Here is a 57,671-nt window from a genome sequence, read left to right as displayed (position 1 = left end):
ACACGTTGTTCGAACTTTCTAAGAATGACTAATAATGAATGGCTTTGGTTGGAAAAGACCCAACAAGGTGAGCACAGCGGTCAAATTGTGCAGCAGCAGATTCTCTTAAATCGATAGTAATAAAAATGCCGATCAATTGACCGGCATTTTTATAAGCATAAACAAATTAGCCTGCAATCACACCGCCATCTTTACGGGTAATCACAACAGTTGCTGAACGTGGACGTGCAGTTTTATTGCTTGGATCTTTTTGAGTTGCAGGCCAGTTACTGTCTGGTGTCGCATAACTCTTAGAATCTTCACCAGGATGTTGAACATTAATAAAGATTGCTTTGTGGTCAGGTGTCATGGCGATACCTGTAATTTCACACTGCTTCGGTCCAACCAAGAAACGGCGTAATGTTGAGTCTGTAACTTTAGCGCCGACTAGTGTTTGTTGGCCATTTGAAGTGGTTGCAGTAGCGCCATCACCAATCTGGCCAGGTAGTGCAGCAAGCATCATACAGTTGGTGACATCGGTATAGGCACCATCGTCTGTTTGAATCCAAAGCACACCACGTGGGTCAAACCACATACCATCTGGTGAAGACAAATCGTTATTGTCAGTTAAACCAGATAGGTTGATGTTTGATGCCATAGATGCTTCTGCGCCGAACAGATAGATATCCCATTTGAAGGTTTCAGCAGTGGTTTTGTCATCGGTTTCTTTAAAACGGATAATATGACCGTTCACATTACCTTTTTGCTCTTTGGTGCCGTTATATAAATCTGTGTAGTTACGTGGGTTGGCTGCGTCTGTTGGGTAGTCTTTACCACGATTTGAGTTGTTGGTAAGAGTTACATAGATTTCGCCATTCACTGGGTTAACAGTACACCATTCTGGGCGGTCCATTTTTGTAGCACCGACAGCGTCGCCAGCTAAACGCGCAAATGTAACAACGTCCGCTTGAGATTTGAATGGGTAAGTGGTGTTGCTTTCATTTAAGCCGTTTTTGCCATAGGCAAGTTCAATCCATTGACCTGACCCATCGTTATTAAATTTGGCAACATACAATTTACCCGCGTTCATATATTTGTCACCGACCGTATAGCCGCCGTTTACATCTTTGGCATCCCATACAGCGGTAGAGACAAATTTATAGATGTATTCTCCGCGAGAGTCATCACCCATATAAAATGCTAATGGTTGACCTACAACGGCACGGCAAGCACTATCTTCATGTGCAAAGCGACCTAATGAGGTACGTTTAACAGGATTTTGGCGAACATCAAACGGATCAATCTCGACCATCCAGCCGAATGTATTAGGTCCATTGCGGTAGTCTTGTGTCGGCTGTGCAGCTTTTACATCAGCATTCCAACGGTCATATAAGTCTTGTGATTCAACTTGACCAATTGCCGTTTCCCAGCCATAACGCGAACTTGTGCCTAAATAAATTTGTCGCCCTTGTTCATCAACGTTAGGGATTAACTCACCATTTTTATCTTTTAAATAAATAACCTTGCCATCTTTATCTTTTTTAGGCGCACCTTTTTCATCTTTCTCGTAAAGATATGGTTCATCTTTTTTAACGCCTAAACCGTAACGTTTTAATGCAATTTTTTCTGCATCTGTACGTGCATATTCATCGCTACCTGAACGTTGGAAATAACCAATAAAGTTTTCTTCGGTAGTTAAATATGTGCCCCAAGGGGTATAACCATTACCGCAGTTATTATGTGTGCCTCGAGTTTGACGGCCAGCAGGCGAGAAACGAGTTGCAAGTAGGCTAGAACCAGCAGCAGCACCTGCAAACTCCATTACAGTAGACGCTGTAATACGACGGTTAAAAATAGATTTTTTATCAATTACTACTTTTTGAGTTGCTGCATCTTTTTTGATATGAACGACAGATACGCCGTGTGCATTGGTTTCACGAATCACTTCATCTTCAGGGCGACGTCCATCAACTTTTGTTGGACCTTTGGGATGAAGGAAGGTCTGATTAATATATTCGTGATTCATCACTAACAAACCTTCAGCTGAAACACTTTCATCAAAGCGGCTTGTCGATGTATTTAAACCAAAGAAATGCATGCCGTCATGACAGTCACCAGAACGGAACTGGAAGCTTGGACCAGATGGGATATTATTGTCGTCCCAGTCACCAAACGCAGGGTTGATTGAATCACCTAAAGCGTAAATGACATTGGCTTCATAACCTTCAGGTACAGTCACAATATCGTTGTGGTTTTTTGCGACTGCCGTAAAGGTTAATTTTTCTGGTCTTTTATTTGGGTCTACAGGTGGGGTTCCACCGTTGTTCGAACCAGAGTCATCATCACTATCATTACAGCCAGTTAATGTAGAAGCTAAAGTTAATGCTACAGCGCCACTTGCTGCTTTGGTGATTAAACTACGACGGCTTACATGTTGTTCTAAAATGTCACGGAAGTGGATGTTGTCTGAAGTATTGTTATCCAGTTCTTGGTCTTCATGATATGGCGTCAGCTCTGTCATGGGAAATTCCTAAGTAAGTAAGTAAATAAAGAGATTGTTCTAAAAGTCTTCATGAGCTTAGGTTGTGAATGTGACGTGGCGTTGACGTTTTGATGATAAGTTAGTTAAAACTTCAGTGATTTTTCATTTTTATAAAAACTGCGAGCTTATCTAAAAAACATTAAAGCTGACCTTAGCCAGCTATAATGTTTGGAGCATATTAAAAATTATTTGGTTATGACTGATGGTGCAATTGGGTCTGCTGTAATATAGCCCACGTTAGCGCTATAACCATTGTTATAATTTTGGTTAATTAATGCCTTAACATCCTCAGGTACACTGCTGCTATCGCCTGGGTGCTGGAAGTTACTCATGATATAAGTCCAACCATTGATTGAATCTACCGCATGCAAGCCAGTCGATTCTGCACCTGCTGGTGTAGAAAGTAGTCGGATTAACTCTTTGGTATCTACATTGTATGCCCATAAGAAGTTATTAACATGATTACCTGAATCTTCACCAATGAATAATGTACGTAAAGTTTCAGAGAACTTCAGATTGTCTGGGCTGGCAATTTTGTCTGGATGAGCTGTATTACCTAAACTATCTTTCGCAGCAAGATCTTCACCCATTAATAACATATATGAGTAAAGAGGGACCCATTCACTATTAATTGAGCTGCCTTCATTGTCTGTAAAGCTATTACCCAACTTGTGTGCAAGAACCCCACCAGCAGTAATTTTTTTAGAGAACCCTACATTATGTTCTGCAAGATAACCCTTACCGCCAACAACCATTGAATCTTGAATATTAGCTAAAGCAGAGTAGGCCACTTTATCTTTAATATTCACGTTTGTTCCTTCCATCTTGGTGAACGCCATACTTGCACCTTTTAGTGCTGCATAACGATGTGTTTCCAAGAAGGCTGCTGCTTTTTCCATACCTGGTTTAAGTTTGACCCAAAGCGTTTTCTTTGCCAAAGTAATTTCAGTATAGCTGGCATCATTTGGGTTCGTTGTTAAACTTTCCATAATGTCAGTTGACTTAATCCCACCTGCAACTAAATCTTCAATTTCTTTACTTGTCGCATGACCAAGTTTGATCCATTGAATACTCGCAGTTGAAGTTTCAGTTAAAGTATTGATGTATTTAGCGACATACAGCGTACCTGCAGATAAGTCTTTTTCTTTGTCAGCAACGAACATGAAGAAACCACCATTTGTGTAGTCATCTCCCATAAGTGCTGTGCGATTGTCTGGCATCACATGAATAAGTTCATGAGAAATACGGCCTAAGCAGTAATGCTTTTTAATGCTACCAGTACCATCAAGGTTAACTGTTACTTCTGGCAAATGACCGTAGTTATATGGGTTTGCTTTAGTTTCATCACCAAAGAAGTATTTACCAAGATATTTTGGATCTGTACCACCAATGCCTTGATTGAATGCATCAGGTTCATACTCTTCACTTGATAAGTGAGTATTCCAAGGCGATAGGCTAGCACCGCAAGTGATCCATAAACCGTGTACTGGTGCAGTATCAACGTTGAAGTATTTTTTAAGTTCTAGATGACCAGTTTTTTGGTCTTGATCTAAAGTCAAAATTGCAATTGGCGATGGTAGTTGGCCATAAGTATCTCCACCTGCTTGGTCCTTTGAGTTGTACTCAAATTGAACAACATGGAATACAGGATTTGCTACACCATCAACTTTCGCACCTTCTAACTGAATTAATGATGAACCATCTGGACAGTCTGAAAAGAACTGACGCTCTTTACCCGCAACAGACTTATCCATAATTGGATTGCCGTTAACATCAAAATAACCACCAGCGATAATTGTTCCACCACCATGCTTTGGTACGCTATCACCAGTTTTAAAGAACGGTTTATAAGCAAGTTGGTACTCAGTACTGGTTGAGTTTTCCCAATCAATTTTTAATTTAGAATTTACTAAAGTTGTTGCACGGTCTGCTGCTGCTGTTGGAGCTGACATTGCCGTAAATTTTGCATTTTTTAATTTGCTTGGTTGCGGTGTTGGAGTGACTACAGAACTGTCATCACTATCATTACAACCTGCTAACGTTACTGCCGTAGCCATCGCCCCTAATGGTAGAAAAGGAATCCCCGAGAACCATTTTAAAATTTCGCGACGCGTTGGTTGAGTAGAAGCAGTTGTCATAAGAAATCCGTAAATTTTGTGGGTATATTTGTTGAGTTGATTCTATGGCCTGAAAATGACAATTTTCTTACATTTTTAAGTCACTTTGAAGACAGTTTATGGCTTTGTAGATTGAAAAGTACTCCAAAAGAAAAAAGCCTGAACTTCGATCTTCAGGCTTTTTTTATATTCATTTTATTCAGCAGAATGAGTTTTTCTTTTCTCAAGAATTTTACCAAAGAGCAATCCGAGCTCAAAAAGCAACCACATTGGAATGGCCAACATCACCATAGAAATTGCATCTGGCGGGGTAATGAACATGGCTACAAAAAAGCATCCCACAATAATAAAACGTCTTTTTTCAGCAAGACTTTTTGTGTCTACTACGCCTATTAAAATGAGTAGTAGGGTTGCAATTGGAATTTCAAAAGTGAGACCAAAAACTAAAAATAGCTTTAAGCAAAAGCTTAAATAGCTATTAATATCTGTCATAGGTGCGACGGTTTCAGGCGATACGCTAATAAAGAAATGTAAAATTGCAGGAAGGGTAATGTAATATGCGAAAGCAACTCCGGCATAGAACAAAACAATACTGCCAATGAGTAACGGAATCGCTAAATGTCGTTCTTTTTGATACAACGCAGGGCGAACAAAAGACCATATCTCATAAAGAATAAATGGCATAGCTAACACGAGCGCGACAAATAAATTTAATTTAAATGGAGCCATAAAGGTTGCAGTCACATCTGTAGCGATCATTGAAGATGATGCCGGAAGTTGCAGCCTTAAAGGTTCAGATAATAGTTGGTATGTATTATTTCGAAAGGGTAATAAACAAAAGAATAAAAATAATGTTACCCCAACAATTCTAAATAAATGACGTCTTAAAATAACCAAATGGCTCATGATAGGCATTTGGTCTAGATTTTCCTGAGAATTTACAGTCGTTGAAGGCAGTTGGTTCATACGGCAATCTTCAATTTAACGGGGGGTGTTTCTAAAGTGTCGCTTTGAGATGCCAAAGGTGTAAATTTGGCAAGAAAGGGCACTTCATAATGGCCCGACACAGGGGAGTACATTATAGATTGAGATATAGTTTCAGCTACCTCAGCTTTTTCTGAGTTGTCTGAAGTAGTCTGTTTTTGTATTTCTTCAAGTTGTTGCTGTACTTTACGTTCAAGTGCTTCAATGCGGTTGAGCTCTTCTTGCATTTCTTTTCGAAATTCAGAAAGACGCAACTCTTGATCAATCTCATTTTGCAAATTGGTAATATAACGTTTTAGACGGACATACCAACGACCAGCAAAGCGTGCAGCTTCTGGAAGTTTATCCGGACCTAAAACTAAAATTGCAATAATTGCAAAACAGAGTAGCTCTGTCATTCCTACATCAAGCATGGTGGAAAACCTTTAGCTTTTCACTGATGTGCTGTCAGGGGTTTTGACTTGGGCATCAATTGTACGTGGAGTATTAAGAGCAGCAGCTTCGTCTTCTTCACGAACTGATTTTTTAAAGTCTTTTACTGCACCGCCTACGTCTTTACCGATATTTTTTAATTTAGATGTACCGAATAATAAAATAACGACAATTGCAAAAATAACGACGTGCCAAATAGATAAACCGGCCATGATCTTATACCTCTTTTCAGTTCGCTTTATATCAACAGGTTGCCATGACAGGAATGTGACATTTATATGTCATTTTTAAGACAATGGCCGTCAGTCAAAATCTAAAAAGATGGGTTCTAGAAAGGATGTGTTTGGTTTTTTTAATTTAGAAAGAGTTAAAAAAGAGAAGCTTAAATTACTTGAAAAGGAGAGTACATTTCACTTTGAAAAGGTGTAGCATAACAAACTGATTTTGAGAGGTGAGAGGAGCAAACGTGGCGTTATTACTGCCAATATTGGCGTTTATCACTGGACTTTTACTTGCCCAGACTTCTCTTTCAGAAACGATAAAACCTATCCTTTCAGCTTGGCTCGCACGCTTACTTATTCCCGTTGTTATTATTTACAACATGGTATTTTATCAACCGGGTAGTTTAAGTTTAATGCTGTTTAGCTTTGGTTCAGCATTTCTTATTTTCTTTGCTTATTTAGCTTTATTTAAAGACAGATTATTAGCACTTTGTGCAAGTTATACCAACATGGGGTGGCTCGGTTTTCCTTTTGCCATGGCTTTATTTGGTCCCCAAGCCACGGCGCCTATTGTGGCGTTATATATTGGTATGTCGCTGTTCGGAAATGCATGGGCAGTTACAGCAGTAACGACTGCACCGCAAAGTAAGCTCAATATATTAAAAAAAGTTTTGTCTTCTCCACCATGTATTTCAATATTCGTTGCGCTTCTACTTAGACTTCTTGGTGCTCAACATATTGAACATCCTGCTATACACTGGGTTTATGAAGTTGCCAAGTTCGCAATGACTTTTGCTGGGATGTGTGTATTGGGAATGTGGCTGCGCCGTACACGAGTGCATTTAAAAGACTTAATCTACAGTACAAAAGCACAAGCTTTTAAGGTGGTGTGTGGTTTTATTCTTTGTGGATTAACGTATAGATTTTTACCGATTCCCAATATGAGCCAGCACATTGGTGTGATGTTTTTAATGTTCTGTCTACCACCAGCGGCCAATATTGTAGCGCTAGAAACACATTATCAAGGAACAGGAAGATCTGCGGCTTATATTGCTTCTGGGACGATTGTGAGTTGTGTGTGTATTGCGATTTATGCGGTGTTTTTACACTTGTTCGTCTAATCTTTATTTAATTCTAAGTTTCCTAAACTTGCTTGTGCGAAGGCGGCATGGATGCCGCCATGTCACTGCCTTGCGCTGATTTCCAAAGCAGTGCTTTGGAAATCGCTCAGGATGTGCCATCAGTCTAACAAAAGATTTTTGCTTACTTTTCATCTTTGAAAAGTAAGGTTTGCCTATACAAAGTTTAATATGTTTTAACGCTGCATATTGTGGCTATATGAACAACTTACTTCTGCAAACTCTCTCTAAATAACTGCATCGCGTGTCCACGATGACTAATCTTATTTTTGTCTTCTTTAGACAGCTCAGCACTAGAAACTTGCAATTCAGGCAACCAGAACAGTGGGTCATAACCAAAGCCATTTTCACCACGAGCAGCTTCTAAAATTTCGCCGTGCCAAATGCCTTGGAAAATTTGTGGCAAAGGATCTTCTGCATGAGTTACTAAAGCAAGTACACATACGAACATGCCTTCAATCACTTCACCATTTTTACGAAATGGTAAAAGGTCATTTAATAATTTTGCATTGTTGGCAGCATCGTCTCCATGTTCTCCAGCATAGCGTGCTGAGTAAATACCGGGTGCGCCACCTAAGACAGGAACGCAAATACCAGAGTCATCAGCCATAGCAGGTTTGCCTGAAATTTGAGAGGCATGGCGAGCTTTAATAATGGCATTTTCAATAAAGCTTAAACCATCTTCAATTGCATCAGGAATATTAAGGCGACCTTGAGGAATAATTTCTACAGGTAATTTAAGCTGTTCAAAAAGTTTTTCAAACTCTGCGACTTTACCTTTGTTATTGCTGGCAAGAACTAAACTGCCCTGATCAAACCAATGTGGGGTAGACATAATAAAACCAAACTTTATAGCTAATATCGAACGTGAGTTATGTTACGTGTTTTTTAAGAGGGGATATAGAGGGAAATAAATAGAATATAAAATGGCATGATCTAAACTAAAACCACCTTGTAGAGCATACAAGGTGGTTTTAGTCGAGTAAGGTTTTTTACGGATGAACCGTTATTATTGTGCTTGAATCCATTTGTCTGCACGGTCACGTGCTGTACGGATTTGTTCTTGAGTTAAGTTCGCCGCTAGAGCAGTTTTCTTACCTTCAGATAAGCTAATCACTTTATTATCGAGCATGCCATCACGAGTTGAAAGCTCATACCACTGGTAAGCACCTACGTAGTTTTTCTTTTGCTCTTCCATCATCGCGAGGTTGTAGCTTGCACGGTTATCACCATTGCTTGCTGCTTTTTCAAAGTATTTACGAGCCATAGACTCATCTTTTCTAACACCAATGCCGTCGGCGTACATACGACCCACGTTCAGTTGTGCTGGTGATAAACCTTGATCAGCTGCTGCTTTAAACCATGCGAAAGCTTGTTTTTCGTCTTTTTCTACATCTTTACCATATTGGTAGTGTGTACCAAGGTAAAATTGCGCGCCTGCTTGACCAGCTTTTGCAGCTTTCTGAAGGTCATTAACCCCCATTGTTGAAAAGCGTGCAGCCTGACTCGCAACCGATTGTGGCTGGGCGATATAATCTGCATGAGCCTGCATACTTAGCAGTCCTGCAAATAGTGTGCTAAATAATGTCTTTTTCATAGTGCACTCACTCGATAAATAGCGACTTCACCAAACAAATTAGGAACATGTTTGCTTAACAGGCTTCCCTGCTGATTTCCATTGACGGCGAGTCGATTAATAATTTGTATCTGATTTTCCGCACAAAGTGCTTCGAAATCTTTAAATGTACATAAATGAATATTGGGGGTGTTATACCACATATATGGTAGAGCATCCGATACAGGCATCATACCTTTTAATGCAAGAAAAGAACGAGTCTTCCAATGCGCAAAGTTTGGAAAAGTAATAATTGCCTGTTTACCCACACGCACCATGTCTCTTAATAAAACATCTGGTGCATCTACAGCTTGCAAAGCCTGTGCCATAACCACATAGTCAAAAGACTGGTCTGCAAAACGGCTCAAACCGAGATTCAAATCTTGTTGAATAATATTTAACCCGCGACTGACGGCAATTGCAATCTTTTCTTGATCAATTTCTAAGCCATAAGCACGAATTTGATGCTTTTGGCTCATATGAGCGAGTAATTCACCATCACCACACCCCAAATCGAGTACGCTTGAGCCTGGTTTAATCCACTTTTCTGCCAGTTGTTGATCAATACGCATTAGCTTGCCTCCAGTGACGTCGATTTTAAGAGTTCTTCACCGCCTAAGAAAGCGCGCATTGTTTTTACATACAATGGAATCGGGAATAAGAACGAGTCATGTCCTTGTTCCGCATCAATATCGAGGTAACTTACTGGCTTATGATTGGTAATGAGTGCATCAACAATCTCTTGAGAGCGACTTGGTGTAAAACGCCAATCTGTTGTAAAAGAAACAATCAGGAACTGACATTTTGTTTTACCCATCGCGTCTGTTAACGAGTGGTTGTATTCACGTGATGGATCAAAATAATCCAATGCTTTGGTCATGATGAGATAAGTATTGGCATCAAAGTTACGGCTAAATTGCTCGCCTTGGTAACGAAGATAGCTTTCAACCTGAAACTCGACATCAAAACCGTACATAAATTTGCCAGATTTTAAATCACGGCCAAATTTTTGTTTCATGGCTTCTTCAGAGAGATAGGTGATATGACCTACCATTCGGGCCAAAATCAGGCCGCGTTTCGGGTAGCTATCATTTTCCAAATAACGACCATGATGGAAGTCTGGATCAGACAAGATAGACTGGCGTGCAACCTCATTAAAGGCAATATTTTGTGCTGAAAGCTTTGGCGCACTGGCAATGATGACACATTTTTGTAAGCGGTCAGGATAGTCAACCGACCATTGTAGTGCCTGCATGCCCCCTAAAGAGCCACCAATAACGGCATACCAAATATTTACACCCAACCGGTCAGAAAGCATGGCTTGAGTTTTCACCCAGTCACGTACCGTTACTAATGGGAAATCTGGTCCATAAGGGCGATTATCATTTTCAGGATTTGGGGAAGTTGGGCCAGTTGAGCCATTACACCCACCAATATTATTTAGCGAAACTACAAAAAACTTATTTGTGTCGATTGCTTTACCCGGGCCAATACAACTATCCCACCAGCCAGCTTTTTTATCATCTTCGTGGTGATAGCCCGCTGCATGATGATGTCCAGATAAGGCATGACAGATTAAAATGGCATTTGATTTATCTGCATTTAAAGTGCCGTAAGTTTCGACCATTAATTCAAAACGTGGCAAAACACGGTCACATTCAAGATGTAATGGTTCTTCAAATTGGAACTTTTGCGGAGTGACTAACCCCACTGAATCAGCTGGAAAAGACACGGGAACATTTCGCCTTTTAAATCTTTCAGGAATAAAAAGAAAGGATACCAAGCTAGGTATCCTTTCCAAAGTCTTTTTTTTAATTAAACAGCAGCAGCAACAACCTGATCTGTACTTAAAACGCCTTGATCAATCAATCGGTTAGTACATGCAATAATTGCTTCAATTGATGAGGTGACTGTATTGTCATGAACACCTGCACCAAATGAACCTCTGCCTGTACCTTTGACTTGAAGTTCAATTAAGGTTAACGCTTTCGCATTTGCACCTGAGCTAATACTGCGTTCTTCATAGTTCAATACGTCAATTGGTAACTGAAGCGCATTTAAGAATGCAGAAATCGGTCCGTTACCTTCACCACGAAGTTGTTGTGTTTCACCTTCGACATCAACATCAAGTTCGATGATTTGAGTACCATTAATGTCAGATAATCTGTAGTTTTTGACTGTGTAATGATGGTTTTTCACATCAACATACGTGTCTTTAAATAAGGTCCAGATTTCTTTTGCATTAATTTCTGTACCATTATCATCAGCATATTGTTGAACAACCTGACTGAACTCGATTTGTAAACGACGAGGTAACACAACGTTGTAGTTCGCTTCTAATAAGTAAGCGATACCGCCTTTACCAGACTGGCTGTTTACACGAATAACTGCATCGTAGTCGCGGCCCAAATCTTTCGGATCGATTGGCAAGTAAGGCATATCCCAGATTTCTTCGTTTTTCTGGTACTCGAAGCCTTTTTTGATTGCATCCTGATGTGAACCAGAGAATGCAGTAAATACCAAGTCGCCTGCATATGGGTGACGAGGGTGTACCGGTAAGCCAGTACATTCTTCAACCGTTGCAATTACTTCATTAATGTTAGAGAAATCTAACTCTGGCGCTACACCTTGGGTATACATGTTCAATGCAATCGCTGCAACGTCAACGTTACCTGTACGTTCGCCATTACCAAACACACAACCTTCAACACGGTCAGCACCTGCCATAATTGCAAGTTCTGATGCAGCAATACCACAGCCGCGGTCATTGTGGCAGTGAACAGAAATAATTACACCATCACGACGTGCCAAATTACGATGCATCCATTCAATTTGGTCTGCATAAACATTTGGCGTAGAAACCTCTACAGTGGCTGGTAAGTTTAAAATAACTTTATGGTCAGGACGTGCATCCCAAATTTCTGTGACGGCATCACAGACATCTTTAGCGACTTCTAATTCTGTTGCAGAGAAACACTCTGGGCTGTACTGAAAAATCCAGTCAGTTTGAGGATATTGCGCAGCATACTCTTTAACTTTTTGAGCCGCATTAATTGCTAACTGTTTTGCGCCATTAACATCTACATTCAACACCTTTTGACGGAAGGTTGGAGAATTAGAGTTATAAATATGCACAATCGCACGTTTAGCACCTGCTAAAGATTCAAAAGTACGTTCAATTAAATGATCACGTGCCTGAACTAAAACTTCAATGTATACGTCATCCGGAATATGATTTTCTTCAATCAACATACGGGTAAAATCGAAGTCGATTTGAGATGCAGAAGGGAAGCCGATTTCAATATGTTTGAAACCGATTTTTACAAGCATTTTGAACATTTTGAATTTTTGTTCCATATCCATTGGTTCAAAAATTGCTTGGTTACCGTCACGTAAATCGGTGCTCATCCAGATTGGCGCTTTTGTAATTTCGTTATTTGGCCATTGGCGATCTGGTAAATCCACTCGTTGGTACATACGGCGGTATTTTTTGCTTGGGTCAGCCAACATCATGAGAAAACTCCTTGTCTCGTAGCGCGGTTGCTCTGGATATATTTAAAAGGCAACGTCTCTACGGTTATATATGGTATCTAATTGAGAAAAATTAAAGGTAATTTCGAAGTGCTGCTTTAAAAAAGCAGACAAAATATTTATACGCGCGCGTGGCGCAGCATCAGGAGTTGCAGATGATGTCTTGCTTGAGTAGGCTGGGCAAACAAGTAATTCGTTTTCATCTCTAGACCGTGAAATAATAAGTTTGGTGGTTTGCTAATATGTTTATCATTTAGATATATCACATCTAAACAATGATTACACGTTGTGCAAAATTCTTATAATAATTTTAATCTCGGAAATTAGAAAATAATTTTCTAATTTTGCGCTACTTTCTAATTTGTGGGAAATATTTTTCGTTATTTCGCTTTATTGAGGGAAAAAATATTGCATCATCTCAATAAGGCAAAAATAAATGTAGTTACAGTTCTGACCACATGCGAATTAAGTTGTGGTAAATGTTGGTGAGTTTCATAACTTCAGAATAACTATCACCGTGTGTCTTACGTAGTGCTCTGATACTTTCATCTAAATTAAATAGAAGGTGTCGCTTACTATCATCACGCACCAGACTTTGAACCCAGAAAAAAGAAGCAAATCGAGTACCTGATGTAATACTACTTACCTCATGTAAGCTAGTAGAAGGGTAGAGTACGACATCGCCTGCTGGTAATTTGACTTCGTGATAACCATAAGTATCTTCAATAACCAGATCACCACCTTCATATTCATCCGGTTCACTTAAAAATAATGTACAAGATAAATCGGTACGAATTTGCTCAGAAGTACCACGGATAAGACGAATTGAGTTATCTACATGGAAGCCAAAGCTTTCATGTTCATCATATCGATTAAAAAGTGGTGGAATAATTTTGTGAGGTAGGGCTGCGGCCTGAAACACAGGATTTTGCCAAATTGCTTTGATGACAATATCACTTAAATGATGTGTAAGTGGATCTTGTTCAGAGAGTTGCTGATTTCTTTTAACTGAAGCAGATAGAGTGCCAGCAGTAACTTTTCCTCCCACCCAATTCGCTTCTTTCATGAGTTTACGAAACTCGGCAACTTGCTCTTTGCTTAAAACATTAGGGATATGATGAATCACAGCAAACACCTTTAAATAGATATTTCATTTATAAAAATAGCCTCGTGATGAGGCTATCTTATATGAACTTTAATTAATGCCATAAATAAATTATGGAATTTAAACTTAGTACTTAAAGTTAATTGCTAACACTGCGTTACGGCCATTACCTTCAAATGCATAGTGGGCTGCATGTGCACTCGTGAAATAGCGCTTATCAGAGATATTATTAATATTAAGCTGTAAATTCACATTCTTGTTCACATCATATTTAGCCATCGCATTATAAATAGTATAGGTTGGCAAGTATTTTGGAGCAGTCGTGTTTACAAATACTTGATCGCGGTATTCAACACCAGCACCTAAAGTCAATTGAGGCATTACTCTGTAAGTAGACCATAAAGTAGCGCTGTTTTTAGCTACGAATGGAAGAGGTTTACCTTCTTGAGCAACTGCGTTGTAAGCTGCTTCCGTGATTTCGCTATCTAAATAGCTATAACCTGTCGATACATCCCATTTGTCAGTAATCTTTCCGTTCAAGCTGATTTCAAATCCATCAACTTTACTTTTACCAGCGTTAGCAGTTGTTGTAGGGTCGATTTGGATACGTGTATTTTGCTTTTCAGTACGGAAGATCGCAGCAGTTAAGTTTGCTCGATTATTGAACAGGTCCCATTTTGTTCCAAGTTCAAAAGTACGAGCTTCTTCTGGTTTTAGATCATTTGCACTCGCACTTGCGCTACCTGAGTCGCTAATAGAATCTGAACCTGTATCACCTTCAGCGAGCACACCTACAGGGTTCGCTGACGTTGCGTAGCTTAAATAAATACTGCCATCTTCTGTTGGTTTAAAAACTAAACCAGCTTGGTAAGAGAAGTAATCTGTATCACTTTCTAATTTATCACCAGCTTTATGAGGTGTACGTCCACCTACGTCCTTATTGTATTTTTTCTCAGTTTCAAATTTATCCCAACGAACACCTAGGTTAAGTAACCATTGTGGATTAAATTCAATACTGTCTAAAGCGTAGATTCCTACATTATGACTACGAGTGGTCGATTGTGCTGTAATAGATCCACGTTTATCGGTGAATGCACCGTTTCCTGGATTATTTAAACTCGTACACCAGCCATTTGCTACAGCAGCAGCTGAAGTACAGTTTTGAATATTGCTGTCTAAAATAGTCGATGTAGTTTCACCAGCAGCATTGGTAAAGGTATATACGCCTTGGTCAGTTTCTTGGAAGCTCCATTCAGTACCGACATTAAAAGAATGTTTTAATGAACCAGTATTGAATTTACCTCTCAAAGAAAGTTGATCACTATACGCATCACTATCCAATATACGGCTTAAAGCACGGCGAGCGATTGTACCTCTGTAAATGTTACCCTTCGAGTCATCAGCATTGGTGTAAACATAGTCAGATTTAGATTTATTGTAAGTCGCTACATTCGACAAGGTAAGATTTTCATTAAAGTCATGTTCTAATTTAAACGTACCAATATGGTTTTCACGTTTATCAAAGTCACGAGCTTTCCAGCCATAGTAAGTACCCGCTTTTACATCAACGGGCTTACCGTTACCAGGAGTTACAGTAACTCCAGCAGGAGGAGTAGTCGGATTTGCATTGTTAAATGGAATACCCGCATCTGGTTCATCATTACTGCGTAAATAGTAGTAGCTAAGTGTTCCACGAGTTGCTGTATCTAGGCCAAATGCAAGGCTTGAGGCAATACCAGCACGAGCATATTCAGCGCCGTTACTCTGACCAGCTTTTTCATTTTCATGGCCCATGATAACAACACGACCAGCAATTCCGTTACCAAAGTCTTTGTTGGCATCAAGTTGGATATGGCGATAGTTGTCAGTACCACCTTGAACACTACCTTGGTAAACGTCACCTTCATGAGCAACTTTAGGGATTAAGTTGATACTTCCACCAACGCTACCACCGCCACCAAGAGCAGAAGACGAGCCCTTAATCACTTCAACTTGTTCAATGGCAAACATATCGCGGCTTTGTGACGTTGTATTGCGAACACCATCAACATAAATAGAAGACTGTCCACTATAACCACGAATGTAAGGCATATCTGTAAATGGTGTACCGCCTTCACCTGCACCTAAAGTAATGCCTGGTTCATAACGTAAAGCTTCGAGTAGGGTATTCGAGTTTGTATCTTTAATTAATTTTTGAGAAAGAATAGAGACCGATTTTGGCGTGTCTTTGAGGGGAGCCACGAATTTAGAGTTTGCAGACTGGTCTACTTTTAAAGATTCTTCTTGAGTCGCTTGAGTATGAATCGTTGGTAATTGTGAAATTGCTTCTTGTGCCATGGCTGTTGTTGCAATCATTGATAGCGATGAAGCTATCGCAGAAGAAACAATTTTTTTACGTGTTCTAATCAAAGACATGACTTCAGGACTCTAAAACTAAAAGGTTATGCGAATAATAATAATTCTTATTTATATGTACAGTTTGTGTTAATTGGATTTGCCAATTGGATTGTGAAGATGAAGTGGATGATTGAATAGGTAATTGTACTTTTATGTAGCTAATCTACTGATTCTTAGTAATTGTTTGTAAAAACGATTAAAATTAGATTTTGATTGTAATTTTAGATTTATGAAGAATAACTAAAAAATTAGTTTTACTTAAGACTTTATGAAAAATATTTAAAGAATCATAAAATTACTGTGAAATTTACGAGAATAACGACCTTCATTTAAATGAAGTGGTCGGTTAATTTTGTATATCTTGAAAGTTGTCATATAATACAGCACTTTTAAAAAAACTGTTCCTACTCACTAATTTTTATCGAGGAAGCCATGCAAGTAACGACTGAAGCGGTTTCGGGCGTTGCCCGTCGTTTAAATGTTTCTGTACCGACGAGCCGTATTAACGAGCAATTTGAAGCTCGTTTGAAGCGCACTGCCAAAACTGTGAAGATCAACGGCTTCCGTCCAGGTAAAGTACCTGAAAACGTTGTTCGTCGCGAATACGGTGCGGGCATTTATCAAGAAGTTGTAAATGACATCATTCGTGATAGCGTTTTTGAAGCAATTCAACAAGAAAAAATCAATGCGGTAGGAATGCCGAACATTGATAAAGTTGAACATAAAGAAGATGCTTTAGTTTTTGAAGCGACTGTAGAAGTTTATCCAGAAGTTACAGTACAAGCATTTGACGGTTTAGAAGTTGAACGTAAAACAGCTGAAATTAAAGATGCTGACGTTGACGCTATGATCGAAAACTTGCAAAAACAACGTCAAACTTGGGCTGTTACCAAGGGCATGGCGAAAAAAGACATGCAAGTGACTTTTGACTTTGAAGGCACTATCGATGGTGAGAAGTTTGAAGGCGGTTCTGCTGAAGACTTTAAACTTGTGTTAGGTTCAGGTCGTATGATTCCTGGCTTCGAAGACGGCATCATCGGTATGAAAGCTGGCGAAGAGAAAGTAATTGATGTTACTTTCCCTGAAGACTACCAAGCTGAAAACTTGGCTGGTAAAGCAGCTCAGTTCAAAATCACTGTGAAGCAAGTTGAAAAATCAAAACTTCCAGAAATTGATGCTGAATTCTTGAAAATCTTCGGTGTAACTGAAGAAGAAGGCGTTGAGAAGTTAAAAGCTGACGTTCGCAAGAATATGGAACGTGAAGTTCGCAATGGTTTACGTAACCAAGTTAAACAAGCTGCTTTTGACGCACTTGTTGCTGCGAACGAAGTTGAAGTTCCAACTGCAATGGTTGCTCAAGAAATTGACCGTCAACGTCAACAAATGGTTCAACAATTCACTCAACAGTTCGGTGGTGCAGGGGCGCAATCTTTTGACAAGAGCATGCTTCCTGACGAATTGTTCAAAGAGCAAGCAGAGCGTTCTGTTAAGCTTGGCGTATTGGTGAGCAAAGTTTTAGCTGACGCTAAACTTGAAGTTGATCAAACTCGCGTTGATGCTTACATTGACGACATGGCTTCTTCTTACGAAGATCCAACTGAAGTGATTGAATACTTCAAAAATGATGCTCAACAACGTGCTCAAATCGAAGCAGTTGTATTAGAAGATCAAGTTGTTGATCACATCTTAGCTGCTGCTAAAGTGACTGACAAAGCTGTATCTTACGATGATTTGTTAAAAGAACAACAAGCTCGCCGTATGGGCTAATCTTTTAAAAAGTCAGAAAAAGGCGCTTTAGGCGCCTTTTTTGTTTTTCACTATATGTGGTTAATTTGAGTGCGACATTAAGTACTTAGGTATAAATAATATAATATTTCAGTGCGAACCTTTTGCAATTTGAGAAATTATCCCGCATATTGTTGCCATAGGTTAAGTCACAAAAAATTTAGGAATAAATAACGTATGTATGTTCCAACAATTGAAAATGCTTTAGTTCCTGTTGTGGTTGAACAATCTTCTCGCGGCGAACGTTCTTTTGATATTTATTCACGACTTTTACGTGAGCGCGTCATTTTCTTAACAGGTGAAGTTGAAGACAACATGGCAAATCTGATTGTTGCCCAAATGTTGTTTTTAGAAGCTGAAAACCCTGATAAAGATATCCACCTTTATATCAACTCTCCAGGTGGTTCTGTGACAGCGGGCATGGCTATTTATGACACGATGCAGTTTATTAAACCTGATGTCGTGACATATTGTATGGGTCAAGCTGCGTCAATGGGTGCATTCTTGTTAAATGCTGGTGCTAAAGGCAAACGCTATTGTCTAGAAAATGCTCGTGTCATGATCCATCAACCATTAGGTGGTTTCCGCGGTCAAGCATCGGATATTGAAATTCATGCGCGTGAAATTCTATTTATTAAAGAACGTTTAAACCGCTTAATGGCAGAGCACAGTGGTCAAGACTACGAAACCGTTGCTCGTGATACTGACCGTGATAACTTTATGACAGCACAGTCTGCTAAAGAATATGGTTTGGTTGATCAGGTGTTAAGTAAGCGTCCATAAGGACCTTCTGATGTAAATAACTTGAGATGTTGAAAAAGATCTCCATTTAGTTATTTATGCAGTGCATCTTGCCCTAATATTTAAGATTCTATTTGTGGAGTGAATATGTCCGAACATCCTCAAGGACAAAAACATTGTTCATTTTGCGGTAAAACGCAGTCTGAAGTCGGGAAACTGATTGCAGGTGAGGACGCATATATTTGTAATGAATGTGTGGATGTCTGCTTAGACCTTGTACAAACCAGCCAACAGGTTGAAGCAGGGGACTGGGCGAGTAAGGCATTGCCAAAACCACATGAAATACGTGCTGCGCTTGATCAATATGTGATTGGTCAAGATCTTGCCAAAAAGACGTTATCTGTTGCGGTTTATAACCATTATAAACGCCTAAAAGTTGGTCATAATGGCCATGTGTCTAAAGAAGTAGAAATTGCTAAAAGTAACATTCTACTGATTGGACCTACAGGTTCGGGTAAAACTTTACTTGCGCAAACATTAGCTCGCCTTTTAGATGTTCCATTTGCAATGGCAGATGCAACGACATTAACCGAAGCTGGTTATGTGGGCGAAGATGTTGAAAATATTGTACAAAAACTTTTGCAAAAAGCAGACTACGATGTAGAAAAAGCTCAGAAGGGCATTATCTATATTGACGAAATTGACAAGATTACTCGTAAATCTGAAAACCCGTCAATTACGCGTGATGTTTCTGGTGAAGGTGTACAACAAGCATTGTTAAAAATGATTGAAGGTACAGTGGCTTCTATTCCTCCGCAAGGTGGACGTAAGCATCCGCAGCAAGAGTTTATCCAAATTGACACCTCGAATATCTTGTTTATTTGTGGTGGTGCATTTTCTGGTTTGGAAAAAATTGTACAGCAGCGTCAAGAGAAAGGTGGTATTGGTTTTACAGCTGATGTTAAAAACAAAGATGAAACCAAAAAACTTGCGGAATTGTTCCGTCAAGTTGAGCCAACCGACTTAGTGAAATTTGGTTTAATTCCAGAATTCATCGGTCGTTTACCAGTGATTGCTACACTTGAAGAGTTGGATGAAGAAGCATTAATGCAAATTTTGACTGAGCCAAAAAATGCATTAACTCGCCAGTATCAATATCTTTTCACCATGGAAAATGTTGATCTGATCTTTGAAGATTCTGCATTGCGCGCTATTGCGAAGAAAGCACTTGAACGCAATACGGGTGCGCGTGGTCTACGCTCTATTATGGAGAATGTACTGCTTGAAACCATGTACGATTTACCAAGTCGTACTGACGTTGGGACAGTCATTATTAATGAAGCAGTCATCAATGGTGAAGCAGAGCCTGTTTATAAGGCTGAGCGCCAACCTAAAGAAGCTGTAACACATGAAAGTGTTGCAAAGGCCGATTTAAAGGTTATTGATTCGAAGTCTGCATAGATTTCATTCATCTAAAAAGCATGAATCGCGTGAGTGATTCGTGCTTTTTTTGTTTTCAATTTATGTGGGTGGTGTTAATCTTAAAAATACAAAATACGCATAGTTTTGCGGTGTAAAAAATAAATCAAAAACAAAACGCTTTGAGGGATGCCATGCGTTATTTAATCGTATCTTTGTGCTGTGCCGGACTGTTTGTGGGCTGTCAAAGTTCATCTCATTTAGAAAAAAATACGGGTGAATTGACTGCAACCTTACCTAAAGTCGATGTTGAAAAAGAACCCGGACTATTAGACCAATATCACGTAGGTGGTTTTGCCGTGGGTGGTTGGGTTAATCAAAAATTGGGTCAGACATTTGTTCCGATCAAACCACAAAACGCACAAGCTGCTGTCGTTTATCTCTATCGACCAGATACAAAATGGAATCGTCAGGAAATCGCGGCGATTAATCTGTTTGTAAATGGCAAAAGAATTCCGAGCCTACTACATAACCATTATTATTGGATTGAATTGCCAGCAGGGACTTATCGTCTTTCTGCGAGCCGCCCTTTATTGGGGATTCATTTTCAAGAACCAAAATATATGGATATAACTGTTGAGGCAGGAACGTCTTATTATTTGAAATATGATGAAGAAAATAAAATGGACCGTGGTGAACACACTGGCCCATTTATGTTAATGCAAGATAATATTGGCCGTAGAGAAATTGCCTTTACCGAGTTGAAATCTTCAAGCTACAACTTTGTAGCAGAAGATGCTTCAGGCAAGATTCGACATAAACCACAAGAATTAAAACCTGCCAAATATGATGAAAAATCAGATGTACATCTGATTAAACCATTTAAATTATGGAATCCTTTAACTTGGTAATGACTTGCAAAAGATAAAGAAAAGTTAAGACTTTTCTTTATCTTTCATCAATGGCGCAATAATTTTAAGCATCTCTTCTTGCATATGATCTCGTGCTTTAGGGTCATTAAAGGTCTGCTGTCCCAACTCCATCATATATTCTGAAATTTGCCCCATAATCTGCACGTTTTTACGTGTAATCGATTGGCCTTCTGGGGTTTTTAAAAATTTAAGATTCGCTTGAATCTCTTCTTCAGAATATGTCTTTAAATAAATGTCTTGTAAGGCTTGGGCAGTTTTAGGATTGCTGATGAGTTGATTGCTTGAATCTTTCAATAGTAAACCGAGCTTTTTGGCGGCCTCTTTTTCTTTTGGACCTAAAGTTTTGATACCCGTGATATTACTAACGATCTGTTCTGCCTGTTGATCATAATAAGGCGTTAATTCATTAATTGATTCTTTAAGTAGGTAATCAATTTGGCTCATTTGCATGAGTTCTTTAACTGAACTTAATTTGGCAGGAGAAGCAAATAAGCTTGTCGTAATACAGCTTAAGCAGAGGCTGATTGAAAGATTTTTAAGAATAGGGCGAATAGTCATGAAATGACCTATATTCAATATATGGCGAGAGAGTGCATTTATTAATAGCACAGATTGAAGAAGTAATTGTTACAATTCTTTTCAGATTTTAAAATAAAAAAGAATGCATAAAAAAAGCACCGAATTCGGTGCTTTTCTTGATTAGCCTGCCGCAGCGTCGACTACTGGAATTTTTCCAATTTTCGCTTGCCAGATTTTTGGAGCAATTGCATGAATTGATGTACCGTTTACATCAACTGCAACAGAAACAGGCATATCTTCAACTACGAATTTGTAGATTGCTTCCATACCTAAGTCTGCAAACGCAACAACTTCAGCTTCGCGAACAGCTTTAGATACAAGGTAAGCTGCACCGCCAACTGCCATTAAGTAAGTTGCTTTGTTGTCTTTGATTGCTTCAATCGCTGTAGGACCACGATCAGCTTTACCGATCATGCCAAACAAGCCTGTATGCTCAAGTACTTTACGTGTGAATTTATCCATACGTGTTGCAGTTGTAGGACCAGCAGGACCAACGACTTCATCACCCACTGGATCAACTGGGCCAACGTAGTAAATAAATTTACCTTTTAGATCAACTGGTAATTCTTCACCATTGTCGATCATTTCAACCATACGTTTGTGAGCAGCATCACGACCTGTGTACATTGTTCCGCTAAGAAGTAATGTATCACCTGGTTTCCAAGAATCCATTTCTTCTTGAGTAATGGTATCAAGGTTTACACGTTTAGACTTTGAAGAATCCCAAGTTACAGATGGGTAATCTTCAAGTTTTGGTGCGTGAATATGAGCTACACCTGAACCATCAAGCTGGAAGTGAGCATGACGAGTAGCAGCACAGTTAGGAATCATACCTACTGGTTTACCAGCAGCGTGACATGGGTAATCTTTAATTTTAATATCAAGAACAGTGGTTAAACCGCCAAGACCTTGTGCACCAATACCAAGTGCGTTTACTTTTTCAAAGATTTCGATACGAAGTTCTTCGATTTTGTTCGCTGGTCCACGACGAAGTAACTCGTCCATGTTGATTTCTTCCATGAGCGCTTCTTTAGCAAGCATCATGGCTTTTTCAGCAGTACCACCAATACCAATACCGAGCATACCTGGAGGACACCAGCCTGCACCCATTGTTGGTACAGTTTTAAGTACCCAATCAACAATCGAGTCAGATGGGTTAAGCATCGCAAGTTTAGATTTATTTTCTGAACCGCCACCTTTAGCAGCAACAGTAATATCTACTTTGTTACCCGGAACGAGTTTGTAGTGAATTACAGCAGGGGTATTATCTTTTGTATTTTTACGACCAAATGCAGGGTCTGCAAGTACAGATGCACGAAGAACGTTGCTATTTTCAAGGTAACCTTGGCGAACACCTTCATTTACTGCATCGTCTAAGCTCATTGTTAAATCAAATTTAACATCTAAGCCCACTTCAAGGAAAACGTTAACAATACCAGTATCTTGGCAAATTGGACGATGACCTTCCGCACACATGCGAGAGTTAATTAAAATCTGTGCAATTGCATCCTTTGCAGCTTGGTTTTCTTCGCGATCATAAGCACGACTCATCGCTTGGATGAAGTCTTGCGGGTGATAGTACGAAATAAACTGTAGGGCGTCCTTGATTGATGTAATCAAGTCATCTTGTTTGATAATCGTTGTCATACCAAAAAATCTCTTGAGCGGGCTGTTAGCTAGCGGGCTAAATTATATGACAAAAAGATAGTTTTGTGGGAGATTGGTTGATCTTTTGACCGAAAGTCGCATAAGACTATATAGGGGGCATTTAAATGTCAGAGATAGGAAATTATTTATTTTGAAGCGATTAAAATAAAAAAAGCCATTTGAGCGGACATCAAATGGCGAGAGGTAGAAGCGGATCAAATTATTAGTTATTTAGCAGCAGCTTGCTGTTCAGCCTGAATTGCCGTTAATGCAATGGTAAACACGATGTCATCTACCAATGCTCCGCGAGACAAGTCATTTACAGGTTTGTTTAGACCTTGCAACATTGGTCCAACGCTCACTACATTTGCAGCACGTTGTACTGCTTTATAAGTCGTGTTACCCGTATTTAAGTCAGGGAAAATAAATACATTGGCACGACCTGCAACTCGCGATTCTGGTGCTTTTTGGCGTCCAACGCTTTCAACTGAAGCTGCATCGTATTGAAGTGGACCATCAATAAGTAAATCAGGGCGACGTTGCTGAGCAATTTGAGTTGCTTGTTGTACCTTCTCAACATCTGCACCTGTTCCAGATGTTCCAGTTGAATAACTGATCATGGCAATACGTGGGTCAATTCCAAAAGCTTTAGCCGAGTCAGCAGACTGAATCGCAATTTCAGCCAGTTGTTCTGCGGTAGGGTCTGGGTTAATTGCACAGTCACCATATACATAAACTTCATCTGGTAAAAGCATGAAGAAGATTGATGAAACCAGTGAATAATCTGGCGCTGTTTTGATGAGCTGGAAAGCTGGGCGGACCGTATTTGCTGTGGTGTGTACTGCGCCAGAAACTAGGCCATCTACTTCGTCTAAAGCTAACATCATTGTACCGAGCACTACGGTGTCTTGAAGTTGTTCTTTGGCCTGAAGCTCGTTGAGTTTACCTTTACGCAGCTCGACCATTGGTGCTACATATTGGTCGCGAATGCTATCTGGATCAACAATTGCTAATCCGGCTGGTAATTCAATACCACGGGCTTTTGCAACATCCTGAACTGCCTCTGGTTTTGCCAGTAAAATACAGTCAGCAATGCCACGTGCCTGACAAATTGCCGCAGCTTGAATGGTGCGTGGCTCATCGCCTTCAGGCAGTACAATTCGTTTTTTCGCTGCAATCGATTTTTGCACCAGTTCGTGACGGAAAGCCGATGGCGACAGGCGAGGGGTAGCTGCATTGTTGCTGTGCTGCTTAAGCCATTCGACATCAATATGACTTGAAACAAAACGAGTCACTTGTTCCGCACGTTCAGTATCATCGATGGGAATTTCATTACCAAAGTCAGATAAACGCTGAGCAGTTTCTAATGTATTGAGACGTGTATGTAAAATTGGTAAGCCTTGCTTGATCGCATTTTGGCAAAACTCTAAAAGCTCAGGAGCTGGTGCTTCACGTTCAGTAAGAACCAAGCCAGCGAGTGGAATACCATTGCTGGTCGCCAAACTGCTTGCCAGTAATACGTCTGTACGCTCAGACGCACTAATAATTAGTTCGCCTGCAATAAATTTATTGAGTTCATATTCAATGCTTGACGCAATTAAACTTGAATGCAAAATACGGCGTGTTTTAGCTTCACCTTGATGTACCCATTGCCCATCAATCACATTCGCAATATCTAGGGTTCTAGGTACGCTCAGCGTATTACTAAATGGAACTAAACCAATAATAGGTAAGTCACTAGAACCAAAATAACGGTTATATTTTTGCAGTTCGGCCGTAAATTTTGCGATGTCTTCAGTCGGACGTAACGATGGATCAAACGCAACAGGAATTTGTGCTGTTTCTTCGGTTAATCCACGGGTACGCATAAAGAGTACACCTGCAGTACGATTTGACGCTGCACCGCCAAACTGACGTAAATGAGCATCTACTTTTTCTGCGGCTTTTTTCGGGTTTTGAATATCTGCTGTACTAACCAATACGACTTCTGCATCAAGTGCTTGTGCAAGACTCGCGTTAAGTTCACTTGCGAAGTGGTCTTGTCCGTTTGGTAATAAGCCTTCCACAATAATGACATCATGGTCTGCTGCAACACTGCGATGTAGGCTTACAGCTTCTTCAAGTAATTCATCCACTTCCCCAGCGGCAATAAGCTGAGTTAATTTTTCATGCGAAATAGATTGAACAGTTTTACCTTGAAATAAATGACCAAATAATGAAGTTGTTCGGTCAAGATGCTCTTGGTCTTCTTGAGAAAATGGTTTTAAAAAGCCTGCTTTAATCCCGTTGCAATCAAGTGCGTAAATCATGCCTAGGCAGGCAGAGGTTAAACCAACCCCTTCACCTGTAGGAATCAATAAAATTGTATTCATATAAACCTATAAATAAATGAATATCGAGTTTTCGCTAAGATCTGATTAAGCAAGGCTCGCTACAGATGCTGTAGTTCCTGCTGCTTCAACAACTTGACGGGTTTCTTTGGCAATACGGCCTTCTTCGTCTGTTGGAATGACCCAAATTTGTGGACCTGTTCCATTATCGATTCGGCCTTCAGTGCCACGTTTTAAGTTGTTGTTTTGATCTTTGTCGAGCTGCAAACCAAAATGAGGTAAATACGCTAAAGTTTTTTCACGAATATATGCCGAGTTTTCACCAATACCACCTGTGAAAATGAGGCCGTCTAAAGTTGGTAAACCACAGCTTAACGCAGCAAGTGATTTTGCAAGGCGATAACTAAACACTTCAATTGCAAGGCAAGCATCTTCATTACCAATTTCTGCCGCTTCAATGACTGTACGCATGTCATTAGACAATTGCGATAAGCCAAGTAAGCCACTTTCGTTATTTAAAACCTTATCAATTTTAGCCAAATCCCAACCGAGGTTTTTCGCAAGGAAGCTATGTAGGCTTGGGTCGACATCACCACTACGAGTTCCCATTACCACACCTTCAAGTGGAGTAAGGCCCATAGAAGTATCAACACTTTGTCCGTTCCATACTGCACAAGTTGAACTGCCGTTTCCTAGATGTGCTGTTAACCAACCACCTTTTTTCAGATTGCCTGCAAGTTCACTTGCTCGGTCAGACACATAGGCATGGCTTGTACCATGAAAGCCATAACGACGGACGTTATGTTCGGTATATAAGAACTTAGGAATTGCATAACGGTAGGCATGCGGTGGCATGGTTTGATGGAATGCTGTGTCGAAGACTGCAACTTGAGGCAATTCAGGAAATAGGCGTACGGTTGCGTCAATACCGATTAAATGTGCTGGGTTGTGAAGAGGAGCCAAAGGGGTCGCAGCGCGAATACGCTCAATAATTTCAGGAGTGAGTAATTCGGCTTTAGTTAAACTACCGCCGTGTACAACACGATGTCCGATTGCCTGTGGTTTATAGTTGGCAAGACGTGCAAGTAGAGTTTCTAAAGCTTTGGCATGATCAGCATAAGGGATAGCAAGTTCAAGTGGTTCACCACCAACTGTCACTCCCTTAATACGAGCATCGGCTGCCCCCAAGTTTTCTGCTAAACCGTAAATACGATCTTCACGACGTTCTGAAACTAGAGCATATTTAATAGATGAAGAGCCGCAATTGATAACTAATACTGATGTAGCCACGTTGAAATACCCACGTCCTGATTTAAAATAGTTTTCCTAACTTCCTGTTCAAAATGTATTATTTTCAGATACAGGTTGAACGGGTTGTCATGTTTTAACATGTGTTGTTTTTCTGTCCAAGATAGACTTTAGCCCATTAGACTTAAGCACTATCGACCATCAAATTATTTGTAACTAATATTTGTTCAGTATAAAGCTTAATCACTGTATTCCTTGTTTTTTTATGCGGAGATAGCTCGGTTTTTTTGTATACATTTATGAAAAATAAGCTTGAATCAAATTTTATTTTAAATGGTGGGTAGTGATTCTTTATTAAGAGGGCAGAAGTCTCTTTAATTAAATTTGAAAAATATATTACAAATAATATACGTAATTGAAATTAAGAATTAATAGTAGGAATGAGAATTATAAAGAATAAAACATAGGCTTATTAGAACTAAAAAGTAGTATGAAAAGCTTATTATCTAGATATTGTTCAATGTGTTTCATAATATTGATATTACAATAATTTTACCATAATTTCTGAAGTTCAGTTTAAGCATAAATAATCGAGTTTTTAAATAGGTTTTTGGTCTAAAACCTAAGCTTGCTATACCTTTAAGGTCTATGAGGAGGTCATTAAAACAGCATTGCCTAGGGTTGCATGTCGCTTTTCGCCTGAATAATATTATTCATCCTTTTTCAAATGATCAGAAAAATATATCATTTGGTTTATTTTTATTTTCCGGCTTATCCGGTTGTACAGGAGCGTCCTGCATGGACTTGCCGAACCCCATACTGGCAAAAGTTACCGAGCGCGTAATTGCGCGTAGTCAAAAAACTCGTTCTGCATATTTACAACGTATTGAACATGCACAAGGCAAATTTCCTGCTCGTGGTGCACTCTCATGTGCCAATCTGGCTCATGGTTTTGCCAGCATGGAAGATAATGAAAAATTAATTATTAAAGTAGGCCGTGAGCCAAATATTGGCATTGTATCTTCATATAACGAAATGCTCTCGGCACATGCACCCTATAAAACATTTCCAGATCTAATTAAAACAGCCGCTCGTGAAAATGGTGGTGTAGCGCAATTTGCTGGCGGTGTGCCAGCGATGTGTGACGGTATTACTCAAGGTAATGCTGGCATGGAACTATCATTGTTCTCTCGTGAAACCATTGCGATGAGCACAGCGATTGCATTGTCTCATAACATGTTTGATGCAGCGTTATGTTTAGGTGTTTGCGACAAGATTGTGCCGGGATTATTGATTGGTGCTTTGCAATTTGGTTATTTGCCTACCATTTTTGTGCCTGCGGGCCCAATGACAAGTGGTTTATCTAATGACGATAAAGCCAAAATCCGTCAGCAGTTCGCAACAGGTGAAGTTGGGCGCGATGCTTTGCTTGAAGCTGAATCAGCAGCCTATCACGGACAAGGTACCTGTACGTTTTACGGTACTGCCAACAGTAATCAAATGCTGATGGAAGTGATGGGTTTACACCTTCCAAGTGCTGCATTTGTTCATCCTCACACACCATTGCGTGACGCACTCACCGCAGAAGCTGCGATTCGTGTACTTGATTTAACAGTTGAGCGCGGAAACTACACGCCTATTGGTCATGTTGTTGATGAAAAAGCAATTATAAACGGCATTGTGGCGTTATTAGCCACAGGTGGATCAACTAACCATACTTTGCATCTTATTGCGATTGCCCGTGCTGCTGGCATCTTGATTGACTGGGATGACTTTGATGAATTGTCTGCCGTTGTTCCATTGTTAGCCAAAATTTATCCAAATGGTAAGGCCGATGTAAACCATTTCCAGGCTGCGGGTGGGGTTGCTTTCCTCATTCGTAATTTGCTTGAAGCTGGTTTGTTGCATAACGATGTGACTACCGTTGCAGGTAAGGGTTTATACCATTACACCAAAGAACCAAAACTGATCGACGGTAAGCTCACTTGGGTTGATGGCGTGGTTCAAAGCCTTGATGACAAAGTTTTGCGTAGTTTCGATGAGCCATTCCAACCAGATGGTGGTTTACGTTTAATGCAAGGGCGTTTAGGACGTGGTGTGATCAAGATCTCTGCCGTTGCTCCAGAACATCGTAAAGTTAAAGCACCTGCAATCGTGTTTGATTCTCAAGAAGCAGTGCAAGCTGCATTTGATCGTGGTGAGTTACACCGTGATTTCATTGCTGTTGTTCGCTTCCAAGGCGCACGTGCGAATGGTATGCCAGAACTACACCGTTTAACCCCTGTATTAGGTGTTTTACAAGATCAAGGTTTCCATGTGGCATTAGTAACCGATGGTCGTATGTCGGGTGCTTCAGGCAAAGTTCCAGCAGTGATTCATTTATCTCCAGAGGCTTTGCTGAACGGTCCGATTGCTAAAGTGCAAACGGGAGATATGTTGGTGATTGATGCTGAAGCTGGTGTACTCGATATTGAGTTAGATGAAGCTGTTTGGCAGTCACGCCCTGTTGCGCAGCCAGAACATCAGGCAGAAAACGAAGTCGGCTTTGGTCGTGAATTATTCGGTGTGTTCCGTGCCGCTGCTGCCCCAGCTGAGCATGGTGCTTCTGTGTTTGGTGCTTTGGTTGGTGAAATCGTTCAACCTTAGACTTTAATAATAATAGGAATAGAAAAGTAATGATTAAGATTGAAGATGTTGTTCAATTAGGACCAGTGATTCCGGTACTGGCATTTGATTCTGCCGAGCAAGGTGAACATGTATCACGCGCGCTGCACACTGGTGGCGTGAAAGTATTGGAAATTACGTTGCGTACTGCAGCAGGCCTTGCCGCTATTGAGCGTGCGAGCCAGTTGGCAGATGACATTGTGGTCGGTGTAGGTACGATTACCAAGCCAGAACATTGTGCTCAAGCAAAAAAAGCTGGTGCTCAATTTGGTGTGTCACCGGGTTTGACTAAAGATTTACATTTGGCTGCGCAAGATGCTGGTTTGCCTTTGTTGCCGGGTGTGATGACGCCAAGTGACCTGATTCAGGCAATTGAATTAGGTTATGAAATTGTGAAGTTCTTTCCAGCTCAGCAAGCGGGTGGAGTCGAGATGCTAAAAGCATTTTATGGTCCATTTCCTAACCTACGTTTTTGCCCTACAGGTGGCATTACAGTAGAGACAGCACCAGATTTCTTGAAGCAACCGAATGTGGTGTGTGTTGGTGGTTCGTGGTTAACACCGAAAGCGGCAGTTGCTTCACAAGATTGGGCGGAAATTACTCGCTTGGCACAATTGGCTAGTCAGTTGAGAACATTGTAAATGTAATCAATATTTATAAAAAATGAAGCGCGTTTGATGTGCTTTAGAGCTTATGTCGATATGACCAGTAGTGATACTGGTCATACCTAAATATAAAAAATTAGTGTCTCAACAGTAGGAATTATCCTGGTTGAAGACCTTTATTTGGGCTTAGCCTAGATAGTTACTCCAAGGAGAAATGTCACATGGAGACGGTTCAGGGTGGCATGTTGCTTATCTATACTGTAATCGCGATTATTGCTTTAGTTGTCATGATCGCGAAGTTCAGAATTTATCCATTTCTAGTTCTTATTATTGTTTCACTCGGTTTAGCTTTAGCTGTTGGCATGCCAATGGGCGATATTGTTAAGTCATATGAAGCCGGTACCGGTAAAACCTTAGGTCACCTTGCGATTGTAATCGCACTAGGAACGATGCTCGGTAAAATGATGGCCGAGTCGGGCGGCGCAGAGCGAATAGCAATTACTTTAATTAAATGGTTCGGTGAGAAAAATATTCACTGGGCCATGATGTTCATTGCCCTTATTGTGGGGCTACCCGTATTTTTCGAAGTGGGCTTCGTACTCCTTATTCCAATTGCTTTTAACATTGCCAAAAGAACGGGCAAGTCGTTATTGGTCGTAGGTTTGCCTATGGTTGCAGGGTTGTCCGTTGTGCATGGTTTGATTCCGCCACATCCGGCAGCATTGTTGGCAGTACAGGCATATCACGCTGATATTGGTAAAACAATTGCCTACAGTTTGTTAGTGGGCGTACCAACGGCGATTGTTGCAGGGCCGTTGTATGCATTATGGATCAACAAATATGTCAAATTGCCTGAGAACAATCCATTGTTTAAGCAATTTGTTGAGGTAGATAAGAAAGAAACTCGTGAGCTACCAAGCTTTGGAATTACCTTATTTACGATTATGTTGCCTGTCGTACTAATGTTAATCGGAAGTTGGGCTGATCTTTTCTTTGCACCACAAACTTTCGCAAACGACTTACTACGTTTTATTGGTACTTCTGATATCGCATTGCTTATCGCCGTACTGGTCAGCTTTATTACCTTTGGTACGATGCAGGGCTTTAACCGTGAACAGATCGAAAAATTCTGTGGCGGTTGTTTGGCTTCTATTGCCGGAATCATGTTGATTGTCGGTGCTGGTGGCGGTTTTGGCGGTATTTTGCGTGACAGTGGTATTTCTAATGAGATCGTTTCTACAGCCTTGAAGGCAAATTTGTCACCGTTATTGTTGGGCTGGTTAGTTGCAGCATTGATTCGTTTGGCAACAGGATCGGCAACAGTCGCTATGGCTACTGCTTGTAGTATTGTCGCTCCGATTGCTGCTACAGCTGGTGTCGCCGTTAGACCGGAACTTTTAGTACTTGCCACAGGTTCAGGTTCATTAGTTTTCTCCCATGTAAATGATGCAGGATTTTGGTTAATCAAAGAATATTTTGGTATGACAGTAGGGCAAACACTCAAAACTTGGTCAGTATTAGAAACCATTATTTCGGTGTTGGGTTTGTCTTTCACGCTACTTCTTAGCACTATTTTATAATTAGAGGTAAGTAATCCATGATTGTGATTGCAATGGGTGTCTGTGGAACAGGCAAAACACTGATTGGTGAGTTACTGTCGGAGCATTTGGCTTGTGAGTTTCTCGATGGAGATACACTGCATTCGACTGCAAATAAAAGCAAGATGAGTCAGGGTATTCCTTTAACTGATGAAGATCGCATGCCTTGGTTACAGGCGATTCGTAAAGCTATTGAAGAGAAACAGCTGGCGGGTGAGACTGCAGTGTTTACTTGTTCTTCACTAAAGCGGGTCTACCGAGATATTTTACGCGGACATGACCAGAATGTGCAGTTTGTATATTTAAAAGGGTCATATGAGTTGTTAAAACAGCGTCTTGCTGAGCGAGCGGGCCATTTTTTCGACCCTTCTTTATTGCAGACTCAGCTTGATACTTTAGAAGAACCTGATGTTCATGAGGCAATTACGATTGATATCGCATTGACACCTGAACAAATAGTTGTGCAGGTCATGCAAAAATTAGGGGTAACTGACAGCGTGTGTAGGGGGTAACCTCATTTATAAACATTGCAAGTCTTGATTGATTTGTGGTGAGGCTCAAGCAAAGTGAATACCAGTAATGGTACTGGTATTCACAGGAACAAGGTCTGATCATAGCGGGCTAGGTTCGAATATATAAATACATAAATATATAAAACTTGGAGATAAGAAGAATGAGTCATTCAAATAATTTGCAGCAGAAATTTCCCATCGTAGATAGTATTCCTGAGAGCGTGCGTCTACCATCCCAGATTCATCAGCGTGTCTCATTAGTAGATGGTGAGCTGAAGTTGTGGGCTGGTGCAACCAAGAAAACATTGTCCCCAATCTGGACTCAGCAGCCTGATGGTAGTTTGCAGCAAGTTGAGCTTGGCAGTTATCCAATCATGGGTGAGAAGGAAAGCGACGAAGCACTAGAAGCAGCAGTACGGGCCTACAACAATGGTCGTGGTGAATGGCCAATGATGAAAGTTGGTGAGCGCATTGCCTGTATGCAGAATTTTATTCAGCGTATGGTGGAGCGGCGAGACCTGATTGTTAAACTGATCATGTGGGAAATTGGCAAGAGCTTAGCTGACTCTGAGAAAGAGTTTGACCGTACTGTCACCTACATGCGTCAAACCATTGATGCCCTGAAAGACTTAGACAATGCTAACTCCCGCTTTGTGATTGCTGAAGGTACCATTGGTCAAATCCGTCGTACCCCGTTGGGCGTAGTGTTGTGTATGGGGCCATACAACTACCCGCTGAATGAAACCTTTGCTACCCTGATTCCGGCTATGCTAATGGGCAATACCATTGTCTTCAAACCACCTCAATTTGGTACCTTGTTGTTTGAACCATTGCTGGAAGCATTCCGTGAATCATTCCCGAAAGGTGTGATCAATACCATCTATGCGCCAGGCTCACTGGTGGTGCCGCATCTGTTGGCATCTGGAAAAATCAACGTATTGGCGCTGATTGGTTCTAGCAAAGTGGCCGATTACTTGAAAAAGCAACATCCTAAATCTCACCGTCTGCGTGCGATTTTGGGGCTGGATGCGAAGAATGCTGCCATTATTCTGCCGGATGCCGACTTGGATCTGACAGTGAAAGAGTGTCTGCTGGGTGCATTGTCATTCAATGGTCAGCGTTGTACTGCGCTCAAAATGCTGATGGTACATCGCTCGATAGCCGATGAATTTGTTAACCGCTTAACGGCTGAACTGGCCAAGCTGAAAGTGGGTATGCCGTGGGAAAAAGGTGTGTTTATTACTCCGCTGCCAGGCATGCACCGTACGGCCTATATGACTGAAGTCATTGAAGATGCCGTGGCTAAAGGGGCAAAAGTGGTTAATGTAGAAGGTGGTGAATTCTGCAAAACTATGTTCTATCCAGCCGTAGTTTATCCAGTGACTGAAGGCATGAGACTGTATCGTGAAGAACAGTTTGGTCCAGTGGTACCAGTCTCTGTTTATGATGACATTGAAACTGTGCTGGAATATGTCACTACTTCTGATCATGGTCAGCAGGTGAGTATTTTTGGTAGTGACCCTGAGCAAATTGGTCATTTGGTTGATCCGCTGGTCAATCAGGTTTGTCGTGTGAACATTAATTGTCAGTGCCAACGTGGTCCAGATGTGTTTCCATTCGGTGGTCGTAAAGATTCTGCGGAAGGTACACTGTCTGTGCATGATGCGCTGCGAGCATTCTCTATCCGTTCTATGATTGCTGCTAAACAGACTGATGACAGCAAAGGCATGCTGGCCTCTATGGTGTCTGAGCACTATTCTAAATTTGTGAATACCGACTTTATTTTCTAAGTGGTATGTGCTTAAAAAACCAGCCATCGGGCTGGTTTTTTGCTTGTAAAATTTGAATAATAAAATAAATAAAAACGCCTGATTAATATAAGGCGTTTTTATTTGGAATAGTAGATCGATTATTGACGAATCTGACCGTCCCCTAACACAATCCATTTTTGAGAAGTTAAACCTTCTAAACCAACCGGACCACGTGCATGGATTTTATCTGTAGAGATACCAATTTCTGCACCTAAGCCATATTCAAAACCATCAGCAAAACGAGTCGAAGCATTGACAACTACTGAACTTGAATCTACACGAGCCAAGAATTGACGCGCCAAACTATAATTTTCGGTCACAATCGCATCGGTGTGATGGGAACCATATTTGTTAATATGGTCAATTGCTTCGTCTAAACCACTAACAACTTTAATTGCAAGAATTGGCCCTAAATATTCGGTATACCAATCTTCTTCCGTTGCAGCTTTAACAGATGGGCCTAAAATTCGGCGTGTTTCTGGGCAGCCACGTAGTTCAACTTGCTTTTCTGCATAAAGTTCGGCAATGCGTGGTAAGAAAACGTCTGCAATCTTTTCATCAACAAGCAGAGTTTCCATCGCATTACAAACACCATAGCGATGAGTTTTTGCATTTAATGTAATAGGTAAGGCTTTGTGAAGGTCTGCTTGCGCTTCGACAAATACATGACAGTTACCATCAAGATGCTTAATAACAGGAATACGTGCTTCATTCGTCACACGCTCAATTAAGCTTTTACCACCACGTGGAACAATGACATCCACATATTCAGTCATAGTAATAAGGTGGCCGACTGCCGCACGATCAGGCGTATCAATTACTTGCACTGAATGTTCAGGTAAGCCTGCTACTTTTAAGCCATGCTTAATTGCTTCTGCAATTGCTTTATTTGACTCAAGCGCTTCTGAACCACCACGCAAAATAATGGCATTGCCTGATTTGATGGCTAAAGATGCTGCTTCTAGCGTGACATTTGGGCGTGATTCGTAAATCATCCCAACGACCCCTAGAGGTACACGCATTTTGCCAATTTGAATACCTGTTGGGCGGTATGCAAGATCAGTAATTTCCCCAATTGGATCGACAAGCGCGATCACATCTTTTAAACCTTGCAACATTCCTTTAAAACGTGCGGGCGTAAGTTCAAGACGATCAAGCAATGCGCTATCGAGCTGATTGCTACGACCTTTATCCATGTCCACTTGATTCGCTGCCAAGATTGCTGCCTGATTATTTTCCAAAGCAGTATAAATAGCAGAGAGTGCATGATTTTTAAGCGAGGTAGAAGCACTTGTTAAGACGCGTGAGGCGTCACGTGCTTGTTGCCCGACTTTTTGCATATATTGTTCAATTGAATCTTGCATAGCCGTTTTTAATCGTTTACCAATGACTACGATAGTAGCAGTCAAATGCGGAACAATGAATGGCTTTTTTTGAAAAATGTGACCGCCATAAAAAAACATTTAAATATTTTGCAAACTATTAGCGACTTAAACAAGATGAGCGGTCATTTGAGCGATTGCGTATATTTCACACAATTGTTTAGAATGTTATTGTGCAATACAAACTAATACAAATTTTAAAGTTTTGTGCATAAAAGATTACGTGTTCAAGAAGGAACTCTTGCAGCATAAAAAAATTACAGCAAGGAGGAAGCAAGGATATGAATTCCATTATTCAAATGGATTCGGAGATAAACCAAGCTTATGCCGGTTTTGGCTTTTTCGATATCTACCATAGAGATAGTTTTAAACAACCTGCTCGTACAACATGGATTGACGGCTGGAAGATTGAATATATGGCAATTGCCGATCCAAAAACGATTCACAATACGCCAATTGTGATTGTGGGCGGTGCTTTCCAGAATTTTAATTCTTATAAATATTGTGTTGAACAATTGTTTGAAAGCGGTCCGGTAATCTTAATTGATTTACCTTCTATGGGCGCAAATCAGCAAATTACCAATCGGGACACAGGAGTATCTGCGGGTACTTTAGAATTACCTGATTTATCTAAAATGTTGGGACGTTGGCTGGATATTGTTGGACTACAAAAAGTTTCCGTTATGGGAATGTCTTTGGGGTCGGTGATAGCCTCTTGCTTTGCTTACCATCGTCCAGAATTAATGGACCGCATGATTTTGATGGGTGTTATGCAAAAGACCCGAAAAAGTTGGCGAATGATTTTGGAAGAGTCCCTCAAACTCATGCAAGAAAACCGCATGGAAGAGTTTGGTCAAGCTGTGATTTTGTATTTGGTGAATCATGCAAAATTAGATAAGACCCGCATGTCGCCTACAGCCAAAAAATTATTTTTTAGGCAAATGGCTGAGTTTACTGGGACTGAGCGAGAACGTTATGAAATTAACTGTAATCGTCTTTTGCGTTTAACTGACGTGCCAATTCCAGCGTGTAAAACTCTCGTTGCTGCAGGGCAGTATGACAGTTTCACTCTACCACATGAAAATGCAAATTTTGCTTTGCAATGTCCAGATATGGAATTTGCACTTATTGCAAATGCTGACCATGTACCTCAGTTGCAACGCCGTAAAGAAACTATGAGTTTGTTCACCACTTTCTTGAAGGGGGAGTCTATCCATAATCTGGATGGAATTATTCCTATGACACGTGAACAAATGCAAAAGATGGAACGCCGTGGTGAAGAACGGGTTCGGGTTTTACAGTCAAAAACTCAACTTACTCACCGAGAATTGGATGTACAGGTACCAGTGACAATTGTTGATGTCACATTCTTTGGTATGTATTTAAAAATGGATGATGTTTCGAAGCTGGATTTTGTAAATGAACATCCACGTGATTTAGCACTGCATTTAGAAGATGAAGAAGGTATTTTTTCAATTGAATGCTTAATTTTTGAAAGTACAGAGCAGGGGATTCGAGCTTTATTTAAACATGGTAGTTTTGAACTTGCTGATCGTTTAAGCCGTTTTATTGCTCGTCAAAAACAAACTGTTTAATCTATTCCTTATAGTTGGAAGCTCGTAATTTTCGAGCTTCCAATTTTTATGCTTATTATCTTGTTTGGCTGTGGATTATCCAGACAAGATCGCCTAAATGTTGCTCATGATCATCGGAAGGAACTTGCCCAAAAAATATTTGTGGCTGTTCAACTGTGGCGTGTTGGAACCCCGCATCTTTAAAAAAATCCTGTACTTCTTGAGGGCTTTTAAAATGAAAACTAAAGGAACTGCGGGACATTAATTTAAGTAGCTTACTACTGTTCCAGATCAGGGTCGCCAGTTTGTTTTTAATTGGTTCAGGGTACAGATCCGTTAAATAATGGAACGTTTTAAAAGCAGCACCGTAGTGAGCGATCGATTGAATGAGTTGTTTTAATAAATCTTTATCAAAATAGTTAATTAAACCTTCACTAATTACAACCAATGGGCGGTTCGGGTCAAACACTTCAAATGCTTGTGCAAAGGCTTCTGTAAATAAATCAACCGATAAAATTTCAGGCGCATTTTTTTCAATTTGCTGAAGTGCATTTTGTTTGGTTTGTGCCATATCGGGTAAATCAAGCTCCCGATAGGTAATTGAAGGGTAATGCTGTCTAAACCACCATCCGCGAGGGGACAGGCCACATGCTATTTCTAAGACTTGTAGATCAGGATTTTCTTGAATTAACTTCTCTAAATGATGATCAAGCATGGTGTGGCGTTGTTTGAGCGTCGTGCGCATGCTACCGCCCACATATTTCTCAGCCCAAGATTCTATCGGATGAACCAAATACGCCAGTGATTTGCCTTTAGTTGTAGCAAGTGCTTCATGAGAGATCCCCATTTGGTACCAGATATAGCCGGTATAGTGTGCAGTAAAAGAAATATGGCGGTGTTTAGAAAGTTGTTGTGTCATTCGTCCTGAACTCGGTTTATTGTTTTTGTGTGATTTGACTGATGATTTGAACCATCAGTCAAATATGTGCTTAAGTCAATTTAAAACGAATTCTTAAACTCTTCAATGGCTGTTTTGACAGCTTGCCACTCATCTCCTAGCGATAAGGTTTCACCAATCTGAATTTGTGGAATTTGACCGCGCATACGTTCTAAGCGTTCTTGGTTTGGCAGAGCAAGTTTTTCGATACCTTCTAGTGCTGTGCATGCTGCATTACGGTCATTACACACAAGCCCCATATCACAACCCGCAGAAAGCGCGGCTTGAATACGTGCATCTGCACCACCTGCTACACACGCGGCTTGCATAGTTAAGTCGTCAGAGAAGAGTACACCATCAAACTTCAAACGGTTGCGTAGAACTTCTTGAATCCAAAAAGATGAAAAACCAGCTGGATTTGGGTCAATCTGATCATAAATAACATGTGCTGGCATGAGTGCATCAAGCTGAGGCATGAGCTTGATAAAGCTTTGCATGTCATGATTATAGATTTCGTCATAGCTACGGCTGTCAATTGCAGCTGCAACATGAGAGTCTGCTTTTACCGAGCCATGGCCAGGGAAGTGCTTGCCCGTATTTGCCATTCCAGCTTTTTTCATGCCTTGCATAAATGCGCCAGCAAGAGGTGCGATATCTTCAATATTTTTAGAGAAACCTCGGTCACCAATCACGTCACTAATTGCATTAAGGTCTAAAACTGGTGCAAAACTAAAATCGATGCCGACTGCAAGGACTTCGGTTGCCATGAGCCAACCACACTGTTCAGCCAGCTCAAGTGCTTTTTGAGGTTGGGTAATATAGAGTTCACCAAAACGGCCCATGGCCGGTAATAAGGTAAAACCAGATCTTAGGCGCTGAACTCGACCACCTTCTTGGTCGACAGCAATTAAAATATCTGGACGAATTTGTCGCATGTGGTCTGTTAAAGCACGCACTTGTTGCGGAGATTCAATATTTCGTGCAAATAAAATCATGCCACCGACTTGCGGAGCGCGTAATAGTTCAATATCTTCTTGAGTAAGTTCTGTGCCGGCGATATCCAGCATCAATGCGCCAATCATATTGGTTCCATTTGAATTTTGATTGAAAAACAATAAGCGAATTTTGCAATGTTTTGCTACATTTTGTCAGTACAGAATATGATAAAACTACACGGTATAAACAATTTAGTTGGTTAAGATTTTGAATCTGCTTAGTTCATATCGAAAACAGAGCATGTAAGATAGGAACACCCAAGGAAGTATTAAAAATTTATGAAACTTCAAACTATAGCTTGTGCAGTAGCGATCGCGACTGGCGGTTTATTCTTCTCTCATACGATGAATGAAGCGAGAGCAGCAACGAATACTGCTGTGGTTTCTCAATCGATCCAGCCAACGCAAGAGCAGGCTTTGGTAGCCCGCCAACTGGCAACTTTAGTTGATCGCCAACATTATTTGAATATGCGTTTGGATGCGACAACATCAAATCGTATTCTCGATATGTATTTAGATAATCTTGACCCAGATCACTCACTATTTTTAGACGCTGAAGTTCAAAATTATAAAAAACTATATGGTTCAAATTTTGGCGCTTCATTAAAAGCGGGGAATTTAACAGGGCCATTTGCAATTCATCAGCAATATCGTGAACGCTTAAAACAATTTTATGAGTTCATGTTGGCTGAGTTGAAACAACAGCAAAATTTAAAACAGCCAAATAGCTATATTGAAGTTGATCGTGAAAAAGCACCGTATTTTAAAACGACGGCTGAGCAACAAAATCACTGGCGTAAAATGTTGGTTTCGCAGTTAATCAACTTAACCATTAGTCGTGAAGAAGAGCAGGCTAAACAAAAAGCGCTTAAAGAAAACCCTTCACTTGCTGATGGTCAAGACTTAACTGGCCCAGAAGATTTAACGCCAGCTCAGACCTTAACTAAACGTTATACGCGTCAGCTTGAAAGAATTAGTCGTGTGAAAAGCGATGATGTGTTGGACAAAACATTAAATGCAATGTTGGCGACCTATGATCCACATAGTAACTATTACCCGCCAATTGATGCGATAGAACTTAATCGCCAAACGACCTTGCAACTAGAAGGCATTGGGGTGTCGATTCGTCCAGAGCGTGGCAATGAAGATTACACTAAGATTGAAACTATTGTAGAAGGTGGTCCTGCTAGTAAGTCTGGCCAAGTGAAATCAGGAGATCGAATCGTTGGTGTCGCCCAAGAAGGCGAGAAAATGATTGATGTGGTTGGTTGGTCAAGTTCTGAAATTGTTGGGCTTATTCGTGGTAAACGCGGAACGAAAGTAACATTAAAACTTCTTGGTGCTGGTGCATCAATGAGTCAGGCACGTAATGTGACTTTGGTGCGTGATGTCATTCAGGAAGAAGATGCTGGTGTTCGTTCACGTACAGTTGAAGTGACACGTGATGGTAAAAAGCACGTATTGGGCGTAATCGAAATTCCATCATTCTATTTTGACTATCGTTCACGTCGTGCTGGTCAACAGTACCGTTCAGTTTCGGAAGATACTGCAAATGCTTTTGAAGCGTTAAAAGCGAAGAAAGTAGAAGGTATTATCATTGACTTACGTAATGACCCAGGTGGTTCATTAGAAGAAGTTGCACGTATGCTGGGTCAAGTGATTAAGTCTGGTCCAGTTGTCCAAATTCGTGATGGTAATGGCAACGTTAGTGTTTTTGAAGACAACGATGGTGGTCAACAAATTTACACTGGCCCTCTTGCTGTAATGGTGAACTTGGCGTCAGCGTCAGCTAGTGAGATTTACTCTGCTGCAATTCAAGATTATGAGCGCGGTATTATTATTGGTAGTACAACAACTGGTAAGGGTACAGCTCAGGTACAACTTGATACTCTGGCATACGGTCAAGCGACTTTAACTCAGCGTAAGTTCTACCGTATTACGGGTGGTAGTACACAAAATAAAGGTGTAGTACCAGACATTAAACTCGTCGATATCTATAATGAAGAGTTTGGTGAACGTAAATCGAAGAATGCGTTGAAGTGGGACACTATTCCTACAGCGCCATTTAAACGTGAGGGTTCTGTTCAACCTTATGTCACAAAGTTGTCTCAATTTTCTGAACAACGTGTAAGTGCTGATCCACAGTTTAAATATTTGAATAAACGTACTGCAATTGCCAAGGTAACAAGTGAGCAAAAGCAAGTCGTACTTGATATTGATAAGCGCCGTGCAGAATTACTTGGTTTAGAGAAACAAACTCTAGATGCAGAAAATGAACGCCGTGCAGCAAGTGGTCAAAAACCTTTTGCAAACTGGGAAAGCTATCAAGCTTCATTAGATGCTCTAGCTGAATCTCGCGCTAAAATGAAGGCTTCACAACGTCCTGCATTGCCAGAAGAAGAAACTTTTGTGACTGAAGCTGCAAATGTACTTATGGATTATGCAAAATTGCAAAATCGCTAAGCGTTATTAAGCTTTAAGAGAAAAGCATACTGTCATCAGTGTGCTTTTTTTATTTTTCATGTCAGTAAACTGTCATGCATTTATCATCAAAGTGTCAAAAAAACTGCTTAATCTTTAAGCATGAAAATAAATACATTGATGGATGGCGCTATGCAAAGCTCATACGCGACAGCACTATTAAAACAACAGCAACTTCCTGAAAGCTTCCAATTCTATTTTAAACAAAAGCAGCAGTTGTCTAATACTCACTCACTACATGAGTTGGTTCGCCCGCGTTTAAAAATTGCGATTGTTACCGAAACATGGCCACCTGAAATTAATGGTGTGGCACTTTCATTATTACAGTTATGCCAAGGCTTACAAAAGCAGGGGCATAAGATTTTATTGATTCGCCCAGAACAAAAAGCAAAATGCCATGACTTTACACCAGAGCAAGAATGTCTGGTCATGTCGCAAGCGATTCCAAAATATCCGACTTTACAGTTTGGCTGGCCACAATATTTAAAAGTATCGAAAGCTTTTGAAAAGTTTGTGCCAGATGTAGTCCACATTGTGACAGAAGGTCCTTTAGGTTTAACTGCCATGCAGGCTGCAAAAGCAAAAGCTATTCCGGTTTCTAGCGGCTTTCATTCACCCTTTCAAGATTTTAGCCGATTCTTTGATTTGGCTTTTTTAGTCAAACCGATTCAAAAATACCTGTGCTGGTTTCACAACAATACTCAAGTGACTTGTGTGCCGAGTAAAGATACACAAGAAGCATTACGCGGTTTTGGTATTACTTGCCCGCTGGTTGTGGTTGGACGCGGCGTAGACACAACGAGATTTTCACCAAAGCATCGTTCTGAAAATTTGCGAAAGCAATGGGATGCTGATGAGAATACTCGCGTTATGCTTTATGTGGGACGTTTGTCTCCAGAAAAAGAAGTGCAAGTGCTGATTGAAAGCTATGCAAACTTACAAACTGTTCAGCCACATAAAACTAAGTTAGTTATTGTGGGAGATGGCCCAGATTTTGCTCGGTTAAAATCATTGCCTGAAGCGAAGGGTGTTATCTTTACCGGAAGTCTGAGAGGTCAAGACTTGGCAGCTGCCTATGCGAGTGCAGATGTATTCGTATTTGCGAGTCAAGTTGAAACGTTTGGTAACGTAGTTTTAGAGGCAATGGCAAGCGGTTTGCCAGTTATCGCGTATGATTATGCATGTGCACATCAATACTTAACACATGGTGTGAATGGCTGGTTAAGCCCACTTGGACAAAAAAGCCACTTTATACAACAAATTTATCAGCTTCCTTCAGTACAACAACTTAGAGAAATGGGCGTACAAGCCTGTCATAAAGTACAGCAAAGCGGTTGGCAACTTCCGGTTCAGCAATTGGAGCAGGCATTTTATCAGGTAGTGAAGGAGCCCTCGTTGGACTTCACCTAAGTATCCTAAAATAGGAGAATGACCATGAAATTTAAGAATGCAAAAATAAAAATACTCGATTTAGATTTGAGAGGCTGTTTATATCTTAACAATTTCTCTCACTCACAACGTGTTGCCCTTTTTTTCAAAATCATCAGTCGTGTGGGTGATGGACCATTTTGGTATCTAATGCTGGCAATCGTGTGGGGGATGCAAGGCATCACCTATAGCCTGCAAATCATCTACTTATTACTGGGTGGTTCTGTTGGGACGGCAATCTATAAATTTTTAAAACATAAAACAACGCGACCTCGTCCTTATCAGGTGCATCAGGTGATTGTGCTAGGTGAGAGACCACTCGATCATTTCAGCTTTCCATCTGGCCATACACTTCATGCCGTGATGGTCACGATTGTCTTGGGCTATATCCAGCCAGTCTTGCTTGCTGCGATGTTTCCTTTCATGGTGCTCGTGGCATTGTCTCGAATGGTGCTTGGTCTACACTACCCAAGTGATGTGATTGTAGGGGCTTTAATTGGTGCTGCTGTGGCAAGTTTGATTATTTTTGCTGCACCTTTATTGAACATCGCTTTATAAGCATCGGTAATTTTTATCAGCTTAAGCTAACGATTAGGTTTGTGGATTTGCTAAAGTACACAGTTCTTGATTTAGCAGATTAAACAGATAGGAGCCGCTATGGGCTTACGTTGGACAGATACGATTGATATTGCCATTGAATTGTCAGAAGCACATCCAGAAGTTGATCCGCAATGGATTCGTTTTACCGATTTACATGCATGGGTATGTGCTTTACCAGATTTTAATGATGACCCCAATAAGTCGACAGAAGGTTTGTTAGAAGGGATCCAAATGGCCTGGATAGACGAAGTTCGCTAAAAACAGTAGAAAAAATCGCAACTTTTACACATACAAAGCTGATTATTGCCTATGACATCGGTATAATGCGGCAAATTTTTTAAAGTTTAAATCTTAAAATAAAGGAGCCACTCATGGCTATTGAACGTACTTTGTCTATCGTAAAACCTGATGCAGTGTCTAAAAACCACATCGGTGATATTTTTGCTCGTTTTGAAAAAGCGGGTTTAAAAATTGTTGCGACTAAAATGAAACACCTTTCTCAAGCTGATGCTGAAGGTTTCTATGCTGAGCATAAAGAACGTGGTTTCTTTGGTGACTTAGTTGCATTCATGACTTCTGGTCCAGTTGTAGTATCTGTTCTTGAAGGCGAAAATGCAGTTCTTGCACACCGTGAAATCTTAGGCGCTACAAACCCTAAAGAAGCAGCTCCTGGCACTATCCGTGCTGACTTTGCTGTAAGCATCGACGAAAACGCTGCTCACGGTTCTGACTCAGTTGCTTCTGCAGAGCGTGAAATTGCTTACTTCTTTGCTGACAACGAGATCTGCCCACGCACTCGTTAATCGAAAGCATTCAAACCAGATAAGTGGTATACTACTTATCTGGTTTTTTTATTCTCTCAAGAGAATATTGTTTGATTCTTGAACAATATCTTCAGTTTTTTGACATGGTTTAGGTAAATACACATGAGTTCTGCAGAGGTCGTTTCATCTGAAAATCTTGATGGACAGCAGCAATCTTCGTCCACGCTGGTAATTCCTGCTGCCGAAAATAAAGTGAATTTACTCGGCATGTCTCGTACTGAATTAGAAAAATTCTTTGAAGACATTGGTGAGAAAAAGTTTCGTGCCGGACAAGTCATGAAATGGATTCATCAATACTTCATTACTGATTTTGCTGAAATGACCAATATTTCAGGAAAATTACGTGAGAAGCTTGAACAGATTTGTGAAATCAAGGCACCTGAAGTTGTTCACCGTCATTATTCAAAAGATGGCACACGTAAGTGGGTTTTTCGCGTGGGTGATGGTGCAGGGTCTTTGGTTGAAACTGTATTAATTCCTGCTGAAGATAAAACAGGCTTACGCAAAACTTTGTGTATTTCCTCACAAGTGGGTTGTGCATTGGACTGTTCATTTTGTTCAACAGGTAAACAAGGTTTCCAACGTGATTTAACGCCAGATGAAATCATTGGACAACTCTGGATGGCAAACTATTCTTATATGGAAGAAGTGCCTGTTGCCGAGCGCGAGCGTTCAGTGACTAATGTTGTGATGATGGGTATGGGTGAGCCATTGCTCAACTATGATGCTGTATTAAGCTCAATGCAGATTATGCTTGATGACTTTGCCTATGGCATGTCTAAGCGCCGTGTGACTTTATCAACGTCAGGTGTTGTACCAAAAATTGACCAACTTGCAAAAGACATTGATGTTGCTTTAGCAATTTCTTTACATGCACCAAACGATGAATTACGTAATGAATTAGTGCCAATTAATAAAAAATATCCATTGGCTCAGTTAATTGCAGCATGTCAGCGTTATATTGCCAAAGATGGTAATGAAAGTACGCGTAAACATGTGACTATTGAATATGTGATGTTAGAGGGCGTAAATGATCAGCCTGAACATGCACAGCAAATGATTAAATTATTAAAAAACTTACCAAGTAAAATTAATTTAATTCCATTTAATCCGTTCCCGCATGCACCATATGGTCGCTCAAGCCGAAATCGAATTATCTCGTTCCAAAAAACTTTGTCTGATGCTGGATTTGTGTGTACGATTCGTCAAACACGTGGTGATGATATTGACGCTGCATGTGGACAGTTAGTCGGTCAAGTGGCTGATAGAACTCGTCGTGCTGAACAGTGGCAGAAAAAAGTCACACAGCGTCAAGAGATTTTGCGGACACAAGGATAAATTGAGGGCAGGCTTTGAGTACTCCAAAGTTAAAAACGGTATTTTGTATGGGAGTTGCAGTTGCGCTTTTGGCAAGTGGTTGCCAGACAACGCATACGCAAAAAAAAGACCCAGAAAAAGCGGTAAAGGTGCGTACACAACTTGCTGCTGAACATATCCGTTCAGGTGACTTGGATTCGGCAAAGCGAGCTCTTGATCAAGCCTTAAGTGTAGATAGCCGTGATGCAACGGCAAATATGATGATGGGTATTTTACTACAGCAAGAAGGTAGTAAGCCGAACTTAGAAAAAGCAGAACATTATTTTAAACGAGCAATTTCATCTGAACCAGATAATGCTCAAGCACATAATAACTATGGTACTTATTTATACCAAATGGAACGCTATAATGATGCGATCGAGCAATTTCGTATTGCTGGCACAACATTAGGGTATGACCAACGCTATCAGGCGTTAGAAAATCTGGGGCGTATTTATTTAAAATTGGGTGATGTTGCGAATGCTGAAAAAACATTCAAGCAATCACTCCTTGCTAACCGCGACTCTTATATTTCAATGTTAGAGTTAGCGGAAATTTTTTATTTGCAGCAGCAGATTCCGGCTGCTACACAAATGTATGAGCAATATGCTCGTACAGTGGGGCAGAAAAATCAGGGTGCAAGAGCACTTTGGATTGGTGTAAGAGTGGCTCGAGCCAATGCGGATAAAATGGGAATGCAAGTGTTAGTAAACCAATTACGTGCTTTGTTCCCAGAAAGTCCAGAATATCAACGTTATTTGCAATTACAGTATAGTACTGAGGCCGTATGGAAATAAATCCTAATTCACAGCAGCCAACTGGCTCAAGCTTACCGACTTCTGCTTTAGGAAATATTCAACGTCCTGGTGAGTATTTACGTCAAATTCGAGTTGCTCAGAATAAAGAGTTAGGGCAAGTTTCTTCAGATCTAAACATGCCGGTCAAAACTCTAACCGCTTTAGAGCAAGATGATTATAAGTCATTGCCAGAAGCGACTTTTATCAAGGGTTATTACCGTTCATATGCAAAATATCTAAATACAGATGCGACGGCAATTATTCAGCGCTTTGATGAGATTTATGCAAATGATACCGGGCTTTTACCGAACCATGCTTTAAATAACTCACCAATTAAAATCATGGGTAAACTCCCTGGTTCTAACAGTGATCGTAATAAGAAATGGTTAAAGCGCGCACTGCTTGCAATTTTGGTTATTGCTGTTGTGTCATTGATTGTTATGGGTATTCAAAAATGGACTTCAAAGAAAGAAGATGCTGATTTACCTAAAGTAAATCAATCTAATGTTGAAGTTTTACCTATGAAAGGAAATGCCACCTCAACAGTGGGTGATCAATTGGTGCTAAACTTTAACCGACCAACTTCTGTTCATATTGTTGATGCAACAGGTAAAGTTTTGGCGACAGGTCGTCAGTCATCAACTTTAAATTTAAATGGTGAGTCTCCATTTCAGATTCGTCTTGATGATGCAACTGCTGTGTCATTAAGTTTAAACCAAGAACAGATTTCATTGTCTCCATATACGGTAAACGGTAAAGCTGAATTCCGTTTATCCCGCTAATACCATGAGTTGAGCGATACAATGATAGAGAACCCAATTAAACGTCGACCAACACGTAAAATCCGTGTTGGGTCGGTGTATGTCGGTGGCGATGCACCTATTAGCGTGCAAAGTATGACAAACACTGAAACTTGCGATGTTGATGCAACCGTTGCTCAGATTGAACGTTGCGCTGAAGCAGGTGCTGATATTATGCGTGTTTCGGTCCCATCTATGGAGGCTGCTGAAGCATTTGGCGCAATTCGTAAGCGCGTTTCAGTACCATTAGTTGCCGATATTCATTTTGACCATAGAATTGCCTTAGCAGTTGCAGATTATGGTGCAGACTGTTTGCGTATTAATCCGGGGAATATCGGGTCCGATCAGAAAGTTCGTGAAGTCGTTGCTGCTGCACGTCATCATGGCATTTCAATGCGTATTGGCGTGAATGGTGGTTCTCTAGAAAAAGATTTGCAAAAAAAATATGGCGAACCTACAGGTGAAGCACTGCTTGAGTCTGCATTACGCCATATTGATATTTTAGATCGACTCAATTTTCATGAATTTAAAGTCAGTGTAAAAGCATCTAATGTATTTTTAACAATGGATGCTTATCGTTTACTTTCAAAACAAATCGATAATCCATTACATCTTGGTGTAACTGAAGCGGGTATTTACCGTACTGGTACTGTGAAATCAGCGATTGCCCTTGGCGGATTATTGATGGAAGGTATTGGCGATACGATGCGTATTTCGCTTGCTGCCGAACCAGAAGATGAAATCAAGATTGGTTTTGATATCTTAAAATCATTGGGACTTCGCTCTAACGGGATTAACTTTATTGCTTGTCCGAGTTGTTCACGCCAAGAATTTAATGTTATTCAAGTGATGCAAGCTTTGGAGGAGCGTTTAGAAGATATTCGTACTCCAATGGATGTGTCAGTGATTGGTTGTAAGGTAAATGGCCCGGGTGAAGCAAAAGAAGCCGATATCGGGGTTGTCGGGGCGGCGCCTCGCTCACTGGTTTATCGTAATGGTGAGAAAAGCCATTTAATCGATACCGATCAATTGGTTGATGAAATCGAAACAATGGTTCGTCAACGTGTCCAAGAGCTTGAAGAAGCTAAATCTAAAGAAATTATTCGTAGTTCATCATGAGTTCAATTGTCGCAATCAAAGGTTTTAATGACGTCTTGCCAACGCAAACAGTAGCGTGGAGACGTCTCGAGCAACATTTAGCGTCTTTAATGGATGCTTATGGTTATCAACAAATTCGTTTGCCGATCGTTGAACAAACGGGCTTGTTTAAACGTGCTATTGGTGATGCAACCGATATTGTTGAAAAAGAAATGTATACCTTTTTCGACAAAGGTAATCCACCAGAGTCATTAACCTTACGTCCGGAAGGTACAGCAGGTTGTGTTCGCGCGATGCTCGAACATAACTTGTTGCGCGGTGCTACGCCACGCGTGTGGTATATGGGACCTATGTTCCGTTATGAAAAGCCACAAAAAGGACGTTACCGCCAGTTCCACCAGTTTGGTGTTGAAACTTTCGGTGTCGCCACTCCTGATATTGAAGCTGAAGTTATCTTGATGACAGCTCGGTTATGGAAGCGTATGGGCGTTGATCACATGGTTCAACTTGAGTTGAATACTTTAGGTGAAAAAGATGAACGTACAGAATACCGTAATGCTTTAGTTGCGTTCTTAAATGAACATAAAGAAGCTTTGGATGAAGATTCACAGCGCCGTTTAACGACTAACCCATTACGTATTTTAGATTCTAAAATTGAATCTACTCAGAAAATTCTGGAAAATGCGCCGAAATTATATGACTTTTTAAAAGAAGACAGTTTAAGTCACTTCCAACAATTGCAAGATTATTTGACAGCTGCGGGCGTTAAATTTGTAATTAACCAAAAATTGGTACGTGGTCTAGATTATTACAACAAGACCGTTTTTGAATGGACAACAACTGCACTTGGTTCGCAAGGTACTGTGTGTGGAGGTGGTCGTTATGATGGTCTGGTTGGTCAGCTAAAAGGTAAACCAGATCAATCTGTACCTGCTGTTGGCTTTGGCATGGGTATGGAGCGTTTATTGCTTCTAGTTGAGCAAGTTGAACAGGTCGAAGTTATTCGTGATTGTGAAGTCTTCTTGGTTGCAGAACCTGCTTATCAAACTAAAGCTTTGATTTTAGCGGAACAATTACGTGACCAGTTAGAAGCTGCAAATAGCAGTATTCGAATCAAAACAGGTTCGCAAGGCAGCATGAAAAGCCAAATGAAAAAAGCTGATCAGGCTGGAGCAATCTTTGCTTTGATTTTAGGGGAACGAGAGTGGGATGCACAGCAGCTTGCAGTAAAAGAACTAGCAACAGCTGAACAGTCACAAGTAGCAATTGCTGACCTCGTACCATTTTTAATCCAAAAATTTACAAAATAAACTGAAACATCTGGAAAAGGACAATCACATGAGCGTAAGTGATGAAGAACAATTCGACAGCTTAAAGTCGTTCGCCAAAAAATATGGTTCTGCCATGATTAGCGGAATTCTCATTGCGTTGATTGCCTTTTTTGGGTGGACATACTGGCAAAAAAAGAATCTGGCAACTAGCCAAGTAGAAACTGCAAAAGTACAGCAGTTAATGGATGAGGCAAATGCAAGTGCCGATAATCCTAATGCCTTAAGTTCGGTAACTGCATCGGCAGATAAAATTGTAAAAGATGATATCGACTCTGTTCAGGCAATACAGACTCAGTTTGTATTAGCAAAATTAGCCTATGAAAAACAGGACTATGCTGCTGCTGAAAAAGCATTAAAAAAAGTTGAAAATTCAAAAGTAAAAGATGAAGGTTTGATTCAGGTTGTAAAATTGCGTTTAGCAGATGCACAATTAGCGCAAAACAAATATGATGAAGCACTAAAAACCTTGTCTGGTAACGTCGATCCAGCATTTAAAGCAACGGTAGAAGAGTTACGTGGTGATATCTTTGTTGCTAAGAAAGATGTTGATTCTGCTAAAAAAGCGTATCAGGCAGCTTGGAATTCGTTACTAGAACGTAAACAAGAGCGACAAATTTTACAAATTAAACTCGAAAGTGTTGGCGTTTTAGTTGAAGATCCACAGATTGAGCGCCCAATTTTGGAAACACAGGTGGAAGAGTCTTAATGAATCAGAAATTCAAACTGCCTTTGGCAATTGCAATCGCATCGGCTGTACTGGTGGGATGTTCGAGTAATAAAGTAAAAGAAGTTAAACCTAATCCTCTACCGAAATTGACCGAGTCGAAAAAGACCTTAACGCCAGTGTTTTCGCGTAGTGTTTCTTCTACTGATAAGGCTGATCCATTACGTTTGCAACTTGATGCAAGCGATGGTGTGGTTTTCACGCTTGATCCAAAAGGCGAAGTAGCTGCATATCGTGGTAAACAACGCATTTGGGAGAAGAAAGTCAGCAAATTAGGCTTGAGCTCTGGTGTTGAAGCTGCTGAAGGAATTGTTGTTGTTGGTAATAGTAAAGGGCAACTCTTTGCACTAGATCAGGCAACAGGCGAACAGAAGTGGACTGCACAGTTATCGGGCGCATTGTTAAGCCCGTCATTGGTTCAATCTGGGCGCGTTATTACCATTGCGAATGATGGTACTGTATTTGCGCATGATGCTACTTCGGGCCAACAAGTTTGGGCTTATAAATTACCAAATGTACAATTTAGTTTGCGTGGTCAAGCATCACCGGTGAGCCTTGATCCTCGTACTGTATTAATTGCATCTGCGAATGCATATGTTTATGCAATTGATACGATTAGTGGTATTCCACGTTTCCAACGTCGTGTTGCAGTAAGCGAAGGTCGTTCTGATATTCAACGTTTAATTGATATCGAAGGTGATCCTACTGTAGCTGGACAGTTTATGGTAACGACCAGTTTCCAAGGTCAAGTGACTGTAACCGATCTTGCTTCTCAACGTGTAGTTTGGAGTGAAGATTCGAGCAGTACTAAACGTCCAGAAGTTTATGACAATAAAGTATTTGTCTCTTCAACAGATGGTAAGTTAACAGCTTACGATTTAGCGTCTGGCGAAAAAATCTGGGAAAATGATAGTTTGTTAAACCGTCACTTAAGTAATCCGGTTGTGCTAGGACAAGATCTTGTTGTAGGTGATTTAGATGGCGTATTGCATCTTGTTGAACCTGCAACAGGTAAATTAATTGGTCGTTCAAAAACAAGTGGTGAAGTTAATACATTACGTGTTATCGAGAACCAACTTTATGTTTCGACCAGAAAAGGCGATTTAAGTATTTGGCAGAATCGTTAATTTCGTTCGCTTGTGCTAAAATAAGCGCTTAACAAATTACGCTGTTAAAAATATCGGGGTGTTTGAATTAAATCAGTTCAAAGCCCCGTCTTTTATTATGGTCATCTCTGACCTTAAAATATATCTCCTGTACTGTTTTTAATGCTCATGCCATGAGATATGGCTGGTCTTGAATTAAGGTTATTGTATGAAACCCGTTATTGCGCTCATTGGTCGTCCGAATGTCGGAAAATCAACGTTATTTAACCAGATTACCAAGAGTCGTGATGCACTTGTAGCCGACTTCGCGGGCCTGACTCGTGACCGTAAATATGGTGATGCGACTTATCAGAATAAGTCTTTCATTGTTGTTGATACTGGCGGTATTGGTGAAAATGAAGGTGGTATTGATAACTACATGGCCGAGCAGTCAAAAACAGCCATCAATGAAGCAGATATCATTATCTTTGTGGTTGATGCGCGTGCTGGCTTATTGGCTTCGGACGAACAAATTGCCCGTGAACTGCGTACTTTGGGTAAAAAAGTTTACTTGGTTGCCAATAAAGTTGATGGTGTTCATGCAGAAGCTGCGTTGGTTGAGTTCTACAAACTTGGTATGGGTGAACCCTTACAAGTTGCTGCAAGCCATGGACGTGGTGTACAGCAAATGCTTGAGGATGTCTTGGTAGACGTACCTGAAGATGAAAATCCAGAAGAGCATGACAAAGCAACAGGTTTGCGTTTAGCGATTATTGGTCGTCCAAATGTGGGTAAATCAACTTTGGTCAATCGTTTGCTGGGCGAAGACCGTGTGGTTGCATTTGACCAACCTGGTACAACTCGCGACTCTATTTATATCCCATTTGAACGTGATGGTCGTCAGTACACATTAATTGATACAGCGGGTGTGCGTCGTAAAGGTAAAGTTGATGAAATGATTGAGAAATTCTCAATCGTAAAAACACTACAAGCCATTAAAGATGCACATGTGATTGTGGTGGTGTTGGATGCTCGTGAAGGCGTAGTTGAACAAGATTTACATTTGATTGGTTATGCACTTGAAGCTGGTCGTGCCATGGTGATTGCCATTAACAAATGGGACAACATGACCGAATACGATCGTAAACAGTGTAAATTGGATGTTGATCGCCGTTTTGACTTTATTCCTTGGGCGAAAGTTCATTTAATCTCGGCATTGCATGGCACTGGCGTAGGGGAAATGTACCCAACCATCCATCGTGCTTATGATTCATCGCATTTAAAAGTTTCTCCTGCGAAATTAACCCAAATTTTAAATGATGCGACTGAAGCGCATCAACCACCAATGATTGGTGGTAAGCGTATTAAAATGCGTTATGCGCATATGGGTGGACAAAATCCACCAACGATCGTAATTCACGGTAATAAGGTCGACAAAACCCCAGCGGATTATCGCCGTTACCTTGAGAATGTGTTCCGCAAAGTTTACAAACTGGAAGGAACGCCAGTACGTGTCGATTTTAAAACATCGGAAAACCCATTTGAAGGACGTAAGTCACAAGTGGATGAGCGCGTTGCGGCACGTAAACGTCGTTATGTACAGAAATTCAAAAAAGCTGAGAAAAAGTTTAAACGTTAAGCTTTTTAAAGTTCAAAAACCCAAAGTCTTCTTTGGGTTTTTTATTGCAAATAAATGAGCATGTGCCAAGAGTTATGAAAAAGTGTGAATGATAAACGTAATTTTTTGTAAATTTCATAACGAATGCTATAATCAGCATCTTTATAAAATAATTTATATTTCGACAGAATAATGCTGCTTAGGGTTCACTTTTAGCATGGTAACATTACATCTTGCTCAGCTCACATTTACACATGCTCAGCCCTCATATACAGCCCTTGACTGTATTCCAGCTATGCAGCGTAGACGGTTATCGCCATTAGCTAAACTTGCTTTAAATAGTGCGCTTGGTGCATTAGATGGCAGTAAAGCTGATTATATAGTTTGGGTATCACGATATGGTGACGAGTCTAAAACGTTGAATATCTTGCAAGACGTTTTAAGTGAGCAAACTCCCTCACCTACACAATTTTCAACGTCTGTTCATAATGCAATTTCTGGGCTTTATTCTATTTTATGTCAGGATGACACGCCATCTACCAGCTTAAGCTGTTCATGGAGTGAAGGTTTGATTGAGGCCTATGCTCTTTTAAAGTCAATGAAAGATATCCAGCGGGTATTGGTCGTTGCCTATGATGAACCCTTACCCCAAGTTTATGCTGAGGCGGTCGATTTCCCTGCCTATGCGATGGCTGCTGTCGTTACTCTAGAGCAACCTAATTTACAAATTACTTCGTGGACGCATACAGATGAAGCAGATGGTCCTAGTTTTGCTCATTTTTGGCAGGATGTTGACCAGTTAATATCTGCATTTGGGTGGAACAAATGCTAAATCTTAAAAATCTCAAACAAAAGGGTAATTATTGCTGGCGTGTGGCTGCAACTGGTTTTAGTTTTGCCAGTTTCGGTTTGGGTGGTATGGCAATTGCCTCAGTTATCGCCCCAGTACTAAATGCCACAACCTCTGATTCTGAAAAGCGTCAGCAGCGTGCACAGAATGTGATTAAGTATAGCTTTAAAGGCTTTACCGAAATGATGGTAAAACTGGGCATCATGACTTATTCGGTTGAAGGTTTGGAAAAGCTACAGAATAGTCGCCAAGAGCTAGTCATCGCCAATCATCCGAGTTTGATTGATGTTGTAGTACTAATTGGTATGATGCAGCAGGCTAATTGTGTTGTGAAGCAGTCTCTTTGGTCGAACCCATTTACCAAAGGACCAGTACAAAGCGCAGGCTATATTTTAAATGCAGGTTCTCAGCAGTTTGTTGAAGACTGTGTAAAGCGTCTAAAAGAAAACAATGCGGCTTCTCTTTTAATTTTTCCGGAAGGAACGCGCACTGAAAAAGGGATGACCCTCAACGAGTTTCAGCGCGGTGCAGCCAACATTGCCATCCGTGCAAATGTACCAATTCGCCCAGTAATTATTACCTGTACACCATCGACATTAACCAAGAATGAAAAATGGTACCACGTACCATCTCGACCATTTCATATCGAAGTGAAAGTACTCGATGCTGTACAAGTTTCAGATTTGTTAGATGATTTAACAGTAGGACCTAAACAAGTTCGTCAGTTAAGTCGTAGTTTTTATAAAATTTTTGATGAAGAGTTATCGTGAAATGAGCAATCTTGCTGATGAACTAAAGCAAATGATTATTGATGTTTTGGCACTAGAAGATATTACTATTGCAGATATTGATACAGAAGCTCCATTATTTGGAGAAGGTTTAGGATTAGACTCGATTGATGCACTGGAGTTGGGACTGGCTTTGAAAAAGCGTTACAACATTCATTTAAATGCGGAGTCGGATGAAACCAAACAGCATTTTAAATCAATCCAAAGTTTAGTTGCTTTAGTTGAAGCACAGCAGAAGTCATAAGGAGTATGATGATGTTATCTCAAGAGCAAGTATTAACTAAACTCCGCGAATGGATGGAAGATTTGTTTGAAATTGAACCGGAGTCTGTTCAACTCGATTCAAACTTATATTCAGATCTTGATGTAGACAGTATTGATGCGGTTGATTTAGTTGTAAAAATTAAAGAGTTAACGGGTAAGCAAGTAAAACCTGAAGATTTTAAAAATGTGCGAACCGTACTTGATGTTGTGACGGTTATTCGGAATATGACTGCTGAATGAAGCTCGTGATTAAAGGGATGATTACAGCACTTTTTGTGTTGTATCCCTTTATTGTGGGTTGGAGTTTGACGCACGGTCAATTTGTTTGGGTGAGTGTGTTACTCATCGGATTAGGTGTGGTCAGACTTTTTAGTAAAGGCAACTCATTATTATGGCCTTTAACTGGTTTTGCCATTGTTTGTGGCAGTCTTAGCTTGCTGTCACATAATCATGCTTGGTTAAAGTTATATCCGGTTGGCATGAGTTTGGGTGCATTGGTTATTTTTGCAATGACACTGATAAAACCACCGTCTATGATTGAACGCTTTGCCCGACTCATTGAACCTGATTTACCTCCTTCTGGTGTGCAGTGGACCAGACAGGTGACTAAGGTATGGTGCATTTTCTTTTTCTGTAATGCATTGATTGCTTTAAGCACCGTACTTTTTACATCGACTCAGGTTTGGGTCATTTATAATGGCTTTATTTCTTATGTGCTGATGGGCATTTTGTTCGTTGGTGAATTTATTTTGCGTAAGCGACATCAGCGTTTACATTCTACAAATCATTAATTAAAAATTATGCACTGTCATTTTCAAAAATTCATCGATTCAGCTCATCCACTTTGTATAGATGCTGCTCTACATTCGACCAGTTTTACTCAATTTTGGCAGGATGTTGCCTTACAAGCTGCTGCAATTGCTCAAATGGAAAATTTAACTTGGGCATTATGGGAAGCAGACAGCTATGAATTTCTGGTTTTATTTTTTGCCGCTTTGTTAGCAGAAAAACAGGTACTTTTACCACCAAATCGAGTACGCGAATTAGAACAAGATTTCGCAGCGCAGCAGATTTATTTTTTAAAGCGTCAAGATGTTGAAAAAGTTGTTCCTTTATCTTTAACCTTAGATGATGCTTTTTTAGAGCAGGCGCAACTGTTTTTTTATACATCAGGTTCAACGGGGGAGCCTAAAAAAATCCCAAGAACATTAAGACAATTATTAAATGAAGTTCAAGGATTAAGCCAGAGCTTTACTTTCAATGAGCATGCAATTGCGATCGCAACGGTCAGTCATCAGCATATTTATGGATTATTATTTAAATTATTGCTACCACTAGCGGCGGGTCGAAGTTTTTATTCCCCTCAAATGGCATTTCCTGAAGATGTAGTACAGGCTCAAAAACAATTAGAAATGTTGGGATTAAGCAATTATTTGATCTCAAGTCCTGCATTATTAAAACGTTGGACAACCGATGTCGTTTTGCAACACTGTCAAATGGTCTTTAGTTCTGGTGGCAAGCTAGAAAGTGGTGTTCGCCCTTTCTTAAACCGTCCGATTATTGAAGTTTTGGGAAGTTCTGAAACAGGTGGTATTGCCCATCGTGCTAAAGATGAGGATGCTTGGACTGCTTTTAGCAATGTGGCTATTTGTATTGAAGACCAACAGCTCATGGTAAAGAGTAATCATGCCTATGAGGATGATTGGATTACCACAGGTGATGGCGCAGCATGGTCAGATGCAACGTGTCAGACCTTTAAGCTGATGGGGCGTACAGATCGAATTATTAAACTTGAAGAAAAGCGCCTGAGCCTAGATGCGATCGAGCAAAGCATTCAAGCTTTAGATGCAGTACAGCAATGTCATGTACTGGTACTTGAACATGAGCATCGTCAAATATTGGGATGTATTGTTGTTTTAAAAGAAGATGCACGGGAACAGTTACAGCAACTAGGTAAGTCGGCTTTTGTTGGTCATTTAAAACTACAGTTGAAAGACAGCTTGGAAACTATAGCGATTCCACGTCAATGGCGTTTCCTAAGTCAGCTACCGCAAAATTCTCAGTCTAAACTCAATAAAAGCTATTTACAGACTCTATTTAAGCCTATGTTACAACCTGTGGTTTTGTCGCAGTCTCAAAGTTCAGATGACTATATTTTGAGCCTTGAGTTTCCACCAGAGTTAGCGTGTTTTAAAGGGCATTTCCCAACACAACCGATTTATCCTGGGGTCGGACAAATAGGTTTTTTACAACATTTTGCTAAATCAATTTGGTCGGACTTAAATTGGTGTCAGGGTTATGAACAGCTAAAATTTCAAAATCTGATCCGTCCTTATGCAATTGTACAACTTAAGCTTTCTCGAAAAGAGCATAAAGTGAGTTTTGAGCTACGCGATTCAGAACAGATTTTGGCTTCTGGGCGTTTATTATTCGCTTTGCAAACGGAAGTAGAGGGTTAAAAATGCAGACCAACTATGGCTTTGTTATCCCAGTTTATAACCATCCCCATTATTTAGCTGACTTGATTGCCTATCTAGACCGCTTCCATTTGCCGATTGTATTGGTAAATGATGGAAGTGATGATGCTTGTAGCCAGATTTTACGGGCATTGGCCGATCAATATTCACAAATTCATTTAATTGAACATGAAGTGAATAAGGGCAAAGGGCAAGCTGTGATTACAGGATTGCTTGCTGCACATGAGTTGGGTTTAAGCCATGCCTTACAACTTGATTCAGATGGGCAGCACCACTGGGATGACATTCCTAAATTTATTGAACAGTCCCAGCAACATCCCAGAGCTATG

At 40.4% G+C, this 57,671-nt stretch carries 52 protein-coding genes (2 of these 52 running past the window's edge); 32 read left to right on the top strand and 20 right to left on the bottom strand.

Translation table 11 applies throughout. The features are described from left to right. Nucleotides 1-117 carry the 3' portion of an NRDE family protein gene (locus tag RMB13_RS19660; protein ID WP_311086187.1) on the top strand. Its footprint begins 663 nt before the window's first position, so 117 of the gene's 780 nt are visible here — the last part of the coding sequence; its start codon lies beyond the left edge, outside the window; the stop codon is at nt 115-117. 49 nt (nt 118-166) lie between these two features. Here RMB13_RS19660 and RMB13_RS19655 read toward each other — a convergent pair whose 3' ends face one another. From RMB13_RS19655 to RMB13_RS19635, 5 genes are all read right to left on the bottom strand, one after another. Then, entirely contained in the window at nt 167-2,500 is a 2,334-nt protein-coding gene (locus tag RMB13_RS19655; protein ID WP_311086129.1) for a PhoX family phosphatase, read from the bottom strand. Between the two features lie 206 nt (nt 2,501-2,706). Next, nucleotides 2,707-4,659: an alkaline phosphatase PhoX gene (locus tag RMB13_RS19650; RefSeq protein ID WP_311086128.1), complete on the bottom strand. Its 1,953-nt coding sequence runs from the start codon at nt 4,657-4,659 to the stop codon at nt 2,707-2,709. A 174-nt stretch (nt 4,660-4,833) separates the two neighbouring features. Next, entirely contained in the window at nt 4,834-5,604 is a 771-nt protein-coding gene (tatC, locus tag RMB13_RS19645) for a twin-arginine translocase subunit TatC (protein WP_003654824.1), read from the bottom strand. Then, nucleotides 5,601-6,035, bottom strand: a complete 435-nt coding sequence (gene tatB, locus RMB13_RS19640; protein WP_198079045.1) for a Sec-independent protein translocase protein TatB — start codon at nt 6,033-6,035, stop codon at nt 5,601-5,603. Before tatB ends, tatC begins: the two co-directional genes overlap by 4 nt. 12 nt (nt 6,036-6,047) lie before the next feature. Beyond that, nucleotides 6,048-6,266 (bottom strand): Sec-independent protein translocase subunit TatA, encoded by a 219-nt coding sequence (locus tag RMB13_RS19635; protein ID WP_003654829.1) that lies wholly within the window; start codon nt 6,264-6,266, stop codon nt 6,048-6,050. A 254-nt stretch (nt 6,267-6,520) separates the two neighbouring features. Here RMB13_RS19635 and RMB13_RS19630 point away from each other — a divergent pair, with 254 nt between their 5' ends. Then, nucleotides 6,521-7,396, top strand: a complete 876-nt coding sequence (locus RMB13_RS19630) for a permease (protein WP_311086127.1) — start codon at nt 6,521-6,523, stop codon at nt 7,394-7,396. Nucleotides 7,397-7,622: 226 nt separating this feature from the next. Here RMB13_RS19630 and rdgB read toward each other — a convergent pair whose 3' ends face one another. From rdgB to RMB13_RS19595, 7 genes are all read right to left on the bottom strand, one after another. Continuing rightward, nucleotides 7,623-8,249, bottom strand: a complete 627-nt coding sequence (rdgB, locus tag RMB13_RS19625; protein WP_311086126.1) for an RdgB/HAM1 family non-canonical purine NTP pyrophosphatase — start codon at nt 8,247-8,249, stop codon at nt 7,623-7,625. A gap of 174 nt (nt 8,250-8,423) precedes the next feature. Further along, on the bottom strand, nt 8,424-9,011 hold the full coding sequence (locus tag RMB13_RS19620) for a tetratricopeptide repeat protein (RefSeq protein WP_013198993.1): 588 nt from the start codon (nt 9,009-9,011) through the stop codon (nt 8,424-8,426). Further along, nucleotides 9,008-9,601, bottom strand: coding sequence for a methionine biosynthesis protein MetW (gene metW / locus RMB13_RS19615; protein ID WP_001217230.1), 594 nt, complete (start codon nt 9,599-9,601; stop codon nt 9,008-9,010). Before metW ends, RMB13_RS19620 begins: the two co-directional genes overlap by 4 nt. Then, complete coding sequence (locus RMB13_RS19610; protein ID WP_004641065.1) at nt 9,601-10,761, bottom strand: homoserine O-acetyltransferase; 1,161 nt, start codon at nt 10,759-10,761, stop codon at nt 9,601-9,603. Before RMB13_RS19610 ends, metW begins: the two co-directional genes overlap by 1 nt. Nucleotides 10,762-10,844: 83 nt before the next feature. Beyond that, nucleotides 10,845-12,542: a 2-isopropylmalate synthase gene (leuA, locus tag RMB13_RS19605; protein ID WP_004641067.1), complete on the bottom strand. Its 1,698-nt coding sequence runs from the start codon at nt 12,540-12,542 to the stop codon at nt 10,845-10,847. Between the two features lie 460 nt (nt 12,543-13,002). Next, the gene (locus RMB13_RS19600; RefSeq protein ID WP_205469917.1) at nt 13,003-13,686 is read right to left on the bottom strand and encodes a Fe2+-dependent dioxygenase; all 684 of its coding nucleotides are present in this window, start codon (nt 13,684-13,686) and stop codon (nt 13,003-13,005) included. Between the two features lie 105 nt (nt 13,687-13,791). After that, nucleotides 13,792-16,080, bottom strand: a complete 2,289-nt coding sequence (locus tag RMB13_RS19595) for a TonB-dependent siderophore receptor (RefSeq protein WP_017391299.1) — start codon at nt 16,078-16,080, stop codon at nt 13,792-13,794. Nucleotides 16,081-16,494: 414 nt separating this feature from the next. Between RMB13_RS19595 and tig the strand changes: the two genes are divergently transcribed. The 4 genes from tig (at nt 16,495) to RMB13_RS19575 (ending at nt 20,918) form a co-directional block, all read left to right on the top strand. Then, nucleotides 16,495-17,829, top strand: coding sequence for a trigger factor (tig, locus tag RMB13_RS19590; RefSeq protein WP_005036955.1), 1,335 nt, complete (start codon nt 16,495-16,497; stop codon nt 17,827-17,829). A gap of 195 nt (nt 17,830-18,024) precedes the next feature. Next, nucleotides 18,025-18,630, top strand: a complete 606-nt coding sequence (clpP, locus tag RMB13_RS19585; protein WP_003654845.1) for an ATP-dependent Clp endopeptidase proteolytic subunit ClpP — start codon at nt 18,025-18,027, stop codon at nt 18,628-18,630. Between the two features lie 105 nt (nt 18,631-18,735). Beyond that, nucleotides 18,736-20,049: an ATP-dependent Clp protease ATP-binding subunit ClpX gene (clpX, locus tag RMB13_RS19580; protein WP_198079040.1), complete on the top strand. Its 1,314-nt coding sequence runs from the start codon at nt 18,736-18,738 to the stop codon at nt 20,047-20,049. Between the two features lie 152 nt (nt 20,050-20,201). Next, nucleotides 20,202-20,918 carry a DUF2846 domain-containing protein gene (locus RMB13_RS19575; protein ID WP_005036950.1) on the top strand — a complete coding sequence of 239 codons (717 nt, stop codon included), beginning with the start codon at nt 20,202-20,204 and terminating at the stop codon, nt 20,916-20,918. A gap of 24 nt (nt 20,919-20,942) precedes the next feature. Here RMB13_RS19575 and RMB13_RS19570 read toward each other — a convergent pair whose 3' ends face one another. The 5 genes from RMB13_RS19570 to RMB13_RS19550 all read right to left on the bottom strand — a co-directional run bounded on the left by RMB13_RS19570 (nt 20,943) and on the right by RMB13_RS19550 (nt 26,886). After that, complete coding sequence (locus RMB13_RS19570) at nt 20,943-21,497, bottom strand: DUF2059 domain-containing protein (protein ID WP_003654848.1); 555 nt, start codon at nt 21,495-21,497, stop codon at nt 20,943-20,945. A gap of 141 nt (nt 21,498-21,638) precedes the next feature. Continuing rightward, nucleotides 21,639-23,165 (bottom strand): fumarate hydratase, encoded by a 1,527-nt coding sequence (locus tag RMB13_RS19565; protein ID WP_311086125.1) that lies wholly within the window; start codon nt 23,163-23,165, stop codon nt 21,639-21,641. A gap of 227 nt (nt 23,166-23,392) precedes the next feature. Continuing rightward, nucleotides 23,393-25,537 carry a phosphate acetyltransferase gene (pta, locus tag RMB13_RS19560; RefSeq protein ID WP_311086124.1) on the bottom strand — a complete coding sequence of 715 codons (2,145 nt, stop codon included), beginning with the start codon at nt 25,535-25,537 and terminating at the stop codon, nt 23,393-23,395. Between the two features lie 45 nt (nt 25,538-25,582). After that, nucleotides 25,583-26,785: an acetate/propionate family kinase gene (locus tag RMB13_RS19555; RefSeq protein ID WP_017391295.1), complete on the bottom strand. Its 1,203-nt coding sequence runs from the start codon at nt 26,783-26,785 to the stop codon at nt 25,583-25,585. After that, nucleotides 26,767-26,886, bottom strand: a complete 120-nt coding sequence (locus RMB13_RS19550) for a hypothetical protein (protein WP_080026271.1) — start codon at nt 26,884-26,886, stop codon at nt 26,767-26,769. The genes RMB13_RS19555 and RMB13_RS19550 overlap by 19 nt, the downstream gene beginning before the upstream one ends. A gap of 655 nt (nt 26,887-27,541) precedes the next feature. Between RMB13_RS19550 and edd the strand changes: the two genes are divergently transcribed. From edd to RMB13_RS19525, 5 genes are all read left to right on the top strand, one after another. Next, nucleotides 27,542-29,389 carry a phosphogluconate dehydratase gene (gene edd, locus RMB13_RS19545; protein ID WP_005036947.1) on the top strand — a complete coding sequence of 616 codons (1,848 nt, stop codon included), beginning with the start codon at nt 27,542-27,544 and terminating at the stop codon, nt 29,387-29,389. 29 nt (nt 29,390-29,418) lie between these two features. After that, nucleotides 29,419-30,048: a bifunctional 4-hydroxy-2-oxoglutarate aldolase/2-dehydro-3-deoxy-phosphogluconate aldolase gene (gene eda / locus RMB13_RS19540; protein ID WP_205469913.1), complete on the top strand. Its 630-nt coding sequence runs from the start codon at nt 29,419-29,421 to the stop codon at nt 30,046-30,048. 185 nt (nt 30,049-30,233) lie between these two features. After that, entirely contained in the window at nt 30,234-31,592 is a 1,359-nt protein-coding gene (locus RMB13_RS19535) for a gluconate:H+ symporter (protein ID WP_003654858.1), read from the top strand. Between the two features lie 17 nt (nt 31,593-31,609). After that, the gene (locus RMB13_RS19530; protein ID WP_004641091.1) at nt 31,610-32,122 is read left to right on the top strand and encodes a gluconokinase; all 513 of its coding nucleotides are present in this window, start codon (nt 31,610-31,612) and stop codon (nt 32,120-32,122) included. A 161-nt stretch (nt 32,123-32,283) separates the two neighbouring features. Then, nucleotides 32,284-33,912, top strand: a complete 1,629-nt coding sequence (locus RMB13_RS19525; RefSeq protein ID WP_198496500.1) for an NADP-dependent glyceraldehyde-3-phosphate dehydrogenase — start codon at nt 32,284-32,286, stop codon at nt 33,910-33,912. Nucleotides 33,913-34,031: 119 nt separating this feature from the next. On the opposite strand, the gene RMB13_RS19520 is transcribed toward RMB13_RS19525, so the two are convergent. Next, nucleotides 34,032-35,297 (bottom strand): glutamate-5-semialdehyde dehydrogenase, encoded by a 1,266-nt coding sequence (locus tag RMB13_RS19520; protein ID WP_080028132.1) that lies wholly within the window; start codon nt 35,295-35,297, stop codon nt 34,032-34,034. Between the two features lie 299 nt (nt 35,298-35,596). Here RMB13_RS19520 and RMB13_RS19515 point away from each other — a divergent pair, with 299 nt between their 5' ends. After that, nucleotides 35,597-36,910 carry an alpha/beta hydrolase gene (locus RMB13_RS19515; protein WP_311086123.1) on the top strand — a complete coding sequence of 438 codons (1,314 nt, stop codon included), beginning with the start codon at nt 35,597-35,599 and terminating at the stop codon, nt 36,908-36,910. A 55-nt stretch (nt 36,911-36,965) separates the two neighbouring features. On the opposite strand, the gene RMB13_RS19510 is transcribed toward RMB13_RS19515, so the two are convergent. Both RMB13_RS19510 and nagZ read right to left on the bottom strand, forming a co-directional pair. Then, on the bottom strand, nt 36,966-37,808 hold the full coding sequence (locus RMB13_RS19510; protein ID WP_311086122.1) for a class I SAM-dependent methyltransferase: 843 nt from the start codon (nt 37,806-37,808) through the stop codon (nt 36,966-36,968). Nucleotides 37,809-37,888: 80 nt separating this feature from the next. Further along, nucleotides 37,889-38,908, bottom strand: coding sequence for a beta-N-acetylhexosaminidase (gene nagZ / locus RMB13_RS19505; RefSeq protein WP_311086121.1), 1,020 nt, complete (start codon nt 38,906-38,908; stop codon nt 37,889-37,891). A 192-nt stretch (nt 38,909-39,100) separates the two neighbouring features. Between nagZ and RMB13_RS19500 the strand changes: the two genes are divergently transcribed. From RMB13_RS19500 to RMB13_RS19405, 20 genes are all read left to right on the top strand, one after another. Next, nucleotides 39,101-41,284 carry a carboxy terminal-processing peptidase gene (locus RMB13_RS19500; RefSeq protein WP_311086120.1) on the top strand — a complete coding sequence of 728 codons (2,184 nt, stop codon included), beginning with the start codon at nt 39,101-39,103 and terminating at the stop codon, nt 41,282-41,284. A gap of 138 nt (nt 41,285-41,422) precedes the next feature. Beyond that, entirely contained in the window at nt 41,423-42,712 is a 1,290-nt protein-coding gene (locus RMB13_RS19495; RefSeq protein ID WP_311086186.1) for a glycosyltransferase family 1 protein, read from the top strand. Nucleotides 42,713-42,736: 24 nt separating this feature from the next. Further along, on the top strand, nt 42,737-43,288 hold the full coding sequence (locus RMB13_RS19490) for a phosphatase PAP2 family protein (RefSeq protein WP_003654868.1): 552 nt from the start codon (nt 42,737-42,739) through the stop codon (nt 43,286-43,288). 99 nt (nt 43,289-43,387) lie between these two features. Continuing rightward, nucleotides 43,388-43,588, top strand: coding sequence for a Fe-S cluster assembly protein IscX (gene iscX / locus RMB13_RS19485; RefSeq protein WP_003654869.1), 201 nt, complete (start codon nt 43,388-43,390; stop codon nt 43,586-43,588). 113 nt (nt 43,589-43,701) lie between these two features. After that, complete coding sequence (gene ndk, locus RMB13_RS19480) at nt 43,702-44,133, top strand: nucleoside-diphosphate kinase (RefSeq protein ID WP_003654870.1); 432 nt, start codon at nt 43,702-43,704, stop codon at nt 44,131-44,133. Nucleotides 44,134-44,256: 123 nt separating this feature from the next. Next, the gene (gene rlmN / locus RMB13_RS19475) at nt 44,257-45,492 is read left to right on the top strand and encodes a 23S rRNA (adenine(2503)-C(2))-methyltransferase RlmN (RefSeq protein WP_005036936.1); all 1,236 of its coding nucleotides are present in this window, start codon (nt 44,257-44,259) and stop codon (nt 45,490-45,492) included. A 14-nt stretch (nt 45,493-45,506) separates the two neighbouring features. Beyond that, nucleotides 45,507-46,307 (top strand): type IV pilus biogenesis/stability protein PilW, encoded by an 801-nt coding sequence (gene pilW / locus RMB13_RS19470; protein ID WP_005036935.1) that lies wholly within the window; start codon nt 45,507-45,509, stop codon nt 46,305-46,307. After that, nucleotides 46,298-47,089 carry a helix-turn-helix domain-containing protein gene (locus RMB13_RS19465; RefSeq protein ID WP_004641111.1) on the top strand — a complete coding sequence of 264 codons (792 nt, stop codon included), beginning with the start codon at nt 46,298-46,300 and terminating at the stop codon, nt 47,087-47,089. The genes pilW and RMB13_RS19465 overlap by 10 nt, the downstream gene beginning before the upstream one ends. A 21-nt stretch (nt 47,090-47,110) precedes the next feature. Continuing rightward, complete coding sequence (gene ispG, locus RMB13_RS19460) at nt 47,111-48,226, top strand: flavodoxin-dependent (E)-4-hydroxy-3-methylbut-2-enyl-diphosphate synthase (protein WP_004641112.1); 1,116 nt, start codon at nt 47,111-47,113, stop codon at nt 48,224-48,226. Further along, nucleotides 48,223-49,515 (top strand): histidine--tRNA ligase, encoded by a 1,293-nt coding sequence (gene hisS, locus RMB13_RS19455; protein ID WP_005036932.1) that lies wholly within the window; start codon nt 48,223-48,225, stop codon nt 49,513-49,515. Before ispG ends, hisS begins: the two co-directional genes overlap by 4 nt. A gap of 28 nt (nt 49,516-49,543) precedes the next feature. Beyond that, on the top strand, nt 49,544-50,242 hold the full coding sequence (locus tag RMB13_RS19450; protein WP_004641116.1) for a tetratricopeptide repeat protein: 699 nt from the start codon (nt 49,544-49,546) through the stop codon (nt 50,240-50,242). Next, nucleotides 50,242-51,387, top strand: a complete 1,146-nt coding sequence (gene bamB / locus RMB13_RS19445) for an outer membrane protein assembly factor BamB (protein WP_311086119.1) — start codon at nt 50,242-50,244, stop codon at nt 51,385-51,387. The genes RMB13_RS19450 and bamB overlap by 1 nt, the downstream gene beginning before the upstream one ends. A gap of 187 nt (nt 51,388-51,574) precedes the next feature. Next, the gene (der, locus tag RMB13_RS19440) at nt 51,575-52,984 is read left to right on the top strand and encodes a ribosome biogenesis GTPase Der (protein WP_005036930.1); all 1,410 of its coding nucleotides are present in this window, start codon (nt 51,575-51,577) and stop codon (nt 52,982-52,984) included. 196 nt (nt 52,985-53,180) lie between these two features. After that, nucleotides 53,181-53,795 (top strand): beta-ketoacyl synthase chain length factor, encoded by a 615-nt coding sequence (locus tag RMB13_RS19435; RefSeq protein ID WP_311086118.1) that lies wholly within the window; start codon nt 53,181-53,183, stop codon nt 53,793-53,795. After that, nucleotides 53,780-54,583 carry a lysophospholipid acyltransferase family protein gene (locus RMB13_RS19430; RefSeq protein WP_311086117.1) on the top strand — a complete coding sequence of 268 codons (804 nt, stop codon included), beginning with the start codon at nt 53,780-53,782 and terminating at the stop codon, nt 54,581-54,583. Before RMB13_RS19435 ends, RMB13_RS19430 begins: the two co-directional genes overlap by 16 nt. A 1-nt stretch (nt 54,584) precedes the next feature. Continuing rightward, nucleotides 54,585-54,845, top strand: coding sequence for a phosphopantetheine-binding protein (locus RMB13_RS19425; protein ID WP_000067033.1), 261 nt, complete (start codon nt 54,585-54,587; stop codon nt 54,843-54,845). A 5-nt stretch (nt 54,846-54,850) separates the two neighbouring features. Beyond that, complete coding sequence (locus RMB13_RS19420) at nt 54,851-55,105, top strand: acyl carrier protein (RefSeq protein ID WP_080592314.1); 255 nt, start codon at nt 54,851-54,853, stop codon at nt 55,103-55,105. Next, nucleotides 55,102-55,656 carry a septation protein IspZ gene (locus tag RMB13_RS19415; protein WP_311086116.1) on the top strand — a complete coding sequence of 185 codons (555 nt, stop codon included), beginning with the start codon at nt 55,102-55,104 and terminating at the stop codon, nt 55,654-55,656. Before RMB13_RS19420 ends, RMB13_RS19415 begins: the two co-directional genes overlap by 4 nt. A 9-nt stretch (nt 55,657-55,665) precedes the next feature. Beyond that, a complete protein-coding gene (locus tag RMB13_RS19410) occupies nt 55,666-57,324 on the top strand; it encodes an AMP-binding protein (RefSeq protein WP_311086115.1) in 1,659 nt (552 codons plus the stop codon). Between the two features lie 2 nt (nt 57,325-57,326). Beyond that, nucleotides 57,327-57,671, top strand: the start of a protein-coding gene (locus RMB13_RS19405) for a glycosyltransferase family 2 protein (protein ID WP_311086114.1). Its footprint extends 396 nt past the window's final position; only the first 345 of its 741 coding nucleotides appear in the window; its start codon is at nt 57,327-57,329; the stop codon falls past the right edge of the window.

Origin of the sequence: Acinetobacter sp. V102_4 (assembly GCF_031799005.1) — a bacterium.
Lineage (GTDB): Bacteria > Pseudomonadota > Gammaproteobacteria > Pseudomonadales > Moraxellaceae > Acinetobacter > Acinetobacter calcoaceticus.
Note: the sequence above shows the minus strand (reverse complement) of the source record. Positions and strands in the feature narration are given on the sequence as shown.

What these genes read in the sequence shown, in the direction of transcription:
- RMB13_RS19655 (WP_311086129.1), bottom strand. Translation starts at nt 2,500, where the DNA reads ATGACAGAGCTGACGCCATATCATGAAGACCAAGAACTGGATAACAAT.
- RMB13_RS19650 (WP_311086128.1), bottom strand. Translation starts at nt 4,659, where the DNA reads ATGACAACTGCTTCTACTCAACCAACGCGTCGCGAAATTTTAAAATGG.
- tatC (WP_003654824.1), bottom strand. Translation starts at nt 5,604, where the DNA reads ATGAACCAACTGCCTTCAACGACTGTAAATTCTCAGGAAAATCTAGAC.
- tatB (WP_198079045.1), bottom strand. Translation starts at nt 6,035, where the DNA reads ATGCTTGATGTAGGAATGACAGAGCTACTCTGTTTTGCAATTATTGCA.
- RMB13_RS19635 (WP_003654829.1), bottom strand. Translation starts at nt 6,266, where the DNA reads ATGGCCGGTTTATCTATTTGGCACGTCGTTATTTTTGCAATTGTCGTT.
- rdgB (WP_311086126.1), bottom strand. Translation starts at nt 8,249, where the DNA reads ATGTCTACCCCACATTGGTTTGATCAGGGCAGTTTAGTTCTTGCCAGC.
- RMB13_RS19620 (WP_013198993.1), bottom strand. Translation starts at nt 9,011, where the DNA reads ATGAAAAAGACATTATTTAGCACACTATTTGCAGGACTGCTAAGTATG.
- metW (WP_001217230.1), bottom strand. Translation starts at nt 9,601, where the DNA reads ATGCGTATTGATCAACAACTGGCAGAAAAGTGGATTAAACCAGGCTCA.
- leuA (WP_004641067.1), bottom strand. Translation starts at nt 12,542, where the DNA reads ATGATGTTGGCTGACCCAAGCAAAAAATACCGCCGTATGTACCAACGA.
- RMB13_RS19595 (WP_017391299.1), bottom strand. Translation starts at nt 16,080, where the DNA reads ATGTCTTTGATTAGAACACGTAAAAAAATTGTTTCTTCTGCGATAGCT.
- tig (WP_005036955.1), top strand. Translation starts at nt 16,495, where the DNA reads ATGCAAGTAACGACTGAAGCGGTTTCGGGCGTTGCCCGTCGTTTAAAT.
- clpP (WP_003654845.1), top strand. Translation starts at nt 18,025, where the DNA reads ATGTATGTTCCAACAATTGAAAATGCTTTAGTTCCTGTTGTGGTTGAA.
- clpX (WP_198079040.1), top strand. Translation starts at nt 18,736, where the DNA reads ATGTCCGAACATCCTCAAGGACAAAAACATTGTTCATTTTGCGGTAAA.
- RMB13_RS19575 (WP_005036950.1), top strand. Translation starts at nt 20,202, where the DNA reads ATGCGTTATTTAATCGTATCTTTGTGCTGTGCCGGACTGTTTGTGGGC.
- RMB13_RS19570 (WP_003654848.1), bottom strand. Translation starts at nt 21,497, where the DNA reads ATGACTATTCGCCCTATTCTTAAAAATCTTTCAATCAGCCTCTGCTTA.
- RMB13_RS19565 (WP_311086125.1), bottom strand. Translation starts at nt 23,165, where the DNA reads ATGACAACGATTATCAAACAAGATGACTTGATTACATCAATCAAGGAC.
- pta (WP_311086124.1), bottom strand. Translation starts at nt 25,537, where the DNA reads ATGAATACAATTTTATTGATTCCTACAGGTGAAGGGGTTGGTTTAACC.
- RMB13_RS19550 (WP_080026271.1), bottom strand. Translation starts at nt 26,886, where the DNA reads ATGTTAAAACATGACAACCCGTTCAACCTGTATCTGAAAATAATACAT.
- edd (WP_005036947.1), top strand. Translation starts at nt 27,542, where the DNA reads ATGGACTTGCCGAACCCCATACTGGCAAAAGTTACCGAGCGCGTAATT.
- eda (WP_205469913.1), top strand. Translation starts at nt 29,419, where the DNA reads ATGATTAAGATTGAAGATGTTGTTCAATTAGGACCAGTGATTCCGGTA.
- RMB13_RS19535 (WP_003654858.1), top strand. Translation starts at nt 30,234, where the DNA reads ATGGAGACGGTTCAGGGTGGCATGTTGCTTATCTATACTGTAATCGCG.
- RMB13_RS19530 (WP_004641091.1), top strand. Translation starts at nt 31,610, where the DNA reads ATGATTGTGATTGCAATGGGTGTCTGTGGAACAGGCAAAACACTGATT.
- RMB13_RS19525 (WP_198496500.1), top strand. Translation starts at nt 32,284, where the DNA reads ATGAGTCATTCAAATAATTTGCAGCAGAAATTTCCCATCGTAGATAGT.
- RMB13_RS19520 (WP_080028132.1), bottom strand. Translation starts at nt 35,297, where the DNA reads ATGCAAGATTCAATTGAACAATATATGCAAAAAGTCGGGCAACAAGCA.
- RMB13_RS19515 (WP_311086123.1), top strand. Translation starts at nt 35,597, where the DNA reads ATGAATTCCATTATTCAAATGGATTCGGAGATAAACCAAGCTTATGCC.
- RMB13_RS19510 (WP_311086122.1), bottom strand. Translation starts at nt 37,808, where the DNA reads ATGACACAACAACTTTCTAAACACCGCCATATTTCTTTTACTGCACAC.
- nagZ (WP_311086121.1), bottom strand. Translation starts at nt 38,908, where the DNA reads ATGATTGGCGCATTGATGCTGGATATCGCCGGCACAGAACTTACTCAA.
- RMB13_RS19500 (WP_311086120.1), top strand. Translation starts at nt 39,101, where the DNA reads ATGAAACTTCAAACTATAGCTTGTGCAGTAGCGATCGCGACTGGCGGT.
- RMB13_RS19495 (WP_311086186.1), top strand. Translation starts at nt 41,423, where the DNA reads ATGGATGGCGCTATGCAAAGCTCATACGCGACAGCACTATTAAAACAA.
- RMB13_RS19490 (WP_003654868.1), top strand. Translation starts at nt 42,737, where the DNA reads ATGAAATTTAAGAATGCAAAAATAAAAATACTCGATTTAGATTTGAGA.
- iscX (WP_003654869.1), top strand. Translation starts at nt 43,388, where the DNA reads ATGGGCTTACGTTGGACAGATACGATTGATATTGCCATTGAATTGTCA.
- ndk (WP_003654870.1), top strand. Translation starts at nt 43,702, where the DNA reads ATGGCTATTGAACGTACTTTGTCTATCGTAAAACCTGATGCAGTGTCT.
- rlmN (WP_005036936.1), top strand. Translation starts at nt 44,257, where the DNA reads ATGAGTTCTGCAGAGGTCGTTTCATCTGAAAATCTTGATGGACAGCAG.
- RMB13_RS19465 (WP_004641111.1), top strand. Translation starts at nt 46,298, where the DNA reads ATGGAAATAAATCCTAATTCACAGCAGCCAACTGGCTCAAGCTTACCG.
- ispG (WP_004641112.1), top strand. Translation starts at nt 47,111, where the DNA reads ATGATAGAGAACCCAATTAAACGTCGACCAACACGTAAAATCCGTGTT.
- hisS (WP_005036932.1), top strand. Translation starts at nt 48,223, where the DNA reads ATGAGTTCAATTGTCGCAATCAAAGGTTTTAATGACGTCTTGCCAACG.
- RMB13_RS19450 (WP_004641116.1), top strand. Translation starts at nt 49,544, where the DNA reads ATGAGCGTAAGTGATGAAGAACAATTCGACAGCTTAAAGTCGTTCGCC.
- bamB (WP_311086119.1), top strand. Translation starts at nt 50,242, where the DNA reads ATGAATCAGAAATTCAAACTGCCTTTGGCAATTGCAATCGCATCGGCT.
- der (WP_005036930.1), top strand. Translation starts at nt 51,575, where the DNA reads ATGAAACCCGTTATTGCGCTCATTGGTCGTCCGAATGTCGGAAAATCA.
- RMB13_RS19435 (WP_311086118.1), top strand. Translation starts at nt 53,181, where the DNA reads ATGGTAACATTACATCTTGCTCAGCTCACATTTACACATGCTCAGCCC.
- RMB13_RS19425 (WP_000067033.1), top strand. Translation starts at nt 54,585, where the DNA reads ATGAGCAATCTTGCTGATGAACTAAAGCAAATGATTATTGATGTTTTG.
- RMB13_RS19420 (WP_080592314.1), top strand. Translation starts at nt 54,851, where the DNA reads ATGATGATGTTATCTCAAGAGCAAGTATTAACTAAACTCCGCGAATGG.
- RMB13_RS19415 (WP_311086116.1), top strand. Translation starts at nt 55,102, where the DNA reads ATGAAGCTCGTGATTAAAGGGATGATTACAGCACTTTTTGTGTTGTAT.
- RMB13_RS19410 (WP_311086115.1), top strand. Translation starts at nt 55,666, where the DNA reads ATGCACTGTCATTTTCAAAAATTCATCGATTCAGCTCATCCACTTTGT.